47 protein-coding genes, 1 tRNA gene, 1 other RNA gene and 1 pseudogene (1 of these 50 cut by a window edge) are annotated in these 48,969 nt (G+C 28.3%); 39 read left to right on the forward strand and 11 right to left on the reverse strand.

Features of this window, described 5'->3' with window-relative positions:
* The 4 genes from ABDZ60_RS00530 to ffs all read left to right on the forward strand — a co-directional run.
* On the forward strand, window positions 1-188 hold the final stretch of the coding sequence (locus ABDZ60_RS00530) for a nucleoside deaminase (RefSeq protein ID WP_343775030.1). The gene continues 256 nt to the left of window position 1, outside the view; the window shows 188 of its 444 coding nt (coding positions 257-444); its start codon lies beyond the left edge, outside the window; it ends in the stop codon at window positions 186-188.
* 111 nt (window positions 189-299) lie between these two features.
* Window positions 300-1,067: a prolipoprotein diacylglyceryl transferase gene (lgt, locus tag ABDZ60_RS00535; RefSeq protein ID WP_343775032.1), complete on the forward strand. Its 768-nt coding sequence runs from the start codon at window positions 300-302 to the stop codon at window positions 1,065-1,067.
* A 186-nt stretch (window positions 1,068-1,253) separates the two neighbouring features.
* Window positions 1,254-1,343 (forward strand) — tRNA-Ser (locus ABDZ60_RS00540).
* Window positions 1,344-1,346: 3 nt separating this feature from the next.
* Window positions 1,347-1,608, forward strand: an RNA gene (gene ffs / locus ABDZ60_RS00545) — signal recognition particle sRNA large type.
* Window positions 1,609-1,832: 224 nt separating this feature from the next.
* Here the strand turns inward: ffs and ABDZ60_RS00550 are convergent.
* Complete coding sequence (locus tag ABDZ60_RS00550) at window positions 1,833-2,315, reverse strand: dihydrofolate reductase (RefSeq protein ID WP_016207842.1); 483 nt, start codon at window positions 2,313-2,315, stop codon at window positions 1,833-1,835.
* A gap of 4 nt (window positions 2,316-2,319) precedes the next feature.
* Window positions 2,320-3,162 (reverse strand): thymidylate synthase, encoded by an 843-nt coding sequence (locus ABDZ60_RS00555; protein ID WP_016207841.1) that lies wholly within the window; start codon window positions 3,160-3,162, stop codon window positions 2,320-2,322.
* 257 nt (window positions 3,163-3,419) lie between these two features.
* Between ABDZ60_RS00555 and ABDZ60_RS00560 the strand changes: the two genes are divergently transcribed.
* The 22 genes from ABDZ60_RS00560 (at window position 3,420) to ABDZ60_RS00665 (ending at window position 22,863) form a co-directional block, all read left to right on the forward strand.
* Window positions 3,420-3,551: a hypothetical protein gene (locus tag ABDZ60_RS00560; RefSeq protein ID WP_278245126.1), complete on the forward strand. Its 132-nt coding sequence runs from the start codon at window positions 3,420-3,422 to the stop codon at window positions 3,549-3,551.
* A 90-nt stretch (window positions 3,552-3,641) separates the two neighbouring features.
* Window positions 3,642-4,808 carry an MFS transporter gene (locus ABDZ60_RS00565; RefSeq protein WP_343775036.1) on the forward strand — a complete coding sequence of 389 codons (1,167 nt, stop codon included), beginning with the start codon at window positions 3,642-3,644 and terminating at the stop codon, window positions 4,806-4,808.
* 228 nt (window positions 4,809-5,036) lie between these two features.
* Window positions 5,037-5,723 carry an N-acetylmannosamine-6-phosphate 2-epimerase gene (locus tag ABDZ60_RS00570; protein WP_016207839.1) on the forward strand — a complete coding sequence of 229 codons (687 nt, stop codon included), beginning with the start codon at window positions 5,037-5,039 and terminating at the stop codon, window positions 5,721-5,723.
* Window positions 5,724-5,730: 7 nt separating this feature from the next.
* The gene (locus ABDZ60_RS00575) at window positions 5,731-7,014 is read left to right on the forward strand and encodes a PTS sugar transporter subunit IIC (protein WP_343775039.1); all 1,284 of its coding nucleotides are present in this window, start codon (window positions 5,731-5,733) and stop codon (window positions 7,012-7,014) included.
* Window positions 7,007-7,771, forward strand: a complete 765-nt coding sequence (locus tag ABDZ60_RS00580) for an HAD-IIB family hydrolase (RefSeq protein ID WP_343775041.1) — start codon at window positions 7,007-7,009, stop codon at window positions 7,769-7,771. Before ABDZ60_RS00575 ends, ABDZ60_RS00580 begins: the two co-directional genes overlap by 8 nt.
* Window positions 7,761-8,069 (forward strand): PTS sugar transporter subunit IIA, encoded by a 309-nt coding sequence (locus ABDZ60_RS00585; RefSeq protein ID WP_343775043.1) that lies wholly within the window; start codon window positions 7,761-7,763, stop codon window positions 8,067-8,069. Before ABDZ60_RS00580 ends, ABDZ60_RS00585 begins: the two co-directional genes overlap by 11 nt.
* A 1-nt stretch (window position 8,070) precedes the next feature.
* Window positions 8,071-8,370, forward strand: a complete 300-nt coding sequence (locus tag ABDZ60_RS00590; protein WP_016207835.1) for a PTS sugar transporter subunit IIB — start codon at window positions 8,071-8,073, stop codon at window positions 8,368-8,370.
* Window positions 8,367-9,896, forward strand: coding sequence for a DUF4127 family protein (locus ABDZ60_RS00595; RefSeq protein WP_343775046.1), 1,530 nt, complete (start codon window positions 8,367-8,369; stop codon window positions 9,894-9,896). The genes ABDZ60_RS00590 and ABDZ60_RS00595 overlap by 4 nt, the downstream gene beginning before the upstream one ends.
* 103 nt (window positions 9,897-9,999) lie before the next feature.
* Window positions 10,000-10,833 carry a MurR/RpiR family transcriptional regulator gene (locus tag ABDZ60_RS00600; protein ID WP_016207833.1) on the forward strand — a complete coding sequence of 278 codons (834 nt, stop codon included), beginning with the start codon at window positions 10,000-10,002 and terminating at the stop codon, window positions 10,831-10,833.
* Window positions 10,834-10,915: 82 nt separating this feature from the next.
* A complete protein-coding gene (gene dnaX / locus ABDZ60_RS00605; RefSeq protein ID WP_016207832.1) occupies window positions 10,916-12,532 on the forward strand; it encodes a DNA polymerase III subunit gamma/tau in 1,617 nt (538 codons plus the stop codon).
* 576 nt (window positions 12,533-13,108) lie between these two features.
* Entirely contained in the window at window positions 13,109-13,453 is a 345-nt protein-coding gene (locus tag ABDZ60_RS00610) for a YbaB/EbfC family nucleoid-associated protein (protein WP_016207831.1), read from the forward strand.
* A gap of 161 nt (window positions 13,454-13,614) precedes the next feature.
* Window positions 13,615-14,211 (forward strand): recombination mediator RecR, encoded by a 597-nt coding sequence (gene recR / locus ABDZ60_RS00615; protein ID WP_016207830.1) that lies wholly within the window; start codon window positions 13,615-13,617, stop codon window positions 14,209-14,211.
* 24 nt (window positions 14,212-14,235) lie between these two features.
* Window positions 14,236-15,771, forward strand: coding sequence for a cardiolipin synthase (cls, locus tag ABDZ60_RS00620; RefSeq protein WP_016207829.1), 1,536 nt, complete (start codon window positions 14,236-14,238; stop codon window positions 15,769-15,771).
* A gap of 77 nt (window positions 15,772-15,848) precedes the next feature.
* A complete protein-coding gene (locus ABDZ60_RS00625) occupies window positions 15,849-16,106 on the forward strand; it encodes a DUF2508 family protein (protein ID WP_016207828.1) in 258 nt (85 codons plus the stop codon).
* 44 nt (window positions 16,107-16,150) lie between these two features.
* On the forward strand, window positions 16,151-16,399 hold the full coding sequence (locus ABDZ60_RS00630; protein ID WP_016207827.1) for a pro-sigmaK processing inhibitor BofA family protein: 249 nt from the start codon (window positions 16,151-16,153) through the stop codon (window positions 16,397-16,399).
* 663 nt (window positions 16,400-17,062) lie between these two features.
* The gene (locus ABDZ60_RS00635; RefSeq protein ID WP_016207826.1) at window positions 17,063-17,230 is read left to right on the forward strand and encodes a hypothetical protein; all 168 of its coding nucleotides are present in this window, start codon (window positions 17,063-17,065) and stop codon (window positions 17,228-17,230) included.
* 22 nt (window positions 17,231-17,252) lie between these two features.
* The gene (gene mscL / locus ABDZ60_RS00640) at window positions 17,253-17,681 is read left to right on the forward strand and encodes a large-conductance mechanosensitive channel protein MscL (RefSeq protein WP_016207825.1); all 429 of its coding nucleotides are present in this window, start codon (window positions 17,253-17,255) and stop codon (window positions 17,679-17,681) included.
* Window positions 17,682-17,991: 310 nt separating this feature from the next.
* Complete coding sequence (locus ABDZ60_RS00645) at window positions 17,992-19,068, forward strand: pyridoxal-phosphate-dependent aminotransferase family protein (protein WP_016207824.1); 1,077 nt, start codon at window positions 17,992-17,994, stop codon at window positions 19,066-19,068.
* A 177-nt stretch (window positions 19,069-19,245) separates the two neighbouring features.
* Window positions 19,246-20,157 carry a D-2-hydroxyacid dehydrogenase gene (locus ABDZ60_RS00650; protein WP_016207823.1) on the forward strand — a complete coding sequence of 304 codons (912 nt, stop codon included), beginning with the start codon at window positions 19,246-19,248 and terminating at the stop codon, window positions 20,155-20,157.
* Between the two features lie 17 nt (window positions 20,158-20,174).
* Window positions 20,175-21,410 (forward strand): DUF1015 domain-containing protein, encoded by a 1,236-nt coding sequence (locus ABDZ60_RS00655; protein ID WP_016207822.1) that lies wholly within the window; start codon window positions 20,175-20,177, stop codon window positions 21,408-21,410.
* A gap of 245 nt (window positions 21,411-21,655) precedes the next feature.
* Window positions 21,656-22,162 (forward strand): COG2426 family protein, encoded by a 507-nt coding sequence (locus tag ABDZ60_RS00660; protein ID WP_047001774.1) that lies wholly within the window; start codon window positions 21,656-21,658, stop codon window positions 22,160-22,162.
* Window positions 22,163-22,308: 146 nt separating this feature from the next.
* Window positions 22,309-22,863, forward strand: a complete 555-nt coding sequence (locus ABDZ60_RS00665) for a rubrerythrin family protein (protein WP_016207820.1) — start codon at window positions 22,309-22,311, stop codon at window positions 22,861-22,863.
* A 76-nt stretch (window positions 22,864-22,939) separates the two neighbouring features.
* Here ABDZ60_RS00665 and ABDZ60_RS00670 read toward each other — a convergent pair whose 3' ends face one another.
* Complete coding sequence (locus tag ABDZ60_RS00670; RefSeq protein WP_052953974.1) at window positions 22,940-24,409, reverse strand: sensor domain-containing diguanylate cyclase; 1,470 nt, start codon at window positions 24,407-24,409, stop codon at window positions 22,940-22,942.
* Between the two features lie 70 nt (window positions 24,410-24,479).
* A complete protein-coding gene (locus tag ABDZ60_RS00675) occupies window positions 24,480-24,740 on the reverse strand; it encodes a late competence development ComFB family protein (protein ID WP_016207818.1) in 261 nt (86 codons plus the stop codon).
* Between the two features lie 610 nt (window positions 24,741-25,350).
* On the opposite strand from ABDZ60_RS00675, the gene ABDZ60_RS00680 reads away from it, so the two are divergent.
* The 3 genes and pseudogenes from ABDZ60_RS00680 to ABDZ60_RS00690 all read left to right on the forward strand — a co-directional run bounded on the left by ABDZ60_RS00680 (window position 25,351) and on the right by ABDZ60_RS00690 (window position 28,502).
* Window positions 25,351-26,235: an HD-GYP domain-containing protein gene (locus ABDZ60_RS00680; protein WP_016207817.1), complete on the forward strand. Its 885-nt coding sequence runs from the start codon at window positions 25,351-25,353 to the stop codon at window positions 26,233-26,235.
* Between the two features lie 52 nt (window positions 26,236-26,287).
* Window positions 26,288-27,697, forward strand: a pseudogene (locus ABDZ60_RS00685) (methyl-accepting chemotaxis protein); the annotation flags it as partial.
* A 391-nt stretch (window positions 27,698-28,088) separates the two neighbouring features.
* Window positions 28,089-28,502, forward strand: a complete 414-nt coding sequence (locus ABDZ60_RS00690; protein ID WP_016207815.1) for a hemerythrin domain-containing protein — start codon at window positions 28,089-28,091, stop codon at window positions 28,500-28,502.
* Window positions 28,503-28,553: 51 nt separating this feature from the next.
* Here the strand turns inward: ABDZ60_RS00690 and ABDZ60_RS00695 are convergent, their stop codons facing one another.
* Window positions 28,554-29,246: a 5'-methylthioadenosine/adenosylhomocysteine nucleosidase gene (locus tag ABDZ60_RS00695; RefSeq protein ID WP_047001770.1), complete on the reverse strand. Its 693-nt coding sequence runs from the start codon at window positions 29,244-29,246 to the stop codon at window positions 28,554-28,556.
* A gap of 275 nt (window positions 29,247-29,521) precedes the next feature.
* On the opposite strand from ABDZ60_RS00695, the gene ABDZ60_RS00700 reads away from it, so the two are divergent.
* Window positions 29,522-30,280, forward strand: a complete 759-nt coding sequence (locus tag ABDZ60_RS00700; protein ID WP_343775063.1) for a tRNA threonylcarbamoyladenosine dehydratase — start codon at window positions 29,522-29,524, stop codon at window positions 30,278-30,280.
* A gap of 45 nt (window positions 30,281-30,325) precedes the next feature.
* On the opposite strand, the gene ABDZ60_RS00705 is transcribed toward ABDZ60_RS00700, so the two are convergent.
* From ABDZ60_RS00705 to ABDZ60_RS00715, 3 genes are all read right to left on the reverse strand, one after another.
* On the reverse strand, window positions 30,326-31,210 hold the full coding sequence (locus tag ABDZ60_RS00705) for an AraC family transcriptional regulator (RefSeq protein WP_343775065.1): 885 nt from the start codon (window positions 31,208-31,210) through the stop codon (window positions 30,326-30,328).
* Between the two features lie 158 nt (window positions 31,211-31,368).
* Entirely contained in the window at window positions 31,369-32,502 is a 1,134-nt protein-coding gene (locus ABDZ60_RS00710; protein WP_343775067.1) for an anaerobic sulfatase maturase, read from the reverse strand.
* A gap of 98 nt (window positions 32,503-32,600) precedes the next feature.
* Window positions 32,601-34,049 carry an arylsulfatase gene (locus tag ABDZ60_RS00715; RefSeq protein WP_343775069.1) on the reverse strand — a complete coding sequence of 483 codons (1,449 nt, stop codon included), beginning with the start codon at window positions 34,047-34,049 and terminating at the stop codon, window positions 32,601-32,603.
* Between the two features lie 335 nt (window positions 34,050-34,384).
* On the opposite strand from ABDZ60_RS00715, the gene ABDZ60_RS00720 reads away from it, so the two are divergent.
* From ABDZ60_RS00720 to ABDZ60_RS00745, 6 genes are all read left to right on the forward strand, one after another.
* The gene (locus ABDZ60_RS00720; protein ID WP_343775071.1) at window positions 34,385-35,728 is read left to right on the forward strand and encodes a carbohydrate ABC transporter substrate-binding protein; all 1,344 of its coding nucleotides are present in this window, start codon (window positions 34,385-34,387) and stop codon (window positions 35,726-35,728) included.
* A gap of 74 nt (window positions 35,729-35,802) precedes the next feature.
* On the forward strand, window positions 35,803-36,693 hold the full coding sequence (locus tag ABDZ60_RS00725; RefSeq protein WP_343775073.1) for a carbohydrate ABC transporter permease: 891 nt from the start codon (window positions 35,803-35,805) through the stop codon (window positions 36,691-36,693).
* Between the two features lie 10 nt (window positions 36,694-36,703).
* The gene (locus ABDZ60_RS00730; RefSeq protein WP_343775075.1) at window positions 36,704-37,591 is read left to right on the forward strand and encodes a carbohydrate ABC transporter permease; all 888 of its coding nucleotides are present in this window, start codon (window positions 36,704-36,706) and stop codon (window positions 37,589-37,591) included.
* Between the two features lie 13 nt (window positions 37,592-37,604).
* Entirely contained in the window at window positions 37,605-39,767 is a 2,163-nt protein-coding gene (gene gnpA, locus ABDZ60_RS00735; protein WP_343775077.1) for a 1,3-beta-galactosyl-N-acetylhexosamine phosphorylase, read from the forward strand.
* Between the two features lie 3 nt (window positions 39,768-39,770).
* Complete coding sequence (locus ABDZ60_RS00740; protein WP_343775079.1) at window positions 39,771-39,938, forward strand: DUF6903 family protein; 168 nt, start codon at window positions 39,771-39,773, stop codon at window positions 39,936-39,938.
* Window positions 39,939-40,240: 302 nt separating this feature from the next.
* The gene (locus tag ABDZ60_RS00745; RefSeq protein WP_343775081.1) at window positions 40,241-42,532 is read left to right on the forward strand and encodes an MASE3 domain-containing protein; all 2,292 of its coding nucleotides are present in this window, start codon (window positions 40,241-40,243) and stop codon (window positions 42,530-42,532) included.
* 186 nt (window positions 42,533-42,718) lie between these two features.
* Here the strand turns inward: ABDZ60_RS00745 and msrA are convergent, their stop codons facing one another.
* Window positions 42,719-43,189 (reverse strand): peptide-methionine (S)-S-oxide reductase MsrA, encoded by a 471-nt coding sequence (gene msrA / locus ABDZ60_RS00750; protein WP_343775083.1) that lies wholly within the window; start codon window positions 43,187-43,189, stop codon window positions 42,719-42,721.
* 65 nt (window positions 43,190-43,254) lie between these two features.
* Window positions 43,255-43,923: a DUF4230 domain-containing protein gene (locus tag ABDZ60_RS00755; RefSeq protein WP_047001769.1), complete on the reverse strand. Its 669-nt coding sequence runs from the start codon at window positions 43,921-43,923 to the stop codon at window positions 43,255-43,257.
* Between the two features lie 175 nt (window positions 43,924-44,098).
* Between ABDZ60_RS00755 and ABDZ60_RS00760 the strand changes: the two genes are divergently transcribed.
* Window positions 44,099-45,037 (forward strand): GNAT family N-acetyltransferase, encoded by a 939-nt coding sequence (locus ABDZ60_RS00760; RefSeq protein WP_047001768.1) that lies wholly within the window; start codon window positions 44,099-44,101, stop codon window positions 45,035-45,037.
* Window positions 45,038-45,059: 22 nt separating this feature from the next.
* The gene (gene glcT, locus ABDZ60_RS00765; RefSeq protein ID WP_047001767.1) at window positions 45,060-45,920 is read left to right on the forward strand and encodes a glucose PTS transporter transcription antiterminator GlcT; all 861 of its coding nucleotides are present in this window, start codon (window positions 45,060-45,062) and stop codon (window positions 45,918-45,920) included.
* Between the two features lie 49 nt (window positions 45,921-45,969).
* Here glcT and ABDZ60_RS00770 read toward each other — a convergent pair whose 3' ends face one another.
* Complete coding sequence (locus ABDZ60_RS00770; RefSeq protein ID WP_084820780.1) at window positions 45,970-46,488, reverse strand: PTS sugar transporter subunit IIA; 519 nt, start codon at window positions 46,486-46,488, stop codon at window positions 45,970-45,972.
* 560 nt (window positions 46,489-47,048) lie between these two features.
* On the opposite strand from ABDZ60_RS00770, the gene nagE reads away from it, so the two are divergent.
* Window positions 47,049-48,488: an N-acetylglucosamine-specific PTS transporter subunit IIBC gene (gene nagE / locus ABDZ60_RS00775; protein WP_016207807.1), complete on the forward strand. Its 1,440-nt coding sequence runs from the start codon at window positions 47,049-47,051 to the stop codon at window positions 48,486-48,488.
* The last annotated feature ends 481 nt before the right edge of the window (window positions 48,489-48,969 follow it).

The following is a 48,969-nucleotide window of genomic DNA, read 5'->3' on the forward strand; positions in this document are numbered from 1 at the left end:
TAGCACAAAGTAGAATATCGAGAGTATTTATAGGGACTTTTAACAAGGATATGGGGGCTTGCGGATCTGTAATAAATTTAATTGATTATGATATTTTTAATTGGTATGTAGATATAAAGTGGTATTATAGTCAAGAATGTAGTGATTTATTAACTTCATTTTTTACGAAAAAAAGAAATAAATCTTAAGTTTTATATTTTATAAATTTATAATTTATTTATATTTTATTTATATTTAATTGGTATAATTACCTATGAAGTAATATAATTAAAATAATTACTATTAGAGGAGGAAAGAGGATGAATCCAGTAGCTTTTGAATTATTTGGTTTAGAAATAAGATGGTATGGAATAATAATATCACTTGGAGTATTAGGAGCAATGCTGTTAATATACATTCTATCTAAGAAAAAAGAACTAAATTATGATATTATAATAGATGCATTTTTAGTTACATTTCCAATATCAATAATTGGAGCGAGATTATACTATGTAGCGTTTGAATATCAAAATTATCACTCATTTATGGATGTGATTAATGTAAGAAATGGTGGAATGGCCATACATGGAGGGGTTATAGCTGCTTTATTATCAGGATATATATTCGCAAGATATAAAAAGATAAACTTTTTAAGATATGTAGATGTTATAATGCCTGGAGTTATATTGGCACAAGCAATAGGCAGATGGGGAAATTTCATGAATCAAGAAGCCCATGGAGGTCCTGTATCAAAAGAATTTATAAGCAAGTTTCCAGAGTTTATTCAAAATGGAATGTTGATAAAGGGAACTTATTATCATCCAACATTTTTATATGAATCAATATGGAATACACTAGTTTGTTTAATATTAGTATATGTACTTCTTAAAAAGAAGGAAGGAAAAGATGGAATGATACTTGGGGGATATATGATTTTATATTCAATAGGTAGATTCTTTATAGAAGGATTAAGAACTGATAGTTTAATGTTTATGGGATTAAGGACAGCTCAAATAGTAAGCTTATTAGGAATATTATTAGGCATAGTTTTAATTTTTGTAGTAAGTAAGAAAAAAAGGTCTATATAATATTTAATATGTATATAATCAAAAGATGGGTAATTTTACTTATCTTTTGGTTTATTATTATATAAGTATAAATTTTAAAGATTAATAAATAATAATCAATAGAAATATGGTAAAGTTTTAAATGTTGCAATATGAATTAGTATATGATAATATATAGCAGTAGTTAAAATTAAATAACTATATTATGGAGAGATGTCCGAGTGGTTGAAGGAGCACGCCTGGAAAGCGTGTATAGGGGAAACTCTATCAGGGGTTCAAATCCCCTTCTCTCCGCCATAGCCGTGCTAGATGGGGAGTCAGCGGTGCCCTGTAACCCGCAATCCGCTATAGCGGGGTTGAATTCCTAGCTTAGGCTTTAACTTGTAGGGTCTGCCTATGCAAGTGGTGTTGATGGTAAGGTCCCATACGACGTAAGTGCGTGAACCTCGTCAGGTCCGGAAGGAAGCAGCGATAAGCGATTACTGCGTGTGATATGGATAAATCTTGCCAGAGCTAACTACATAGTAACGCCTATAAGTTACTGTCAAAGCTAGGTGCACGGTTTTAATTTTAGGCCTTTCTAACCAAGAGAAGGGTTTTTTTAATGTAATGAACAAAAATAAATGTTTTATAAATATATAATATTTATTTAGTAAAGGTTACTCTTCAATAGGATTAACATACAATAGGACAAAGAAAGCGAGGGAATTCCTTATGGAATGCCCTCGTTTTCTTTTTATTAATATATAGAAATTAAATTCTATGAATATTAAGTTTAAAAATATATTAAGATTTTTTGGTATAGATAGTAAATACATGAGGATATTTATGATTTATATTTTCCTTATGGCAAATACTTTGTGATATTTCCCAATCTTCCGTAATTCCTGGGAAATATGTGTCAGCTTCGAATTCAGCAAAAATATGAGTTATATAAAGCTTATCTGCATATGAAAGCATTTGATCATAAATGCTAGCACCACCACATATAAAAGTTTCATCTTCCGTATTTAATAATTTTAATAAGTCTTCTATAGAATTAACTACTAAAGCACCTTCTAATTTTATATCTTTAGTAGTAAGAACAATATTTCTTCTATTAGGTAATGGCCTTTTAGGTAATGACATATATGTGTTATATCCCATTACAATTGTATGACCATCAGTTACTTTTTTAAAGTACCTTAAGTCTTCAGAAATATGAGCAAGTAACTTATTTTTATTTCCAATTCCATTATTTTTATCCATTGCAACTATTAAGCTTATCATAATATTATATCCCCAATTCAAATTTTAGTTGTGGTTTAACAGGTTCGTAATCGACTATTTCAAAATCATTAATAGTAAAATCGTAGAAATTTGTCTTACCTTCTTTAAGTATTAATTGAGGGTGTTTGTTACTAGGAGTTCTTTCTATTAATTCTTTTGCTTGTTCTACATGTCTATCATAAATATGTAAGTTATCTACAACGTGCATAAATACACCAGGCTTTAATCCAACATGTCTTGCTACCATCATCATTAAGGCAACATATTGGATCTTATTTATATGTCCTGCTGTACAATAATCAGAACTTCTTTGGTGAAGTGTTACATCAAGATATTCATCTCTAACAGACCAAACAGTAAGAAAAGCACAAGGATTTAAGCCAGGAGTTTCTTCGAAATCTGCATACTGATATAAATCTATAATATGTCTTCTAGTATAAGGTTCATTTTTTAATCCATCTAGTAATCTAGTCATTAAATCATATTTCTTTACAGTAGCACCATATCTTTGACCGATTGTTCCTGTATCATTAACTTCCCAGTCTCTCCACCAATTAATACCCATTTCCTCTAATACTGAAAGTTCATTAGATGCCTTCTGATATATCCATAAAATTTCTTTAATGCCTGACTTCCATGCTACAGGTCTTAAGGTGGTAATAGGAAAATCTCCCTTAGAAATATCATATTTTTCAACAACTTGATTTATATATATTGTATGTGCAGGGGTACCATCTTTATACTTTGGTCTTACCTTGTGACCTTCAGTGCTTACTCCATTTGCAAGAATATCATTTAATGTCTCTTTAAATAAATTATCTGCCTTTGATATAAAATTTGTAGTCATGTACTCACCTCTAAATTATATTTTAATTTCACCTTCTAATGTGAATAATTTTATTACATTATAGCATAAGTTGAAATTAACATCATCTTAAAAAGTATTGAACTATAAAGCAATCTATTTTAAGTTAAGGAATCAATATATTTTAAATTATTTTAAATCGCTTGTTGATTATGAAGAATAAAAGTAACTTGATATATAGAGATATATGATATATTATTAATATATTATATTTAAAGTAAGAAGGGAGGAATAGATCCATGAAGTTTTCTACAAAGGGAATAAAGTTTGAGATATTATCTAGTAGTTCAATTTCAAAAACAGCAGTATTTTTTGAAAATTGGATTACTATGCCCTTTTTTAGTAGGGAATTACAAGGAACTATTCTATAACTTGTAATATATATAGTAACTCCAATCAGGCCCACTTTTTTATAGGGTCTTTTATTATGCATAAAAATATAAGATTTGGAGTTGATTTAAATGAATAGATTAAGTGTAAATATTAAAAATGATTATATATATAAGTTTTTTTCAGCCTTTGATATAACATCTGCAATATGGGTATTATACTTAGGATTTAAAGGTATGACCTTAGCTCAAATAGGATTACTTGAGGGTATATTTCACATAACAGGATTTATTTCGGAAATACCAACAGGGGCTTTAGCTGATTTATTTGGGAGAAAGAAGATAATTATAATAGGGAGGATAACCTCATTAATTTCTGCAATTATTATGTTATTTTCTAATTCTTTTATGGGATTCGCAATAGGATTTATATTGTCAGCTTGGGGATATAACTTAAATTCAGGGTCAGAAGAAGCATTAATTTATGATACTCTTAAAAAGCTAGATAGAGAAGAAGAATTCTTAAAGGTTAATGGAAAAATAAACTTAATAATAGAGGTATCACAAGGGTTGGCAGTATTTATAGGAGGAATTCTTTCACAAATAGATTTTTCTATTAGCTATATTACAGCAGTTGTTATAGGATCAATATCATTAGTTCTTTCTACTAGGTTTATTGAAGTAGATGTTATAAGAAAAGAAAATCAAAGTATTAATATTATTAATCATTTAAAGCAATCTATAGATATAGTTAAAAATAATAAAAGGCTTCTTAATATATTAATATTTTTTCCATTGATATATACTTTTTCAGCAATCGTTTATTTTTATGGGCAACAATTATTTAATGATATGGAATATTCAAGGATTAGTATTTCTATAATATTTTTATTTAATGGAATATTTTCATCTTTAGGAGCTATTTTAAGCAGTAAAATATATAAAAAATATAAATCTTTAGGATGGATAATGATTTCAATTAGTATAAGTGTATTTACAATTTTTATGGGAATTGGCAAAGGGAATTTATCTATAGTATTTTTCTTAGGAATAGGATTTTTAACATCAATACTTCAACCGATAAGTAGTAATTTGATAAATTCTATGGTGGAATCAAATCAAAGGGCAACAATTATTTCGGTTGAAAGTATGTTTTATTCTATAATGATGATAATTTTATTTCCTATATGTGGGTTCATAGGAGATAGAGTTTATTTAGAGTTATCATTTATAATGGTTGGTATTGTAGGAGTATTAATTTGTATTACTGAGATAATTATAATTAAAAAGACCATATAAATTAGAAATAAGGATATTCTATTATATAAAAATGGAATATCCTTATTTGTTTTTTCTGAATTTAATTTCACTATATTTTTATTTTATATATAAAGTATGGAGCTTTTTTAACTTTGTTAGAAAGTAGTTTCTAAATGAATGATATCAATTGAAAATAAATACAGAACAACTTAAAATGAATTCAAGAAAAAGTACTTTTTTATTATGTAAGATAATAGGGGGAATAATATGAAAAATATTAATAAAGGGCTAATAGTATCTTGCCAAGCATTAGAAGATGAACCACTTCATTCATCTTTTATTATGGGGAGAATGGCTAAAGCAGCAGTACAAGGAGGAGCGGTAGGGATTAGAGCTAATTCTAATCAGGATATATTAGAAATAAAAAGAAATGTTGATGTTCCAATTATAGGAATAGTTAAAAGGGATTATGAAAATAGTGATATTTATATTACTCCAACAATGACAGAAATAGATGAGCTTATTGAAGTAGGAGTAGATATTATAGCTTTGGACGCAACAGACCGATTAAGACCTGGTAATATTACTTTGAAAGAATTCATTGATAAAATTAGAGAAAAATATGGCAATGTATTACTTATGGCAGATTGTTCTACTTATGATGAAGCTATTTACGCTGATAAAATAGGTTTTGATTTTATAGGAACTACATTAGTAGGATACACAGTTCAAAGTAAAGGTATTCATATAGATACAAATGACTTTGAACTTATAAGAAATATTATTAATTCAGTTTCGAAGCCGGTTATTGCAGAAGGAAATATAGATACACCTGAAAAGGCTAAACGCGTACTTGAACTTGGATGCTATAGTGTGGTAGTTGGATCTATTATAACTCGTCCGAAAGTTATAACTGAGAAATTTATTAATGAGATAAAAAAGATAGGAGAGTAGAAATATTATGAATAAATTTATGAATAAAATTGAAGAGATCTTTCTTCCTATAGCAAATAAACTTGCTTCTAATAAGTATTTATCTGCAATAAGAGATGGTTTTGTGGCAATACTTCCTATTATGATTGCAGGATCTTTCTTTATACTTATAAATAACGTATTTATTGGAGAAAATGGTTTTACAAATAAACTTTTTGGAATGCCATTTACTAAACTTACAGAGCTAGGAGCTTCTATAGTTCCTGCAACTATGTCTATAATGGCAATACTTTTAACATTTACAACTTCTAAATCCTTAGCAGAACATTATAAATCCGAGACTTCAATTACACCATCTATAGCAGTTGTAGTACTTTTCATATTAATGCCAATAAATTTTGATGGAAATTTAGGAATAGAATATATAAACACTTATTATACTGGAGCTGCTGCCATGTTTATGGCTTTTATTTCTGCAATAGCAACTGTAGAAATTATAAGAGGGTTATCAAATATTGATGCCTTGATTATAAAAATGCCAGATAGTGTACCACCATCAATTTCAAGATCTTTTAATAAATTAATACCTGTTATTATAACTTTACTAATATTTGGAATTTTAAAGATGTTTACAAATTACTTTGAACTTCCTTTAAATGATCTTATATTTAAGTCTATACAAACACCTTTCACAAATGTTGTTAATTCTACATTTGGTTTAGGAGTAATTTATTTGCTTTATATGTTGCTTTGGGGATTAGGAATACATTCCGCCTTTATTTTTAATCCTATTTTAGAGCCAATATATCTTGTTTCATTAACACAGAATGCTGAGGCAGCATCGGCTGGACAAGCGTTACAAGCAATTATGACTAAGCCTTTCTTAGATTCAGTTGCATTTATGGGGGGCGCAGGAAATATGATTGCTCTTATTATTGCAATTTTTATAGTATCTCGTAGGGAAGATTATAGAAAAATTGCTAAGATAGGGTTTATACCAGCATTATTTAATATTTCAGAACCGATAATGTTTGGACTTCCAGTTGTGATGAACCCAATATTAATAATTCCAATGATCTTATCTACTTTTGTAGGACTTGCAATAGGAACCTTGACAACATCATTAGGAGTAATGGCTCATACTTATATATTGGTTCCATGGACGACGCCACCAGTTTTAAGTGCTTTCTTTGCTACAGGTGGACATATAGTATCAGCATTAATAGCTGTAATCATTTTAATAATATCAGTATTAATATATATGCCTTTCGTGGCAATAACAAACAAGCAAAGGATGATAGATAATGACTAAAGTTTTAGCACTAGATTTAGATGGCACATTAATCAATGAAATGAATGAGATAATAGGAGGACAAGAAACTCTTAACCTACTTAAAGTTTTACAAGATGATGGTTACGAGGTAGTAGTGGTAACTGGAAGGTTGGATCACGATATAATTCATATAGCTCAAAAATATGATTTAAATATAAAATATAGAATTTCTCAAAATGGTGCTGTGCTACAGGATGACAATAGTATTAAAGGAAGAATATTAAATAAGAAAACAGCTCTTAAGATATATGAATATATAAAGGAAAGAAATCTTAGAGTGGAACTAAATACTATAAGCAATAGATACTGGCATAATGAAAGAGGTGCTGATTTTCCAAGAGAATTCTATAACTCATCTAATATATTAGATGACTTTACAGAGGTTATTTACTATCAGCCAGTAATAATATTTCTTATGATTGGGGATAGCAATGAAATAAATAATGTTAGAAGATATATTGAAGAAAATTTTGATGATGTTGATGCAATTAAAACTTCAGATAAGACATTAGAAATAATTCCTAAGGGTGTTTCTAAGGGAAAGGCACTTAAAGAAATATATCCAAATGCAGAAATAATATCTATAGGAGATTCTGAAAGTGATTGTTCTATGTTCAAATACTCAAAGACATCATATTTTATAGGTAAACATAATCTTGGAAATGCAGATTTTTATATGCCTTCTATAAAGGAAGTTTTAAAAAATATAGTTAAGGAGAATATTTATGGAGAATAATGAGCTTAGTGCATTTGAAATAATATCTAATGTAGGAGCAGCAAAGTCACAGTATATGGAGATAATAAATAAATGTGAAAACAAAGATTTCGACCTTTTAGAGGAAATGTTTGAGGAAGCTGATAATTATTTGGTACAAGGACATAAAAAGCATATGGAACTTGTGCAAATGGAGGCTTCAGGAGATTCACTTAATATATCTCTATTGCTTATACACGCAGAAGATCAGCTTATGAATGCAGAACTGGTTAAGATATTAGCACAAAAATTTATGCATTTATATAAGGAGGCTTTATAATATGATGAACATTTTATTAGTTTGTAATGCAGGAATGTCTACATCAATTCTTGTAGAAAAAATGAAAAAGGTTGCATTAGAAAGAAATATGGAAGCAAGAATATGGGCATTATCTAGCACTGAAGCAAAGAATACTAAGGAAGATGTTGATGTAGTACTTGTAGCACCACAGTTAAAATTTGCAGTAAAAGACATACAAAATAGTTTTGATGGGAAGCCACTAGGAGTAATTGATATGAGGATATATGGAACAATAGATGGAGCGAAGGCCTTAGATCAGGCAATAAATTTAATAAAATGATGAATATACTATTTATTCCATTAGATGAGAGACCTTGTAATAGTGATTTTCCTAAACTTATTACATCGGCTAAGAAAGATATTAAACTTATATCTCCTGATAAATATATATTAGGAGACAAGAAAACCCCAGGACAAGTATCAAAACTTTGGGACTTTGTATTTGAAAATGCAAAAGAATGTAGTTATGCAGTGCTTTCAATTGATATGCTTATTTATGGAGGACTTATTCCTTCAAGATTACATCATTTAACTAAGGATGAAGCTGAAGGATATATTAAAAATTTAAGAAGAATAAAAGAAATTAATCCTAATATAAAAGTTTATGCATTTAATTGTATTATGAGATCTCCTCAATATAATTCTTCTGAAGAAGAGCCGGATTATTATGCTGATTATGGATACAATCTCTTTAGAAGTAAGTATCTTATAGATAAAAGATTAAGGGCTGGAATTAACAAAATAGAGGAAGAGGAGTTAGAGTCAATAAAGATTCCTAAAGAGATTGTATTAGATTATGAGAGTAGAAGAGAATTCAATGAATATATAAATATTGAAGTAGCAAAGCTTCTAGAAGATGGAACTTTGGATTTTTTAGTTATTCCACAAGATGATTCGTCAGAATATGGATATACGGCTATTTCACAAAAAATAGTTTTAGATTTTATAAAAAATAAAAACCTTGAATTTAAATCTTATATATATCCTGGAGCAGACGAGGTAGGAAGTTCTTTACTAGCAAGATGCTTAAATGACTTTTTAGGTAGGACTGTTAAGATATATGCATTTTATTCTTCTACGTTTGGCCCTAATATAATTCCTTTATATGAAGATAGACCTATGAATGAGAGTCTTAAGTATCATGTAAGAGTTTGTGGTGGGGAACTAATTGACAATTCTAGTGAGGCTGACTTGATATTAGCTATAAATTCCCCAGGAAAATATATGCAGGAAGCCTCAAATCAGATTTTAGATATTGATCTTACTTATACATCATATAGAAATCTTTTAGACTTTGTATATAAAATTGAAAGTTATATAAAAAGTGGTAAAATGGTAATATTGAGTGATTCAGCTTTTGCTAATGGTGGAGATTTAACTTTAATAAATTATTTAGATAGGCGTAGAGTTTTATCTAAATTAACAGCATATGCAGGATGGAATACTAATTGTAATACCTTGGGAACTGCTTTGTCTTCAGGGATATATAGCTTAAGCTCAAATAAGGGAAGTCAAATAAAGCATCTTATATATCGTATAGTTGAAGATGTTCTTTACCAATCCAAGGTAAGGCAAGAAGTTATAAAAGAGTATCTTCCTAATAATGATATAAGTTATTACAACTTCAAGGATAAGCAGATGTATGTAGAAAATACTATAAGGGACTTACTTTTAAAAGAATATAATAAGCTTAATATATCAAAAGTTTGTAAACTTAATATTAATAGTATAACAACGCCATGGAAGAGAATGTTTGAAATAGGTATGGATATTGATGTAAACTTTAACGATTATAACAATTTATAAAATAAATTTTAAATAAGATAATCTATTTGGTATTATGATATTAAGTAATTCCAAATAGATTTCTTTATTTATAAAAAACTTTATAAACGGGGGTTAAGTAGAAATGCCAAGTAAAGATAAAAGTATAATACCGTTAATGGAAACCTTATATAGTAACTTTACAAATACTGAAACTACAATTGCAGATTTTTTTATACATAATAATAAAAAACAAGACTTTTCGGCAGAAAGTATTTCCAGAAAGTTATTTGTGTCAAAGGCATCCCTATCAAGATTTGCTCAGAAGTGTGGATTTAAAGGATATAGAGAATTTGTTTATAGATATGAACAGACATTCAATGAGGAAATACAAAACGTAGGGAAGCTAAAAAAGAATGTTTTAAGTACTTATCAAAAACTTTTAGATAAAAGTTATACTCTTACAGATGAAGCTCAGCTTAAAAGAATTTCCGAAATGCTTCTAAAATATAAAAAGGTGTATGTATATGGAATTGGAAGTTCTGGAATTGTAGCTATGGAGTTTAAAATAAGGTTTATGAGATTAGGATTAAATGTGGAATCTGTAGTAGATGCACATATAATGCAAATGAATTCAGTTCTAATAGATGAAGATACTCTGGTAATTGGATTTACTGTAAGTGGTAAGACTAAGATAGTATTAAACTCATTAAAGGAAGCTAAATTAAGAAAAGCAAAAACAATTATAATAACTTCCAATAATGACTTTTCTCTTCATGATTTCTGTGATGAAATAGTTTTAATTGCTGTAACTAAAAATTTAGCTATAGGAAATGTAATATCTCCGCAATTCCCTATGCTAGTAGTGGTGGATATACTGTATTCGCATTTTCTAAACAGCAATTATAATGAAAAAGCGTCTTTTCTTAATGACACATTATCGAACATCGAATTTGAACTAGAATCAGAACTTGAATAATTTTTAATTTATTCATTATTCATTATTATTGTTCTTTAGTCTATAATATAAATAAAGAAACTAACATAAGGAAGGGTAATTCATGGGATATACAGCTTTATATAGAGAATGGAGACCACAAAACTTTTATGATATTGTTGGTCAAGAACATATAACTACAACAGTTAAAAATCAAATATTAAACAATAGAATTGCTCATGCATATCTTTTTTGTGGAACAAGGGGAACAGGAAAAACAACAACAGCTAAGGTATTTGCTAAAGCTTTAAATTGTTTAGACTTAAAAGATGGAGAGCCTTGTAATGAATGTGATATGTGCAGGAAAATAAATGAAGGTTTAGCAATTGATGTTACTGAATTAGATGCAGCTTCAAATAATGGTATTGATAAAATTAGGGATATTATAGATGATGTAAAGTATCCACCACAAGAAGCAAGACATAAAGTTTATATAATGGATGAAGTTCATATGTTATCTATTGGTGCAGTAAATGCTTTTTTAAAGACTTTAGAAGAGCCGCCGAGTAATGTAGTATTTATTTTAGCCACCACAGACCCGCAAAAACTTCCAATAACTATATTATCTAGATGCCAAAGATTTGATTTTAAAAGAATAAATAATAATGAAATTACAGAGCGACTTAAAAAAATTGTTAATGAACAAAATGCGCTTGCAGACGATAAAAGTTTAAACTTAATTGCAAGAGTATCAGATGGAGCAATGAGAGATGCACTTAGTATTTTAGATCAAGCAATATCTATGGGAAATGGAGCAGTACAATATGATGTTCTTGTAAGTATGCTTGGACTTGTAACTAATGATAGTTTATTTAATTTAACCAATTCTGTAACTCAAAGAAATATAGAAAAGTCAATAAGTATAATAGATGAAGTAGTTTATGCAGGAAAGGATATTTATTTATTTATAAAAGACTTAATAGCACATTACAGAAATATTTTAATGGCTAAGGTTACTAATAACCCAGAAGAAGTATTAGATATGTCAGAAGAAAATATATTACTAATAAAAGAGCAAGCTAGTAAAATTAGAGCAGAAGAAGTAATGAGATATATAAGAATTCTTCAAGAAACAGAATCTAATGCTAAAATAAGTAAACAAGCAAGATTATATTTGGAGTTAGCGATAATTAAAATGTGTAAAATTGAGTATGACACATCAAATGAAGTTATATTAACTAGAATAAATAAATTAGAAGAAGGATTGAAAAATGGAAGCCTTAAGGTAGTAAGTAATACTACTGATAAAGTAAATAGTAAAGAGGAAGTAACAAAAAGGCAGCCAGTTAGAGAAACCAAAAGAATAACAACCAGTAATGTTGTAGCAAATGAAAATTCAAAAGTAACATTAAATGATATACAAAGGTCATGGAAAGATATCTTAGAAAGGTTTAAGGCTAGAAGAGCAATGATAGTATATGCATCTATTCTTACTGGAAAACCTGTAGAATGTAAAAATGGAATTCTAACTATAGAGTATGAGGATCAATATAAATTCAATAAAGATAGATTGGAAAAGCCTGAGTACAAATCTGTAATACAAGAAGTATTAGCAGAAATATTTAGAGAAGATATAAAAGTTATGTTTGAAGTAGAAGAAAGTTCAAGTGATGAGAAATCAACAGCAGATATGCTTTTAGAAACTTTAGGGTCTGATATAGTAGATATTTTAGATGAATAATAGTTTTAAATTGCGAATATAAAGGCTACGATAAATAGATATATTTCATAAGCTAAATAGCTACGCAAAGAAGTACTAGGCTCGGAGAACTACTATGCCAAGAGTTTTGGTTAAACTCGCTGCGCTCAGACGAACCAACAACACTAAGGCAAAGTAGTTCTTCCTTCACCAAGTACTTCTAATTTCTCGCTATATCTTATTTCACCGTCTATTCACCTTGGCCAACTTATATTAAGAATTTAAATTAATAATGAATTAAGTTATTGGTAAAAAATAATTGATGAGGGACATTAAAAACTTAGTTAGGTGTAGCAGACTATAATTGAGCTTGTTCCCTGGTACCTGTTCCCTGTTACCTATAAAATCAAAACAACTGTAAACTGTGCCTTGTGAACTGAAAAATGCTTCGCATTTTAAAACTATTGAATAAAAAGAATAAATAGAAATAATAATAACAATGAAAACTAATATAAATAATGGGCTAAATATAGAAAAGTAAAGTAAAATACTATATAATAGTTAATAGGTTTTTATAAAAGATAAAAAAGATAGAAGAGATAAAAAGGAGGATTTTTTATGGCAAAGGGAGGATTTCCAGGCGGATTTGGCGGAGGAAATATGAACAACCTAATGAAGCAAGCACAAAAACTTCAAAGGGATATGGAGCAAATGCAAAAAGACCTTGAAACTAAGGAATTTGAAGTTTCAGTTGGTGGTGGAGCTGTAATTGTAAAAGCAAATGGTAAGAAAGAAGTAGTTTCAATTAATATAAAACCAGAAGTAGTTGATGCAGATGATGTTGAAATGCTAGAAGACTTAATTTTAAGTGCAGTAAATGAAGCGCTAAGAAAAGCGGAAGAAGAAAGTGCAAATAAAATGGGGAAATTAACTGGTGGAATGAACATACCAGGACTGTTTTAGCAATTAACGATTAATGGTTAAAGTTTTACAATTATTTGTAGTCATTAATAATGGATAATTAATAAGGAAAAGTTAACAATTAATTTATAAATAAAGTTATAAGGGAAAGGGCGAAGTTGTTTCGCCTTTTTATATATTCAAATAATGGGAAGGATGATTTTATGGATTTTTATCCTGTTGCAATAGAAAAGTTAATTGAAGAGTTTGCTAAGTTACCTAGTATTGGACAAAAAACAGCTCAAAGATTAGCATTATATGTTTTAAATCTTCCAGAAGATGAAGTAAGAGAATTTTCAGAAGCCTTAGTAAAGGCTAGAGGAACCATAAGATATTGTTCAATATGTGGTAACTTTACAGATAAAGATCCTTGTGCAATATGTTCAAATCCGAATAGAGAAAAAGATATAATTTGTGTCGTAGAGCAACCTAAAGATATCATGACAATGGAAAAGGTTAAAGAGTACAATGGATCATATCATGTATTACACGGAAATCTATCCCCTATGCAAGGAAGGGGACCACAGGATATAAGAATAAGAGAGCTAGTTGCAAGAATGAGTGCAGATATTAAAGAAGTTATAATAGCTACAAATCCTAATATTGAAGGAGAAGCTACAGCTATGTATATATCAAGAATATTGAAGCCTTTAGATATAAAAGTAACTAGAATCGCATCAGGAATACCTGTAGGTGGAGATTTAGAATATGCAGATGAGGTAACATTATCAAAAGCTCTGGAGGGAAGAAAAGAAATATAGAAAATATAATTGAAAGGTGACTGTATGAGTAACTTATTGAAATTTTTATTTAGTAGAATGATTATTGTCGGGGTACTTATTCTACTACAACTAGGAATACTTACTTTTGCTATATGGAAAGTTACTGAGGAGTTTGTTTATTTATATGCAGCTTTTTCGGTAGTAAGTATAATAGCAGCTGTATATATTTTTAGTACCAAAGATAATCCATCTTATAAGCTTGCTTGGATTGTACCTGTTTTGTTAGTTCCTGTATTTGGAGGATTGTTCTATTTATTATTTGGTTTGAAAAAGACTACTAAGAAATTTAGATCTAGAATGTTAAATATACATAATGAAACATCCTCATTATTAATGCAGGATAAACATATCTTAAATGAAATTCAAAAAGAAGATAAATCTATAGCAAATCAAATAAGATATTTAAATGAATATGCAGCAAGTCCGATATATAAAAATACAATTACCAAATACTTATCACCTGGAGAAGAGTTTTTCGAAGAACTTAAAAAGGAATTAAAGAAGGCTCAAAAATATATATTTTTAGAATATTTTATAATTCAAGAAGGACTAATGTGGGATAGTATATTAGAAATATTAGAAGAAAAAATAAAAGAAGGTGTAGAGGTAAGATTAATATATGATGATATGGGATGTCTTAGAACGCTTCCATATAAATATAATGAAAAATTAAAGAAAAAGGGAATCAGGTGTTTAGTTTTTAATCCATTTGTACCATTTCTATCAATAATAATGAACAATAGAGATCATAGAAAAATTGCAGTAATAGATGGTCATACGGCTTTTACAGGCGGAATAAATTTAGCTGACGAATATATAAATGAAATAAATAGATTTGGTCATTGGAAAGATTCTGCACTTATGATAAAAGGAGAAGCAGTTTGGAATTTAACTATGATGTTTCTTCAGTCATGGCAATTTAATTGTGGAGAAAAAGATGATTATGAAAAATATAAACCCTATGTAAATTATAAAGAAGTATTTGAAACTGATGGATATGTTCAGCCTTATGGAGATAGCCCTCTAGATGATGAGACTGTAGGGGAAAATGTATATTTGAATATAATAAATAAGGCAAAGGATTATGTATATATAACAACTCCTTATTTGATAGTTGATAATGAATTAGTGACAGCATTAACATTAGCGGCTAAAAATGGAGTAGAAGTTATAATAATTACACCACACAAGGAAGATAAGTGGTATGTACATATGGTTACAAGGGCTTACTATGCTCAACTTATAGAGGCTGGTGTAAAAATATATGAGTACACACCAGGATTTATACATTCAAAAACCTTCGTATCTGATGATGAAATTGGAGTCATAGGAACTATCAACATGGACTATAGAAGCCTTTATTTACATTTTGAGTGTGGGGTATTACTTTACAAAACAAAATCACTTGTAGAAATTAAAGAAGATTTTATAAAAACATTAGAATCTTGTAGGCTAATAACAATAGAAGACTGTCACCAGGTAAAGTGGTCTAATAAATTTATAACAGCTTTACTAAGAGTATTTGCCCCTCTTATGTAATAAAAAAGTTATTCCTTTGAATATTTTTGTTAAATTATGGGAATTAATTTAATATAGAATATTTGGGAGGGGTCAAAGTGAATAAGAAAGCAATTTTAAATTTATTAATGCAAAATGTAGAAAAAAATAAGTTAGAATATAGTGAGGAAGATTTAGAATTATTAAGTGCTATTAAAGAAACTGTAATAGAGATGGAAGTAGCAAGGTCATTATTTAATTCTGTAAGTGATCCTCAACTAATTGAACTAGCAATTCACGCCGAAGATGTAGCAAAGACTAGATATAATTATCTGATAACTATGGCAAAACAAAGAGAGTTAAGAAAAATAGATTAATAATATTATTAAATAATGCATAATATTAAATGGAGGGGATTTACATGGATTTAAATATGATATTATATGGATTAATAGGATTAGTGTTATTGTATTTATTAATAAAATTTTTAAAATGGCCGTTAAAAATTTTACTAAACGGAATTATAGGTATAGTTTTATTATACTTTACTAATATTTTAGGCTCTTATTTTGGTTTTTCAATAGGGATAAATGCTGTAACAGCATTAATTGCAGGATTCTTAGGGATACCTGGAGTTATATTCCTTGTAATATTTCAACTATTTCTATAAAATAAAAAGAGATTCAGGATTGCTTGAATCTCTTTTATTTTAATGAGAGAGGGAACAATAGAGTTCCCAAAAGTTTATATAGATGGGAGTTAAAAGTTTTTCAGTCTACTAATGAGTGAAAAGCCTCTTATGAGATTAGTATATGGTGATAATAAAAATAGGTTACTAATACTTTGTTATAAAATGCGAATATAAAGGCTACGATAAATAGATATGTTTCATAAGCTAAATAGCTACGCAAAGAAGTACTAGGCTCGGAGAACTACTATGCCAAGAGTTTTGGTTAAACTCGCTGCGCTCAGACGAACCAACAACACTAAGGCAAAGTAGTTCTTCCTTCATCAAGTACTTCTAATTTCTCGCTATATGCTTATTTCACCGTCTATTTACCTTCGCCAACTTATATTAAGAATTTAAATTAATAATGAATTAAGTTATTGGTAAAAAATAATTAATGAGGGACATTAAAAACTTAGTTAGGTGTAGCAGACTATAATTGAGCTTGTTCCCTGATACCTGTTCCCTGTTACCTATAAAATCAAAACAACTGTAAACTGTGCCTTGTGAACTGTGAACTGAAAAATGCTTCGCATTTTATTACAACTGTTAACTAAAGTAAGGCTGTAATAGAATAAAAGTATAATAAGATTGGGGGGTGTATCTATGCCAGTAGGAAATGGAGTAAATTGTAAGTATTGTCCTGAGTATAAAAAAGGATGTAGTGGTAATGATAAAACATGTCTATGTTATAAGTGCCCAAGACATTTAGGACAATGTATATGTGTAAAATATTGTAGAGAAACAGAGTCTATATTAACTTTTGAAAAGTAAGTGATTTAAAGGAGGAAATTAAATGAAAGAAAAAGGGAAAAAATTCATAAGTGAATTTAAAGATTTTGCAATGAAAGGAAATGTACTAGATTTAGCAGTTGGAGTTATTATAGGGGGAGCTTTTAATAAAATAGTTTCATCATTAGTTAAAGACATAATAATGCCTCCAATCGGACTTTTAACAGGAGGAGTTAACTTTCAAGATCTTACATATACTTTAAAAGAGGCAGTACCAGGTGTCAGTGATGCTATAGTAATATCATACGGATTATTTATACAAAATGTAGTTGACTTTATAATAATTGCTCTATCTGTATTTATATTTATTAAGATTATAAATAAATTAAATAAAAAGAAACAAGAAGAATCAAAACCACAGGAAGATAAAAAGACAAGGGAAGAAGAGCTATTAACAGAAATAAGAGATATTTTAAAAAATAATAAACAATAGAAAAATAGTTAATAATTAATGATTAACAATTACTGAACTTAGTATTAAAGTCCATCTACTGAAGATTGCCTGAAGTTGATGGACTTTAATTATTTCACTTGAGTTTTACGTAGTAAAGTATCTTCAGTTATCAATTAAAATAAGTTGTTCTGCAATTTATTAAACTAGTGTTCAAATTAATGATAATTACATAATATGATAAAAAGTTAGTAAATTATTAACAAAGTAGTTGTTAATAATTCGAAAAAGTAGTAAAATTATCAATAATAAAATTAAGCAATAAATAAAAATATAATGGGGGAGAGTCATAATGCATAAAAAGCTATTTATTCCTGGGCCAGTAGAAGTTAAGCCAGATGTTTTAGAACAAATGGCAAGACCTATGATTGGTCATAGAAGCAAAGAAGCTTCTGAGCTTCAAAGAAGAATAAGCAATAATTTAAGAAAGGTTTTTTTCACAGAAAGTGAAATATTACTTTCAACTACATCAGGTAGTGGACTTATGGAAGGAGCTATAAGATGCTGTACAGCAAAGAAAGCAGCTGTATTTTCCGTTGGGGCATTCGGAAAGAGATGGTATGAAATGGCGACTTCGAATAATGTTTCTGCAGACTTGTTTGAAGTAGAAATGGGAAAAGCTGTTACGCCTGAAATGGTTGATAAGGTATTAAAAACTGGTAATTATGATTTGGTAGCAGTAACTCATAATGAAACATCTACAGGAGTTATGAATCCAATAGATAAAATAGGAGAAGTCATAAAGAAATATTCTGATATTATTTTTATAGTAGATACAGTAAGTTCAGCAGCAGGAACAAAGATAGAAGTCGATAAATGTGGAATAGATATTTGTATAACTTCAACTCAAAAGGCAATAGGGCTGCCTCCTGGAATGGCAATATGCACTTTTTCAAATAAGGCAAAGGAAAGAGCAGAGAAAGTTCCTAACAGAGGTTTTTATTTGGACTTGTTATCACTATATAAGTATATACAAAAGAAGGATTATCAATATCCATCAACACCTTCTATATCACATATGTATGCTCTAGATTATCAACTAGACTATATATTAAATAAGGAGGGCTTAGAAAATAGATTTGCAAGACATTTAGAAATGGCAAAAGTAGTTAGGGAATGGGCGAAAAAGTATTTCGAATTATTTCCAGATGAGAATTATTTATCTAATACTTTAACAACTGTTAAAAATAACAGAGAAATAGATGTTTCATTTTTAAATAAAGAATTAGCAAAGAGAGGCTTCCAAATATCTAATGGATATGGAAGTTTAAAAGATAAAACTTTTAGAATTGCTCATATGGCAGATTGCAAAATGGAAGAAATACAAGAGTTATTAATTAATATAAATGATATTTTAGGATTAGAATAATTTAGATAAGTATATTTAAGTAATAAGCAATAAATGTGGCTAGAAAGTATAAATAAGGGTTTAGATTAGATTCTAGACTCTTATTATTATAATTAACAATTAACAGAGTAAGTGGTTTTATTTTGTGAAACCATTGTTAATTATCAATTATTAATTAAATAAACTGGGGGTATTAACGTGTACAAAATATTAGTAAGTGATGGTTTGCAGGAAAATGCAATTAATGAATTAATAAAATTAGGTTTTAGTGTTACTGATGAGCATTATGATAAAGTAATTTTAGGGGAAAAGCTTAAGGAGTTTGATGCTTTAGTTATAAGATCAGCAACAAAAGTAACTAAGGAAGTATTAGAAAAGGCATCAGGTGGAAAATTAAAATTAATAATAAGAGCTGGAGTTGGAATAGATAATATAGATATATATTCAGCACATGAACAAGGCATCACCGTAAAGAATACTCCAAATGCCAGTTCAGACTCAGTTGCTGAATTAGCATTAGCTCATATGTTTGCAGTGGCAAGGTTTATAGGAACATCAAATTACACTATGAGAAATGGTGAATGGAACAAGAAGAAATATGAAGGCATTGAAATTAGTGGGAAAACTTTAGGGATAATAGGAATGGGTAGGATAGGTAAATCCCTAGCTAATAAGGCAACAGCATTAGGAATGAATGTTATTTATAATGATGTATTTGGAAAACAAGATGATGTAAAGTATGAGTTTTTGGAATTAAATGATTTACTCAGAAAATCGGATTTTATTTCTCTACATGTTCCTTATGATAAAGAAAATGGGACATTAATCAGAAAAGAAGAGTTAAATTTAATGAAAGATGGGGCTTATATAATAAATTGTGCAAGAGGTAAAGTTGTAGATGAAGAAGCTTTACTAGAAGCTTTAGATAGTGGGAAAATTGCAGGGGCAGGTATAGATGTATTTGAAGTAGAGCCAAACACAAATGAAATCTTAGTTAATCATCCAAGAGTAAGCTGCACTCCTCATATAGGAGCATCAACAATGGAAGCTCAAGATAGAATAGGAGAAGAAGTAGTTTCAGTTATAAAGGATTTTTTTACTAAGCTATAAATATAGGAGGAATTTTAATGGCAATTATTAAACCTTTTAGAGGAATAAGACCTATAAAAGAATTAGCGGATAAAATAGCGGCACTTCCTTATGATGTAATGGATAGTGATGAAGCTAGGGAAATGGTTAAGGATAATCCATATTCATTTTTGCATGTAGATAAAGCAGAAATAGATTTACCAAAAGATATAGATCCTTATGATGATAGGGTGTATGATAAGGCTAAAGAAAATCTAGATAGTATGATTAAAAATAGATTTTATATAGAAGATGAAAAGCCTAATTATTATATCTATAGACAAGTTATGAAAGGAAGAAGCCAGGTTGGTCTTGTTGGATGTGCATCAATAGATGATTATACTAACAATATAATAAAAAAACATGAACTGACAAGAGAAGATAAAGAAATAGATAGAATTAATCATGTATATAAATGTGAAGCTCATACAGGACCTATATTCTTAACTTATAGAGAAAACAAGGATATTTCAAATATTATAAATGAATGGATAAAGAGAGAACCAATATATGATTTTAAATCAGAAGATGAGGTATGTCATACTGTATGGATCGTGGATGATGAAAATACAGTAATTAAAATAAATGAATTATTTAAATCAGTAGAATATTTATATATTGCAGATGGACATCATAGATCTGCATCAGCAGTAAAAGTAGGTCATATAAAAAGAGCAGAAAAGGAAGATTATACTGGAGAAGAGGAGTTTAATTATTTCTTATCTATTTCATATCCAGATAGCGAGCTTGAAGTTTTAGATTACAATAGAACCGTTAAAGATTTAAATGGACTTTCAAGAGAAGAGTTTTTAAATAAGGTAAGTGAAATTTTTGTAGTTACTGAAAGTAATGAACCAGTTAAGCCTAAAGAAAAACACACTTTTGGAATGTATTTAGAAAAACAGTGGTATTTATTAGAGGCTAAAGAGGGAATATTTAATCCAGAAGATCCAGTAGATCAATTAGATGTATCAATTCTTCAAAACAATCTTTTAAGACCAATACTAGGAATTGATGATCCAAGAAAATCAAAGAGAATAAAATTCATTGGTGGGATAAGAGGATTAAAGGAACTTGAAAGAAGAGCAGATACAGATATGAAAGTGAGCTTTTCTATGTATGCAACAACAACTGATGATATTATGGATATTGCAGATAGTGGAAAAATAATGCCACCAAAATCAACATGGTTTGAACCAAAGCCTAGAAGTGGATTATTTATTCACAAGTTCTAATTTATATAAATTTATAATATCAAAAAATATGTTAGAAACTCAGTTTATCTGAGTTTCTTTTATTATGTAAAACTTAGACTATTTTTCATTTAAAATAAGTTTTTTTCAATTTATAATAAAAGATTGTTAAGTATTAAAAATAAAGACTTGAATACTATGTATTTATTATGTAATCTTATATATATGTAAATAAGCATATTTTTAAAAATAAAATTTAAAGAAATATATAGTATAAGGAGCATATTATGACAGATTCATTAATTAATTGGTTTACTAGCACATTAAGTTTTATGCCAAAGGAGCTTGTAGTGTTTATAATATCTATGGTACCTATTTTAGAGTTGAGAGGTGGATTAGTTGCGTCCTCTTTATTAGGTATAGGAGTATTTAAAGCTATATTCTTATGCGTTTTAGGAAATATAGTTCCTATTCCATTCATTTTGTTTTTTATTACCCCAATATTTAATTGGATGAAAAAGACCAAATTATTTAAAGCTACAGTTGAAAAATTAGAGGAAAAATCAATGGCTAAAAGTGAGCAAATTCAGAAATATGAATTTTGGGGACTTGCATTATTTGTTGGTGTACCTTTACCAGGAACAGGGGCATGGACAGGTGCACTTATAGCGTCATTACTTGGAATAAAAACAAAGAAGGCATCCTTAGCGATATTTGTAGGTTTAATAATCGCAACAGTAATAATGACTATAATATCCTATGGAATTCCATGGGTCATTCAAACAATGGGATAATAGTTATTAAAAATATATGTAAAAAATATAAGAATATAAAGTATTTATCAGCCATTTTCCTATGCTTATAGAAAGTTTATATATAAATGAATTAAAATTTCCTTTTTTGAAATAATAATAATATATCATGAAGGGATGTGTTTATAATGTCAGTAAATAATGCGATGACAGTAGATTTTTTAAGTTCAGCATATGGTGGAGAAAGTATGGCTCATATGCGTTATACTATTTGGGGTGATTCAGCAGAAAAGGATGGGTATCCAAATATAGCTAGACTTTTTAGGGGAATTGCTTATGCAGAGTGGTGTCATGCTAAGAATCATTTTAATGTACTAAATGATAAGGTTGAAGATAAAACAGTAGTTGCTGGAGCTGTATTTGGTCATACAAATATAGTTGAAAATCTTCAAGGTGCAATTGATGGAGAATTACATGAAATAGATCAAATGTATCCTGTTTATTTAGAAACAGCTAAGTTTCAAAAAGAATCTGATGCGCAAAGATCATTTCACTATGCTTTAGAAGCAGAAAAAATTCATGCTAAGATGTTCAAAGATGCACAAGATATGGCAAAACAGCAAAAAGATATAGGTAGTGAGACTATCTATATATGTCCAATTTGCGGTTTCACTGAAATTGGAGATAATGTAGAAAAATGTCCAGTCTGTGGCGCAAAAAAAGAAATATTTAAGTCTTTTTAATAAAATCTTATTAGCTTATAGAGTTTTATTAAAAAGAATAATTAATATAAAAGTCATGATATAAATAAAGTCTATATCATGACTTTTTCATAAGCTTCTCTAAATACATTTTTTTATCTGCTAAGTGTAAAATTTCTTCTGTTGTATAATCAATACTATTATTAAATTCAAATACTCCATGACTCGCACTAACAGAATAGGGCTTCAATTGGGAAAAGTTATATTGTTGAAAATCATTTTGTATAGAATCCCATATGTTCTCAGCATAAGTTTCATCTTTAAATGGAAATAAAATTATAAATTCATCTCCACCATATCTATAGATAATATCTGAAGAACTTATATTTTTTTGTATCACCTCACAAACCGTTCTAATTAATATATCACCTTCGTTATGTCCATAGGTATCATTTACTAATTTTAAATCATTTATATCTATAAAGCATAATGATAATGAAGCACCTATATTCTTACAAAGACTAAGATTATATTCAAGAATTTTAATTCCAGAGTATCTATTCAAAACACCAGTAAGTGAATCCATGGAGGCGCGATTTAATAATTCATCTTCAATTTTTTTTAAATCTGTAATATCTGTAATACTTGTTAAGATACATTCTTCTCCATAATATTCAATTAATTCATGATTTGTAATTACCCATTTAATATTACCAGATTTACATTTATACTCTACAATACATTCTTTAATCTTAGATTTACTGAGAATATTCTCTAACATATTATATTTATCTTTTTCATTTTTATATAAATCACCTAAAGATATTTTATTAAATTCATCATTACTATATCCTAAAAATATAGATGCCTTATTATTTGAAGTTATAATTTTATCATCTTTGTATTGGCTTATAAATAAGGGCTGTGGATTTGCATTAAATAATTTTTTGAAATTATGCTCACTTTCAATAAGATGACATTTGTTGCTAAATTCTTTTAATCTATTCTTATGCAAAGAATAACATAATAGAATCGATGCTAACAATATTGTATTAGCATTAATTTGTTTTGATAATATAGATATAAGGCTATTAGAAAAATGCATATTAATTCCTAACATAAGTATTATATGATTAATTATAAAAGCTGTAATCATAAATATATGTTCAAAAGGAAACCATACTGCTGAAATTAACATCATGATTGCATATGAATCAATACTATTTACAAATTTATAATTAATAATAAGGGGAAGAGATCCAGCAAGTAACAGTATTATAATAAATAATCTATAAATAAACCGTAATATAGAAATATTATTATAAATTTTTATCTTTTTATAAAAAATTAAAAATAATGAAGATAAAATAAATCCGCTTGAATGAACAAATAGTAATACTAATTTAAAATGCTTACTAACATCTTTTAATAAGAAGAAGTAGCAGTAGAAATAATACATATTAATAGATAATATTCCAATGCATGAAATTCGTATTCGATCTAGTGCAATTAATAAATTTTCTTTTTGAAAATCAAGTTTTTTTTCAAGTATTTTATAGCTTAATGATAGGTTATGATTATTATACATTATATATCATCCTTAAAAATTGTTTTAACTTGCTTTTATACTATACAATTAAAAGATATATCAATTGATGTTAGTGATTTGGATTGTTATATACTATATCAATTGACTTAATTATTTCACTTATAACGGTAGTTTTAAATTGAATTTTCAATTCATTGATTTTGGTGTAAGTATAGCCTTTTTCGGTAGAAATATATAAGGGCTGTAGATTATTTAAAGTTATTGCTTTTATATCTTCAATACATACTTTGCACTTACATATATCTTTATATTCACTAAGAATAGATGTTAACAAATTATCAACTATTACTTCCATATAATTTCTAAGCAAGATACCCCTCCTTCCAATTTTAGAGTATTTATATAAAAAACAATAATAGAAGTATTATCCATAACTTCTATTATTATATAAAATTAATTGTTAAATTTAAAGCAATAAGCAAATTATTATTTTTATATTATTTATATCTCTATTGCTAATAATATGATAAGAGTTATATCTAATACTAAAATTTTATTAGAAATTTAAAATTATTTTTCGACATTTAAAGTTTCACATCTAAATATAGAGTAAAGGCTAAAAAACTAAATTTCTTAAAAATAATAACTGTGAATATTATACTATAAATGAAAATAAATACATGGCATAAAACAAAATACGACAAAATAAAACAAAAAGTATAAATGATTTTGAAACAACAAGCATTGACAAAATAGGATAAAATGCTACAATTAAAGCGGAATTGAGAAGGTTATAAAAATAATATTATTAAATTATAATAGGGAATAAAAACTTTTTCGAAATAATATAAACTGAGTTAAAAATTCAATTATAGATAATTATGAGAATTGATAAGAGTAATCTTAGGCAATCTTAAGAAAACATTTGCAAGAGGTAATATATAGTGGATATAAAAAGATTAATATGGAGGCAGGATACGATGACAATTAATATACCTACATCAAATAGTATAAATGGAGACAAGCTAGCTGAAGATATTTATGATGCATATGGTAATATTATATTAGAAAAAGATACAGTACTTAATTGCAAATTAAAAAGGTATTTAGTTGATTTAGGTATAATAAGTATTAATATATATAATCCACTTACTAATTTTGATAATTATGAAAAGGTACATAAAACAATAATACAAGAAGTTGAAAGTACTCTTACTTGTATTTTGTATAAAAATGATCATATATATGATGAAATTACAGAATATGTATCTAAAATGTGTAAAAGTATAAGTGATAATCCAATCATAATAAAGGCATTAGACAGAATAAAGAAAATTGATAATTATACATTTAAACATAGTATAAACACATCACTTTATTCAATGCTTATAGCAATATGGATGAATCAAAGTAATAAAGAAGTTATTAATGCAACTCAAGCTGGAATATTACATGATATAGGGAAAATTTATATACCTCATGAAATTTTAAATAAAGAGACTAAATTAACTTCAGAAGAGTATGAAGAAATTAAAAAACACACTCTGTATGGATATTTCTTGCTAAGTAATTTTAGTGAATTTAATCAAGAAGTGAAAAAAGCAGTTTTGTTTCACCATGAAAGAATAGATTCTCTCGGATATCCATTAAGGGCTAAACCGGATTATGTAGGCATTACTTCAAAAATAGTTGCTGTTGCTGATGTATATGATGCAATGACAACAGATAGAGTATATAAAATGTCAATATCGCCTAGTGAAGCGGTTAACTATCTAAGTAGCGATGGAATGGAGATATTAGATAATAACATAATAAAAGTTTTTAAAAAGAATATTTTGAAATATGATTTTAAGGCTAGTATATAAGATATTACAAATGAGGAGAATTAATATGTTTAAAAAATTAAAGGATATAAAAATAACAAATTTAGTGACTCTTTTAAGCGTGCTAGCAATTACACTGGTTTTACTTATTGGAGTTAGAGCTATCAGAGAAACTAAAAAAGTTAATAATAATATAGAGAAAATATATGAGTATAGGTTAATTCCTATTACAGACGTTGCAGATATTAATGCAAATTATTTAAATATAAGGATTCAAATAAATAGATCAAACATAGAGTATAGTCCGGATTTTAACAAAAAAATAAAGGAATATGATGCGAAGATTCAAGAATATGTAGAAAAATATAAAACTAGCAATATGGATGATGATGAAGTAAAATTTTTAAATTATTTTCAAAAGCAATATAATCAGTATATGGAAGTATGGGAAAAGGTTAATTCTTACACTAGTAGGGGAGAAAAGATTAAAAGTGAAGATTTAAAAAGTTTTGATGAGTATGGAAATAATATAGCTAAAACGATTGAAAGTTTAATGAAATATAATAAAGTTGATGCAGATAAGATAAAATTTAATAGTGATAGTATATATAATCAAGTAATAAATACTTTTACAATTATTATAATCATTTCTTTAATAGTACTTGGAGTTATTGCTTATTTTATAAGAAGAAGTATAAAATATTCAGCAAAAGATATAATTAACAAGTTACAATCTATTGCTAAAGGTGATTTTACACCTAATATAGAAACCGATAGTAAAAATGAGTTCGGAGTTATGAAAAAGGCTTTAGCAGAGACATTAGGCAATATATCGAGTCTATTAGAAGAGATAAAAGAAAAAGCTTTATTTATAGAAAGAAGTTCAGAAGGGCTGTCAGCGGTATCTGAAGAAATGACATCATCTTCATCAAATGTTGCATTAGCTATGCAAGATGTTGCTAGAGGTTCTGGAGAACAAACAGAAGATCTTGTAAATATTAGTAATATACTTAGTGACTTTGGAAAGCGAATAGAAGATATTGTTTCTGCAATTGAAAATATAGATAATAACGCTAATCAAGTTGATAAAATGGCTGAAGATAATGAAAGTAATATGCAAGTAATTGTAAAAGAATTAGGATTGTTGAAAGGTGATTTTAATAACTTTGTTAATTTAATTGTTGAATTGGGAAAAAATATATCAAAGATTAATGAAATAACTAATTTAATTAATGATATAGCAGAACAAACTAATTTACTAGCATTAAATGCTGCAATCGAAGCAGCTAGAGCAGGGGAGTCAGGTAAAGGATTTGCAGTAGTAGCAGATGAAATAAGAAAACTTGCAGAGCAATCTAAAGTTTCTTCTGAAAGTATAAATAAATTAATAATAAATATTTCAGATAAAACAGAAATACTTATTAATAGCACAGATACTATGGATGCAGAATTAGAAAGTCAAATTAATAAAGTAAATAACTCAATAGTGAATATTAGTAAGATGATAGGAGCTATTGCAGAGATTATTCCACAAATCAATTCTGTAAGTAGATCAGCAGCTAGTATAGAAGAAAATAAAAATATAATATTACAAAAAGTAGAATCTACTTCAGAAGTAGCTGAAGAGGTATCTGCATCTACGGAAGAGATAGCAGCGGCTTCTGAAGAAATGAATTCATCATCTGAAGAAGTTGCAGGAACAGCAGAAAATCTAAGCAAAATGGCAAAAGAAATGACAAAAGAAATAAATATATTTAAACTTAAAAGATAAACTTTAAAATAAGATAATCTAAATAGTTAGTAGATTGTGATTGAAATCACAGAAGAATTCTTATTTCTTAGTTATTATATAGTTAATATAAATAAATAAGAGATAAGGTAGGAAATTAGAAGAGATGAATATAGATAATTTAGAAAGACAGCACTTAGAAATAAATAGCTTATTTAGCAAGATAAATAAAAACTTAAACTCAAATAATATAACTAATGATATAGATAGTCTGGTATGGGATATAAACACTCTTGCAGGAAAGTTAAATATCCATATGAAAACAGAGGACAAGTTTTTGTATCCAGAATTAATTAATGGTGCAAATGAAAACTTAAAAAAAATTGCTCTTGAGTATAGTCAAGAGATGGGAAATATACATAAGGTATTTGAGGAATTTAAAAGTAATTTTAACACTAAGAATAAAATATTAAATGATATTGATAAATTCTTAATAGAAAGTAATAAAGTTTTAAAGCTTTTAAAAAATAGAATAGACAAAGAAGATAGAAGTCTATATCCAAAAATGAAGTTGATATAATAAATAAAGCAGACAAGTTATTAAAATATAATAATTTGTCTGCTTTATTTGTTATAATTTTTCTAACATACTTTTTAAAATAATAGTAGAGTTTCTAACAGCAATAGGAATAAATTTTTCATAATCCATATGAGCTCCATTGTTGGCATTATCAGATATAGATCTAATAACAACACAAGGAATATTATTTAAATAGCATACATGAGCAATACTTGCACCTTCCATTTCGCAAGCTATAGCATTAAATTCTTTTTCGAACCATTGGATTTTTTCAATGCTTGATATAAATTGATCACCAGACACTATTCTACCTGAAAAGGTGTTTATTTCTTTAATTTCCTCACAAGCAGATAAAGCAGCTTTTACTAAGGAATCATCACATTTGAAATCAAAGGTATCTAATCTTGGAATTTGTCCATGAGGATCACCGAAAATAGTCGTGTCCATATCATGTTGCACTAAATCTTTCCCAACAACAACATCTCCAGGGTAAATATTTTTACCAATACCACCTGCGACACCAACATTTATTATTGAAGATACATTGTATTCAGATATTAATATTTGTGTACAAATAGCAGCGTTTACTTTACCAATGCCACAAACAACTGCAATCACATTTTTATTTTCTAAAGTGCCTCTATAAAAAGTCATATTGGCCTTTTTCGTTTTTTCTTGGATGGACATATCTTTCAAAAGAAGTTCCAACTCTTCAGTCATTGCACTTATAACTCCTAAAATCATAATTAGCCTCCTTAAATCTTTTGTCAGTTCACAGTTCACAGTTCACAGTGCACGATGCACAGTTATGGAAATATGAATTGTGAACTAAAATAAATTGCTTCTCAATTTATTTCTTATATTATCATATATTAGACTTTATTTAAATAAACTATAATGTTTTTTATTATATGGAAAATAATAATATTGTATATAAATAAATAATGTTCTAAAATAAGATATAAATTAAAATTTAATCTTTTGTTAAACTACATAAGATACAAGAAGGAGAGAAGGTAATGTTACAACATTCATTATCTAGAACAGAGTTACTTATAGGAAGTGACGGACTAGGAAAGTTGAAAAATTCGAAAGTAGTAGTTTTTGGTATTGGTGGAGTAGGAAGCTTTGCTGTTGAAGCTCTAGTAAGGGCAGGGGTAGGTAACATAGTATTAATTGATGATGATACTATCTGCTTAACTAATTTAAACAGACAAATACATGCAACATATGGAACAATAAGTAAATCAAAGGTTGATGTTATGAAGGAGAGAATTCTTACTATAAATAGGAAATGTAATGTTATTACTCACGAAGTGTTCGTAACTCCAGAAAATATAAAAGAGCTAATTCCAGAGGATGTTGACTATGTAATAGATGCAATAGATACTGTTTCAGCAAAATTAGCTTTGGCACAATATTGTTATGAAAGAAATATTAATATAATTGCATCAATGGGGACAGGTAATAAGCTAGATCCAACACAATTTAAAATTGCTGATATATATGAAACAAAAGTTTGTCCACTTGCGAAGGTTATGAGGTATGAATTAAGGAAAAGAGGAGTTAAAAAACTTAAAGTTGTTTACTCAGAAGAAAAGCCAAGAAAACCAAAGGATGAAGATGTAGTTACTTGTAAAACCGGCTGTGTTTGTACAGGTGGAACTAAGAAGTGTACGATTAGAAGACAAATACCAGGAAGTATATCTTTTGTTCCTCCAGTTGCTGGAATGATAATAGGTGGAGAAGTTGTAAAAGATATAATAGGCGAAATTTAATTAATTTTAAAATAAGGAATAAGTTGCTGCTATTGTGACAGCAACTTATTCCTTATTTTTTATTATACTACTTCTTTTAGAATTTTCTAACCTGTAACTTTTTGGTGATATTCCAGTTACCTTTCTAAACATTTGACTAAAGTAAGAAGAGTTTGAAAAACCTACTATTGAAGCAATATCTCTAATTGAATAGCCGGTAGTACCTAATAAATTTTTAGCTTCTTGAATACGCTTATTTATAACATAATTTATAGGTGAAATACCTATTTGTTTAGTAAATGTATGAACTAAGTGGAATTTATTCATATATGATAAATCAGATAAAAAATCTAATGTTATATTCTGCGCATAGTGAGAATCAATGTAATTTTTAATTTTTATACATTCTAAGTTTAGTTTTTCTTGGGATTGTTCAATAAATCGTAGCGAGGTTGTGCTGCGTATGATATGAGTTATAAATAGTGTTAAAATGCTTTTACATACATGCTCATAATTAAATTCTTTATTTTCTATTTCATGGATTAACTGATTAAAGTAATTAAGTATTATTTCTTTATCTTTAGAAAAGTTCATAATCCTATAAAGGTTAACTTGTTGCTCATTATTAGTTAAGCTATAGGATTCAGGAAAGTTTAATAGTAAGCTATCTATTCCAAGAACAATGTATTCTAAAGGAGAATCAGATAAAGACGATTTTTCAGTGTGTAGGCAGTTAGGATTAATTATAATTAGATCCCATTTATTAACGTTAACAATGGTGTCATCTAAGTGAAAGGCACCTTTTCCATCAGTTATAAAAAATACTTCTGTAAACGGATGAAAATGAGCTGTGCTATGCCAATCGTTTTCAAATTTAGATTTACTTATATAAAGCAGCTCATAGTTAGGATCATAGTTCTTTTTATTTATTAAATATCTTGTATTACCCATGATACACCTCCAACCTAATTATTAGTATATTATGACAATTATGTTTATTATTAACTATGAAATATATATATTATATCACAATATATATATAGTATGGCAATATAATTCTTATAGCAATATTACTAAAGAAATAAGCAATAATATTATTTTACAGGTAATCAAATCGAAATTAATACTTTATTTACTTTTATTTTAAAAGCTAAATCTTTAAATTTATCTATTGAATAAGAGTAAAACTCATAATATGCTTCACAAAAGTAATTAAGACTATTGTCTTGATTTTCTCTATGACGAGCACAACCATTCCTACATATAAAGTAGTATTCACAGGTTGTACATTTAGTGGCTATATTGGTAGACTCATTTAAAAATATAGTTGTAGTAGGATGTTTATGAATATCATCAAATGAGTTTGTAAGGATATTCCCTATCTTGTATTTTTCATAAGTATAAAAGTCACAAGGGTATACTGAGCCATCGCTTTCTATGATGTGCTGACAAGAACACACCCCTTTCATATCGCAAGCTTCATAGTTTTGATTAAAAAATAAACCAAGAATATTATCAAATAACCTTATACTTATATAATTATTACTTATAGCATCCGTATACCAAAGATCGAAAAGTTTTATTAGGAAAATTTTATAATCTTCCTTTGTAAGTGAAAATTTACGAAGAGGTACATTTATATTTTCTAGTGGTTCTAAGCAAGGGATAAATTGAAGGTATTTAAAGTCATTTTTCTTAAAGAAGTTATATGTGCTTTCAACTTTCTTGCACATAGCAGAAGTAACAACCGTAAGAATATTAAAATCTACATTATATTTTTTTAATAATCGTATTCCTTTCATAACGTCATTAAAAGTTCCTTCATGCTTGCGATTAACTCTGTTCAAATTATGAATATCCTTGTTACCATCGAGAGATATACCTATAAGGAAGTTATTTTCTTTAAATAATTTTGCCCATTCCTCAGTAATAAGAGTACCATTTGTTTGAAGAGAAAAAGAAAATTTAGTTCCATTATTAAAGCACTTTATATATTCAATAAGCCTTTTATAAAAGCTCAACCCTATAAGTAGGGGTTCTCCTCCCTGAAAGCCTATTACACAATTTCCACCATTACAATAAGCTGAAGATTTTTGTATTATTTCTTTAAGAGTAGATTCTTTTAAAAATCCATAATCATAAATATTTCTAGAGCTTGATATAGAATTATAAAAACAATATTTACATTCCAAATTACATTTACTAGATGATGGTTTTATCATTAAGCTTAAGTTTCTTCTCATTTTTTCTTCTCCTATTTTATTTTGTTAGATATCTCAATAGAGTTACATAGGGAACAGGTATAAGGGAACAAGTGAAAACTGTTGATTTGCGATTTAAATCAAATATAAGACAAACTATTTAATGGTTTACATCCCTCCTTAAGAGTAATTCCATCACTATAGCCTTCTTCTCTTCCTTGCAATTCCTTAATCAGACAATTTCTTAAATAAGTAATACGATCTTTATAAAATATATCATTAATTAAGTTATGTTCTTCTCTAGGGTCCATTTCAAGATTGAAGTACTGTTCTTCATTTTTCTCACTATACCATATAAACTTATCGGATTTTGTAACGATATAATGATTAGATAAGTTAGAGTGAAAGCTATGCTCTCCATGTAGATATTCACGATTATTTCTTTCATACCCACAGATTTCAGGAGCTAGTGAAAAACCATCAACACCTACTGGAATTTTGATTCCAGCGAAGTCTAAAATAGTAGGCATTATATCCCTAAGTTCCACAAGAGTATCACTTCTAAATGCTGACAAATGTTTTATATTATTACCAACATGGATAATTAGCGGAATATGTGTGCTTCCTTCATATGGAAATGCTTTGCGATATAAGCTATTATCAAATAAAAGTTCACCATGATCAGATAAAAATAAGATAATTGAATCATCATATGTGCCATCCTCCATTAAGGATGTAATAAGCCTTCCAATTTGATGGTCAACATGTGTAATACATGCATAATAGCCGCACATAGCATCATGGCGAAGCTCTTCATCTCTGCATCCATAAATTGAATCTTTAATTATACCAAATCTTTTGGTAAGGCTTGGATCTACCCAATCACCACTTGCCGGATTTCTTAAAGATTTATTTTTATATATATCAAAATAAGCTTTAGGAGCATCAAAGGGCTGATGAGGACGAACAAAAGAACTCATTAAGAAAAATGGCTTTGTACGATCTCTGGTCTTTAGAAAGCGAATACTTTCATCTACTACCCAATTTGTAGGATGAAGTTTTTCTTCATAGATCCAAGGGTGTGTAATCCAAGAATTGCACTCTGGCCCTGTAACGTTAAAGTCGGCACTTTGTCCTTCTTTATCTTTTAAGTAATATAAATAATCATCTGTTACTTCCTGATGTTGATAATATGGTATAAGGCTACTTCTATAATAGCCTAAGTATCCATCATGTAATCTTAGATTATTAAATCCACATGATAGACGAGGGGGATGCACATGCATTTTGCCAATACATTGTGTTTGGTATCCACCATCAGTTAATTCTTGAGCAAGCATATGATTATATTTCCATGGAACTCCATCTTCATAACCAACACGTCCATGATTTGCTTGACTTTTTCCAGTAAATAATGCAGCTCTAGCAGGAATGCAACTAGGACATGCTGAATATGCTCTATCAAAAGATATACCTGTGGCAGCTAATGTATCTAGATAAGGAGTTTTTACATCAGGATGACCTTTAAAAGATAAGCAATCACCACGAAATTGATCGCAAATTAATAATATAATATTTGGTTGCTTCATAGTAATATCCTTCCTTTATTATTCTTACTAATTTAGTAATTTGTATAGGTTAACTATAACAGAATTACAAGCATTTTTCTATTAGGATTGAGGAGGTACATAAGGTCCAAAAAGAAACACTCGTTTTTAAACAAGTCCCCTATGTGGGAATTTTACTAGATCGCAGCTAATTTTACATGTGTTATTATTAGTTTAACAATAACAATATATATTAAAAACAACACAATATAATTATATAAAAAACGTTTACCTTAATCTATACTAAAAACATAAGGGAAACATGGTATAAATGAATATAAGGAATTATAAAAATTTAAAGGGGGAAAATGAAAATTATGAAAAAGTTATTATGTATGTCATTAGTAGCTCTTATGGCTGCAACAACACTTGCTGGATGTGGTAGTAAAAAGGGAGAATCATCAAATGCAACCGAAGGAGAAAAAAGGGTTTTAAAAGTTGCTGCATTTGAAGGCGGAAACGGAGGAGATATATGGAAGAATCTTGAAAAGGCCTTCGAAGAAGAGAATAAAGATGTAGATGTTCAATTACAACTTTCATCAAAATTAGATGAAGAGTTACGCCCTCAAATGTTAAATGGAGAATATCCAGATGTAGTTTACTATAATATGGGACAAAAGAGTGGATTTACTGAAACAATGATTAAGGAAGAAGCTTTATTAGATATTTCTGATGTATTTACAGGAGATTTAAAGGATAAATTAGCAGAAGGATTTGCTGAAAATGCAATAACTCAACCATATGGAGATGGAAAAACATATTTAGCACCAATATTCTATTCACCAACAGGGCTATGGTATGATGCATCTAAGTTTGAAGATGGAAAGGTACCAGCTACATGGGATGAAATGTGGGCATATGGTGATAAATTAAAGGCAGAAGGTAAGGCATTATTTACTTATCCTCAATCAGGATACTTTGATGGAACATTATTTGCAATGTTATATCAAGCTGGGGGATCAGATTACTATAAGAAAGCATTAGAATATGATACCAATACTTGGAACTCTAAAGAAGGACAACTAGTAATAGATACAGTTGCTAAGTTATCAAAATACACTTGGGATGCAACAGTAGCTAATGCAAATAGTGATGGTGGATTCAAGAAAAATCAACAAGCTGTAATAGATGGGGATGTAGCATTTATGCCTAATGGAAACTGGGTAGTTGGAGAAATGTCTGAATCAACTCCAGAAAACTTTAAGTGGGGATTTATGCCACTACCAGCATATGAAAAAGGTGGAGATCGTTATGCTTATACATTCTTTGAACAAGTTTGGGCGCCTAAAGAAGGTAAAAACCATGATGACGCTAAAGCATTTATTAAGTTCTTATACTCAGATAAAGCAGTTGATCTTATGTTAGCTAATAAGGTTCAAAATAAAGATGGACAAATGGTCGCAGCTCCAGTTGTTCAACCAATAAAGGGAATTGTTAACAAGCTTGATGGAGACATGAAATTATTTTATAGCATTTATGAAACAGAGGGCGTATTACCTGCATTAGGTAACTGGGCTACAACAGATACAATTGAAGGATTGGACTTTAAGAAAGCCGTATATGGTGCGATTGACTCATTAGTTGATGAATCAATGACTGCTGATGCATGGAAAGCTCAATTAAATGATACTTTTGCAAAATGTAAAGCAGCACTTAAGTAGTTAAAGTAATTTAGTTATGTAATGAAAACGGTGAGTTATTATAACTCACCTTTTGATTTAAAGGAGGGAGTTAAATGAATAAAAGAAAGTCACAAAGGCGATTTATTTTTGCTTGCATGGCTCCGGCTGTGATCCTTATAACAATATTTATGGCAATACCAACATTTAATGTATTTAGAATGTCTTTATACAAATGGGGGGGGATTTCAAATAATAAAACATTCCAAGGGTTGAAGAATTTTAAGATCTTAATTAAGGATCAAAACTTTTTACAATCTATACAAAACTCAATCCTTATTATTACATTGGTAACAATTATTACATTAGCAATTGCAGTATTTTTTGCAGCAATATTAACTCAAGAAAAACTTAAAGGACAGAACTTTTTTAGAGTAATATTTTATATACCTAATATCTTAAGTATTGTAGTTATTTCAGCTATTTTTGGAGCAATTTATGATCCACAATCTGGATTATTAAATAGTGTATTGGGATTTCTAAGCTTAGATAACTTAAAAAGAATGTGGATGGGTGATCCTAATATAGTAATCTATTCATTAATTTTTGCTCTAATTTGGCAAGCAATTGGATATTATATGGTTATGTATATGGCAAGTATGGCTTCAATTCCAGATAGTTTTTACGAAGCTGCTGGCTTGGATGGAGCAGGTAAGGTAAAACAATTCTTTGTTATAACTTTACCTCTAATTTGGGACAATATTCGTACAACCTTAACATTTTTTGTTATTAGTACAATTAATTTAAGTTTTTTAATGGTTCAAATTATGACAAGTGGAGGTCCGAATGGACAAACAGAGGTATTTTTAAGCTATATGTATAAGCAAGCATACACATCATCAGCTTATGGTTATGGAATGGCGATTGGAGTAGTTGTATTCTCATTCTCATTCATTTTGTCAGCTGTAATTAATAAAATTACTGAACGTGAAGCGTTAGAGTTTTAGGGGGGAAAATATGAGTAGTATTAAGGAAACAAAATCAAAAAGCAATATAAAATTATATAAAATATTAGTTTATATTGCTTTAATTGTACTAGCAGTTTCTATTATTATACCAGTTGCTTGGGTGTTTATGGCCAGCCTTAAATCTAATGCAGAATTTGTTGGAAAAGATGTAAATCCATTTGCTTTTCCTAAAAAGCTTATTTGGGAAAATTTTAGTCTTGCTTTTGGGAAGGCAAAAATGGGAGAATACTTATTAAATTCTGTAATTGTTACATCTTTAGCACTTATTATTTCATTAATAGTAGCATTACCAGCAGCTTATTGTTTAGCAAGATTTGAATTCAAAGGTAGAAAATTTATAAGTGCAGGATTTATGGCAGGATTATTTGTTAATGTTAACTACATTGTAGTTCCAATATTTTTAATGTTAAGTTCAGCTAATAGAACTCTTGGAATTAACTTTTTTTTAAACAATCGTTTAGTCTTGGCTATAGTTTACGCATCAACTAGTTTACCATTTACCATTTACTTATTAAGTGGATATTTTAGAACATTACCAACAGCTTATGAGGAAGCGGCTTTAATTGATGGTTGTGGATATTTTAAAACAATGATTAAGATTATGATTCCTATGGCTAGACCAAGTATTATTACCGTTATATTATTTAATTTCTTGGCTTATTGGAATGAATATATTATTGCATTTACATTAATGGCTTCAAGGAATAAAACATTGCCAGTTGGATTACAGAATTTAATGGCAGTTGAAAAAACAGCTACTAATTATGGAATTATGTATGCTGGACTAGTAATAGTAATGTTACCTACATTAATTTTATATATTTCAGTACAGAAAAAACTTACACAAGGTATGAGCCTTGGTGGATTAAAAGATTAGGAGGAGTATTATCATGGCAAAGACTAAAGGTAGAGTTACGTTACCAAGTGAAAGTAATTTCCTTGAGGAGACAAAAGAATTATTATCTCGTTGGGGTGCAGATGCTATTCGTGATAGTGATGGCACAAAACTTAGTGATGATATAAAAAGCTTAGATGCAAAAATTTATACAACATATTTTGTTGCACGTAATCATAACGAATTTGCAGAAAAACATATGGATGAATGTCAACAAGCTTATTTAATGAGCGAATATACACTAGCAACATCTAACAGTATAGAAATAAATTTTTTAGAAACTTATTATGATCAGCAAGTAACAGCGGATTATATCCATGATCCTAAAGTATGGTGGGAAGTTATAGATAGGACAACAAATGAGATTGTTAAAGTTGAAAACTGGGAAGTTGATAAAGAGAAAAATATAGTTAAGGTAAACAACTGTGAAGCATTCCATGAATATACTGTTTCTTTCCTTGCATATTTATTATGGGATCCAACACAAATGTATAATCACATTACAAACAATTGGGGAGATGTACCTCATGACATACCATTTGATGTAAGAAAAACAAATGCAAGAAAATTTATAGTTGAATACTTAAAGCAGTGGTTAAAAGACAATCCAGATACAGATGTTGTACGTTTCACAACATTCTTCTATCACTTTACATTAATTTTTAATAACTTAGGAAAAGAAAAGTTTGTAGATTGGTGTGGATATGGTGCTAGTGTTTCTACAGAAGCAATATTAGCTTTTGAAGAAGAATATGGATATAGATTACGTCCGGAAGTATTTGTACAAAGCGGATATTATAATTCAACTTTCTGTGTTCCTACAAAGGAATATAAAGATTACATTGATTTCCAACAAAGATTTGTGGCTCAAACTGCAAAAGAACTTGTTGAATTAACTCATAAAGCAGGGAAAGAAGCAATGATGTTCCTTGGAGATAACTGGATAGGTACTGAGCCATATGGAAAGTACTTCCCTGAGATTGGATTAGATGCAGTTGTAGGAAGCGTTGGAGGAGGAGCTACTCTACGTTTAATAGCTGATATTCCAGGTGTAAAATATCATGAAGGAAGATTCTTACCTTATTTCTTCCCAGATGTTTTCCGTGAAGGAAATGATCCAACTATAGAAGCTATCGATAATTGGTTAGGTGCAAGACGTGCTATTATGAGAAAGCCAGTAGATCGTATAGGATATGGTGGATATCCAAGCTTAGCTTACAAATTCCCTAAATTTGTGGATTATATAGAGAAAGTTTGTGACGAATTTAGGGAAATTTATGATACTATTAATGGTATAACTCCATACTGTGGATTAAAAGTAGCTATATTAAATAGCTGGGGAAAATTAAGAAGCTGGCATTCTTATATGGTTGCTCATGCTTTATATTGTAAACAAATTTATTCTTACAATGGAATGTTAGATGCATTAAGCGGAGCTAGCGTAGATGTAACATTTATTAGCTTTGATGATATAAAGGAAAATGGCATTCCAGAAGATATTGATGTAATAATAAATGCTGGAGATGCTTACACAGCATTCTCAGGTGGAGATGTTTGGAAGGATCCTAAGTTTGTAGCAACAATACGTGAATGGATTTACAACGGTGGAGGATTTGTTGGTGTTGGTGAACCAACAGCAGTTGAAAATGGCGGTCACTTCTTCCAATTAGCAGATGCATTTGGTGTGGATAAAGAATTAGGATTTACATTACACACTGATAAGTACTTCCATACACCAGTAGAAAAACACTTTATTACAGAAGATAAAGTAGAAGATTTTGAATTCGGTGAAGGAATGAAAAATATTTATGCTACAAAGGCAACTACACAAATAATTGCCTATAGCAATGGAGAAGTAAATATTTCAAGTAATGATTATGGAAAGGGAAGATGCGTTTATATTGCAGGCCTTCCATATTCTGAGCAAAATACTCGCTTACTAATGAGATCTCTATATTATTCTTCACATAAAGAAGAAGAATTTAAGAAGTGGTATGCTGATAATTTATATTGTGAAGTTCATGCATATCCAAGTATAAATAAATACGCTATTTTAAATAACACAAATAATGAGCAAGTTACCAATGTTTACGATGGTAATGGAAATTGTGTCCAAGTTACTTTAGAACCTGGTGAAATTAGATGGATGGTGATGTAGCTTATGAGTACAGTAGCAAAGATTGGAATTAATATTATTGCATTTATAGTATTTTTAGCAATGATTATTATAGGACAAAAGCATATTGGAATACCAGGCTTATGCACAATGCTAATTGGATTAACTGGACTTCTTACTCAATTATTTTTATATAATAGAAGGAATAAGTAACAAAATAAAATAAAAGAAACTCTATCTGTATCATGCTATTGTGTTTAGATAGAGTTTTTTTTGTAAAACTTTTGTAGGATACTTAATATTTTCAAGAATTGCTATAAAGCATTAAATGATTATTTATTTTACTCATTGTTTTATAAAAAGTTATAAACAAGTTAATGTTAATAAATTGTGGATAATATGTTAATAACTCGTTGTAAGATATTCCATAATTTGTTACAATATTTTGGTAGGTATTGGTATATTATATATTAATACTTATGTAGAATTACAGAATGGACACCGGGAGGAATACAATGAGTACTAGTTTTGGATTAAAAAAGGACAAGTTGAAATTACTAAACAATACTAAAGTCATTACAAAAAAGGAAAAAAGTATTCAGATTAAATTTTTACAAATTATGTCCATCGTTATTATCCCGTCATTAATCATTTCTGAATTTCTATGGAAAAATAATATTGGAGTTATACATTCAATTCTTGAGTTAATTAGTATATTTTTTTCCATATCATTATTTTTTATAGTTTGGCATAAATATGAGAAGAGTCCTAAAAGCAGTCGATTTATAGCCTTTGGATTACTAGCTACTACAATCTTCGATATAATACATATATACTATTATGAGCCTTTAGGATTAGCTTTGGGCTATGGAGATGTAGCAACAAAGTTTTGGATTCTTGGAAGATTTACAGAGGTAATTATGATTTTTATCTCATCTTTCAGTTTTAGCACTATAAAGCTTAATATAAGAAAGGAAATATTATTATTAGTTACTTTATTACTATCTATGATATTATCATATATAGTAATTATAAATGATAGTAAACTTCCTGTATTATTCGATATTAACAACGAGATATTGACAAATTATAAAATAATTCTCGAATCTATAATAGTTATTCTGGCAATTATAAGCTTATTAAGGCACAGGAAAAAAATTTATGAAAGAGGATATATTTCCTATGAATATTTAGCTCTTGCTCTCATGATGATGATACCTACAGAAATTTCTCTTATGCTATATAAAAATTTTAATTCTTTTACAATGGTACAAGGACATGTGTTAAAAATTTTATATTCTTATCTTCTATATAAAAGCATTTTTCAAGGCAGTATAGATTATATTTATGAAGAATTGTATGATGCAAAAAAAAGACTTAATGATATACTAGATGCTATACCAATTGGAATACAAACTTATGACAGTGATTTAAAGGTAGATTTTATAAACAAAGAATTTGAGAAAATGTTATGTTTTAATAAGGAAGAAGTAATTGGATTGGATGTAATTCAAGTTAAGAATGTTCTTAATAGTAATATAAGTGAAAGGGGGTCATTAGAGGAAAAATTAAAATATATTAACGAAAATCCAAATAATACCATTAATTGCAAAACGAAGAAGGGTAATTATGTTAAGTTAAATTTAAATGCAACCGAAATTAAGAATGGAGTATTATTAATTTTTAAAGATGTAGAAAAGGAGCAAGCAATTGGTAATCTTAACATTCAAACTTACACTATATTAAACTCTATACAAAGTGCTGCATTTATTTGTGATAATGAATTTAATATTGTATCTGTAAATAAGTCATTTCAAGAGTTGATTGGATTATCTTATGAGGAGTTAGTGGGAATTAATGTATCACAATTAAATAGATTTATAGGTTATAAAAGGAATAATATTAGCCTAATTAATAATAGAGATTTTGAAGATACAGAAAAATTTGAGGTTACCTTTACAAATGTTAATGGTATAAGTAAAAAAGTGATTATACACCAATCTGATATTTTAAATATATATAAAAAATCTATAGGTAAGATTTCTGTTATAACAGATATAACAGATTTTAAGGAACAACAAGAAAAGCTTATACATCAGGAAAAACTAGCCTTGCTTGGTCAAATGGGAGCTTCTATAGTGCATGAGACAAGAAATTTCTTAACTACCATAAAAGGATGTAGTCAGTTAATTGAAGTTATTGCTAAAGAAGATAAAGTTGTTAAATATGCTAAAAAAATTGATAGAGATATAGAAGAAGTAAATAGGATAATAAGTGATTTTTTAACTTTATCTAAACCGAAAAAAACTATGCTTATGGAAGTTTCAATAAAGGATCTTTTAGAAACAATACAATATTCAATTGAAACATCATCTTTGATCAAAGGGGTAGATATTGAATTTATATATAATGTCGATGAAAGATATATTCTATGTGATGAATCGAAATTGAAACAAGTTATTTTAAATATATGTAAAAATTCTATTGAAGCTATGATTGAATTACCAAATTCTAAGTTAATTATTGAAGCAGGAATTATAGAAGAAAATAATAGTATATATATTAAGGTTTCTGATAATGGCAAAGGAATGGATAAGAAAACTTTAGATAAAATTGGTACACCTTTTTTTACTACGAAACAAGGCGGAACAGGACTAGGACTTAGCGTTTGTTATGATATAATAAAACAGCATAGAGGGTGGATTGATGTTACGAGCGAAATAGGTGTTGGAACTACATTCACAATAAACATTCCAAGTATTGAAGATGATGAGTTCGATGAAGAGATTTTATTATGTAATAGTTAATAAATACAAATACTGTTGAGTAACTTTCTTATTTTGATACATCTGGAGTCGTACAATGTGGATTCTATATTACATAAATAATTGTATGTAGTAAATGCTTAATATAATTTTCTATATAGATAAGTTATAAGTTTAAAATTTATGTATAGATATTAATTTTAAATTATACCTATACATAAATTTTTATTATAATTTTATATGACAATATCCATTAGGATTTTTCTTTAAATATTTTTGATGATATTCTTCAGCTTTATAATAATTAATTAAAGGCATTACTTCTGTAACAATCTTTTTATCATACTTTTTCTGATTTTCTTCTTTAGATTTAAGAACTTCATCTAAATCATTTTCATCTAAATAATATATTCCTGTTCTATATTGACTTCCTACATCAGGACCTTGTCTATTTAAAATAGTTGGATCAATTATTGACCAATATTCATTTAATATGTTTTCAAGTGATATTTTAGTTTCATCATATTCAACTAAGCAAGCTTCTGCAAAATAAGTATTTTTATAACACACATCTTCGTAAGTAGGATTCTCGGTTCTTCCATTTGCATATCCAACTTCGGTTAATATTACTCCATCTAATCTAGAAAGAAATTCTTCAACCCCCCAGAAGCATCCTCCAGCTAAAACTATTTTTTTCATTTTATCAACTCCTTTACTCAAATAGGTTAAATATATTATATACCTATAGATAGTAAAGTATATATTTATTTAAAGTATATATTTATAGACATCTTTTTATCTGTTATTTGATTTAGTAAATTTTCTATAGATATCTTGCTATTAGATAATACTTTTTCATAAATTTCATCATCTTTCATAGTTTCTTCGAAGTTTTTTTGAACTTCACTTTGAATAAGGTTAAACTCTTCTGATGTTAACTTTATTTCACCAAATCTTAAGAGTCCATTAGAAGAATCTTCATAAACAGTTTTTTCTCTATTAATATTAATACTAAAAATCTCTGGATTAGGAAAAGTTATAGATAATTCATTTTTCTTGTTATCTATATTAATATCATTTGTAGTAAGATTAGATAAATCTATTGAATATGAACAGTTAGCAAAAAACTTTATTCTTTTAAATTTCTGAAATACCTCAAGATTACCCCAACTTTTGTCTATAGTTATTATTTTAGATAATTCAACTTCAAGGGGAATTATCTTGTTTACATTTTTAATTTCCTTAATTAAACTTTCTTCTGATATTATTTTAAAAGTACTTAAATCAGATAAATCATTGATAGATCTTTTATATCTATAGTTAAAAAATAGTTTACATACAAGTAAAGTTAATGATAGTATAAAGAAAATAATAAAAAAGTTTCTCACTCTATTTTTAAATTTTTTTCTTCTAAACATATTTAAAATAAACATATAAACTCCTAGTTTGATCTATATCAATAAATTATATGATGCATATTACTTAATAATGAATGAAATATAATTCGATTATTAAGTAAATTCGTCGAATATAATATGTTGTGTATGTGGTCTGTTTGTCGTTATAATATAAATAAGAGTATATATACATAACTTAGGAGAAATTATTATGAATGAAAATAAGGGCATAAGTATAGATTTAGTTAAGGGAACTTTTAGTGATTATATTATAAAAGACAAGAATAATATATTTATTGGAAGATTTACTATAGTAGAGCTAGATAAAGATAATAAAAAGTGTACTGTTAAACTTAAGTTTTATAGAGAAAATAAATATGATTTATTAAAGGAAACAATAGAAAATATATTGAGAGCTATATTTAAGGATAGCAATATATATAAAGCTAATATTTTAGTAGATGAGAATATTAATTATAAAGTATTTTTAGATTTAGGATTTACTTTAGAGGGAATACTTACAGAAAATATATTTACTAATGGGGTATTTCTAGATGAATTAAGTTTTGGAATAAATAGAAATGAATATAACAATACTAAAAGAAGTTTCATTGTTTATTTGAAGGGCGAAAATATAACGGTAAAAAATTTTACTCCAGATTCTGCCGAAGACCTATTAAATTACTATATAAGAAATAAAGAGCATTTAAGTAATTATGAGCCGAGTAGGGATAATGTATTCTATACTTACGAAGTGCAGAAAGATATATTACTTGAGAGTTATAGAAGTTTAATGAATGGATCTGGTTTTGATTTAGGAATATATAAAGATAGCAAATTAATAGGAAAAATAAAAATATCTAATATAGTTTATGGTGTATTCAAAAGTGCTATAATAGGATATTCTATGGATAAGAATTTTCAAGGCAAAGGATATATGAAAGAAGCTGTAAAGTTAGTTTTGCAATATTCTAGGGATGAATTAGAATTACATAGAATAGAAGCTTCGGTTTTAACAAATAATGAAAAATCCAAATCAGTTCTTTTAAGTTGTGGGTTTAAAGAAGTAGGATTAAATGAAAAATATTTATTTATAAATGGATCATGGAGAGATCATATAACCTTTTTTAAGATATTAGAAAAACACTAAATATTATTTGGGGGAAGAAAATATGAATTTGATTATATTAAATAACAATGCAACCGTAGTGAAATCCTTTAATAATAATATATTACTTGTAAGGGAAAAGGGAAAAGAAAAAATTCTTTTTCAAAAGGGAATTGGTTTCGGTAAAAAAATGGGTGATATTATAGAGAAAGGGACGCTAGTTGAAAAAGTTTTTATAATTGAAGATAAAGAAAACCAAAGAAATTTTAATGAAATATTAACTAGGGTAGATACTAAACTTATAGGAATAGTTGAAGAAGTTATAGCTGAAATAACTGATGAATTAGGAGAAACTCTTAATGAAAACATTCATATAGGGCTAGTGGATCATCTTTTTTATGCAATAAAAAGATTGGAAGAAAATGAGGAAATACAAAATCCATTTATAGTGGAAATACAAACTTTATATAATAAAGAATTTGAAATGGCAAGTAAGCTTGCAGATAAAATAGGTGAGGAGCTAAATATAGAGATACCAGAAGGTGAAAAAGGATTTATAGCACTTCATATTCATTCAGCAAGAAATAATGGAAAATTATCTAATACTATAAAATATAGTTTTCTAAGTAATTCTATAATTGAACATGTTGAAGATAGGTTAAATATAGAAATTGATAGAAAGTCGTTAGATTATGCTAGATTCTTAACACATATTAGATTTGCAATAGAGAGAATAATAACAGATGCACCAATAAAAAATGATTTAATATATGTAATAAAAAAGAAATATAAGTTATCTTATGAAATTGCAAAGGAAACAAAAAAGATAATATGTAGGGCATTAGAAATATCAAATATATCTGAGGATGAAATAGCTTATTTAGCAATGCATATAGAAAGATTCAGAAGTTCTATTATAAAATAAAAATCAGTCATTATAAAAATGACTGATTTTTATTTTATATTACTATATCTTATACTTCAAAGTTTACAACTACAGTTTTACCTGCAACAACATCTCCACTTTCAATTGGAGTTATTGATTTAGTTGCATCTACATTAGTTATTAATACTGGTGTAGCTAAAGATAATCCTTTAGATAAAATAAAATCTCTGTTTATTTTTATTAATGGGGTACCAGCTTTAACATTTACACCTTGTTCTACTAATTGTTCAAAACCTTCTCCATCAAGAGAAACAGTTTCTAATCCTATGTGAATAAGTAATTCTAATCCATTTTCTAAAGTCATAGCAAATGCATGCTTAGTCTTAAAGATAAGAGTAACTTCTCCATCAGCAGGAGCGACTATAGTATCTCCCTCAGCTATTATAGCCATTCCGTCTCCAGCTAGCTTTTCAGCGAAAACTGGATCTGGTACTTCTGATAAAGGAATAGCCTTACCAGAAACAGGAGCGACAAGTGTGTTAGATTTAGTAACAACTTCTTCATTAACTGAATCAGATTTAAATAAATTTTTAATAAAATCAAACATAGTACTTCCTGAATAATCAGGAATCCACATCCTTTCTACTACATATTTTAATAAATATATTAATTAATAACTATAGTATTTATTAATACAAAAGAATAAATACATAGATATTAGATACAAATTTACATGCTAAATTTTAAAAACAAAAGGCATAAGCCCTATAAATGAGATGGACTCATGCCTGTTTAAACAGTAACACGTCTAGTATGATTATATATATAGTTATTAATAGTTGTCAATAAACTAAATTAAAAAAAAATCGTGAAATCGTTAGCAAAATTAAGTATATTCAATATAATTAATGAAATCTTAAGAAAATAATAGAAAAGAGGCTGAAAAAACACTAAAAAAACTCTTGAAAACAATAACATTAGATGATACAATAACAATGTAAATAAAATATGTGTACAAATTTAGGCGTGTTATCAATTAGTTGAGCATGAGCCGAAAAGGATTTATATATCTGTATATCCTTTTCGGCTTTTTTTATTTTTAAGTTGGAATTATACTATACAACGGCTTAAATTTGTATATAAAAAATTTAAGGAGGATTTATTATTATGATGAAGTATCTTCAAAGACTAGGAAAATCTTTAATGCTTCCAGTAGCAGCATTACCTGTTGCAAGTATTTTAATGGGTATTGGATACTGGCTTGATCCTACAGGTTGGGGAGCAAACAGCGTTATTTCAGCTTTCTTATTAAAAGCAGGTGGAGCGCTAATTGATAACATGGCTATTCTTTTTGCAATTGGTGTATCAGTAGGAATGTCAGATGATAACGATGGTACAGCAGGACTTGCTGGATTAGTTTCATGGCTTGTTATTACAACAGTATTAAGTACAGGTGCTGTTGCTATGTTTAAGGGAATTGATGTTGCAGAAGTACCAGCAGCATTTAGCAAAATCCAAACCCAATTCGTTGGTATACTTTCAGGTTTAATTGGAGCAACATGCTACAATAAGTTTAAAGGAACTAAGTTACCAGATGCTTTAGGATTCTTTAGCGGTAAAAGATCAGTTGCTATAATGACAGCTTTAGCCTCATTAGTTGCAGCATTAGTATTATTCTTTGTATGGCCAGTAGTTTACAATGCACTAGTATCATTTGGTAAGGCTATTGTTTCTACAGGAGCTATTGGATCAGGTATTTATGCATTCTTTAATAGATTATTAATTCCATTTGGATTACATCATGCACTTAACTCTGTATTTTGGTTTGATGTTGCAGGAATTAACGACCTTGGAAACTTCTGGGCTGGAAAGGGTACTTTAGGACAAACAGGAATGTACATGACAGGGTTCTTCCCAGTTATGATGTTTGGTTTACCAGCAGGAGCCTTAGCTATGTATCATACTGCTAAAGATAATAAGAAAAAGGCTGTATATGGATTATTATTAGCAGCTGCTTTATCTTCATTCTTTACAGGGGTTACAGAACCATTAGAATTTGCATTCATGTTCTTAGCTCCAGGACTATATGTAGTACATGCTGCTTTAACAGGTGTATCTGCGGTAATTACTACTTTATTACCAGTAAGAGCTGGATTTAACTTCAGTGCTGGTTTCGTTGATTGGATTTTAAGTTTTAAAGCTCCAATGGCGCAAAATCCACTTTGGTTAATACCAATAGGTTTAGTATTTGCAGTACTTTACTATGTAACATTTAGATTTGTAATTACTCAATTCAATTTAAAGACTCCAGGTAGAGAAGATGATGAAGATGAATTAAGTGAAAATATAGCACTTACTGGAGACATGAATGAATTAGCTAAAGCATATATTGAAGCTTTAGGTGGAAAAGGAAATATAGTGTCAGTAGATAACTGTGTTACTAGATTAAGACTTGGAGTTAAAGACAACTCTATAATTAAAGAAAAGAACTTAACAGCTTTAGGAGCTAGAGGTGTTATAAGACCAGGAAAAGGAAATATTCAAGTAATAGTTGGAACAAATGTACAATTTGTTGCTGATGCTATAAAGGCAGAGTTAAAAAGATAATAAATAAAATAAAATAGAAAAGTAAATTAAGAAGAGGCTGTATTTAGTTTGATTTTAGAAATCAATAAGAATGCAGCCTTTTCGATTCATATATATTAATATATTATAGGTACACTTCATTTATTAATCATTTGAGCTTTATTTCAAGTTTCAGCAAGAATTATATTTTAAGTTTTTTTATTTCCTAAGAAATTATAGTTAGATAAAATATATAAAATATACTGCAATAAAACAACTTATCCCTGTGTATCAACAATAGAAAAATGTAGAAAATAAGAGTAAATATAAATAAGAATAGAATAATTTGTCGTAAACAAATAAATTATGGAGAAAAAGCATCTTTCTACATGATATTATAACTCATGTGCTCAGCAGAATAGTTGAGTAAAAGGAAATAAAAAATGGTCTTTGAAAATTGAACAGAAAATAAGTTAAGTAAAATAAACCAGCAATTCTTTTAGAAGTCTTAAAACTAAGACTC

This window comes from Clostridium sartagoforme (assembly GCF_039521405.1).
Taxonomy (GTDB): Bacteria; Bacillota; Clostridia; order Clostridiales; family Clostridiaceae; genus Clostridium; species Clostridium sartagoforme.

What these genes read in the sequence shown, in the direction of transcription:
- ABDZ60_RS00600 (WP_016207833.1), top strand. Translation starts at nt 10,000, where the DNA reads ATGCCAAGTAAAGATAAAAGTATAATACCGTTAATGGAAACCTTATAT.
- ABDZ60_RS00585 (WP_343775043.1), top strand. Translation starts at nt 7,761, where the DNA reads ATGGAGAATAATGAGCTTAGTGCATTTGAAATAATATCTAATGTAGGA.
- recR (WP_016207830.1), top strand. Translation starts at nt 13,615, where the DNA reads ATGGATTTTTATCCTGTTGCAATAGAAAAGTTAATTGAAGAGTTTGCT.
- dnaX (WP_016207832.1), top strand. Translation starts at nt 10,916, where the DNA reads ATGGGATATACAGCTTTATATAGAGAATGGAGACCACAAAACTTTTAT.
- ABDZ60_RS00770 (WP_084820780.1), bottom strand. Translation starts at nt 46,488, where the DNA reads ATGTTTGATTTTATTAAAAATTTATTTAAATCTGATTCAGTTAATGAA.
- ABDZ60_RS00720 (WP_343775071.1), top strand. Translation starts at nt 34,385, where the DNA reads ATGAAAAAGTTATTATGTATGTCATTAGTAGCTCTTATGGCTGCAACA.
- cls (WP_016207829.1), top strand. Translation starts at nt 14,236, where the DNA reads ATGAGTAACTTATTGAAATTTTTATTTAGTAGAATGATTATTGTCGGG.
- gnpA (WP_343775077.1), top strand. Translation starts at nt 37,605, where the DNA reads ATGGCAAAGACTAAAGGTAGAGTTACGTTACCAAGTGAAAGTAATTTC.
- ABDZ60_RS00565 (WP_343775036.1), top strand. Translation starts at nt 3,642, where the DNA reads ATGAATAGATTAAGTGTAAATATTAAAAATGATTATATATATAAGTTT.
- ABDZ60_RS00680 (WP_016207817.1), top strand. Translation starts at nt 25,351, where the DNA reads ATGACAATTAATATACCTACATCAAATAGTATAAATGGAGACAAGCTA.
- lgt (WP_343775032.1), top strand. Translation starts at nt 300, where the DNA reads ATGAATCCAGTAGCTTTTGAATTATTTGGTTTAGAAATAAGATGGTAT.
- ABDZ60_RS00700 (WP_343775063.1), top strand. Translation starts at nt 29,522, where the DNA reads ATGTTACAACATTCATTATCTAGAACAGAGTTACTTATAGGAAGTGAC.
- mscL (WP_016207825.1), top strand. Translation starts at nt 17,253, where the DNA reads ATGAAAGAAAAAGGGAAAAAATTCATAAGTGAATTTAAAGATTTTGCA.
- ABDZ60_RS00665 (WP_016207820.1), top strand. Translation starts at nt 22,309, where the DNA reads ATGTCAGTAAATAATGCGATGACAGTAGATTTTTTAAGTTCAGCATAT.
- ABDZ60_RS00740 (WP_343775079.1), top strand. Translation starts at nt 39,771, where the DNA reads ATGAGTACAGTAGCAAAGATTGGAATTAATATTATTGCATTTATAGTA.
- msrA (WP_343775083.1), bottom strand. Translation starts at nt 43,189, where the DNA reads ATGAAAAAAATAGTTTTAGCTGGAGGATGCTTCTGGGGGGTTGAAGAA.
- ABDZ60_RS00760 (WP_047001768.1), top strand. Translation starts at nt 44,099, where the DNA reads ATGAATGAAAATAAGGGCATAAGTATAGATTTAGTTAAGGGAACTTTT.
- ABDZ60_RS00610 (WP_016207831.1), top strand. Translation starts at nt 13,109, where the DNA reads ATGGCAAAGGGAGGATTTCCAGGCGGATTTGGCGGAGGAAATATGAAC.
- ABDZ60_RS00710 (WP_343775067.1), bottom strand. Translation starts at nt 32,502, where the DNA reads ATGAGAAGAAACTTAAGCTTAATGATAAAACCATCATCTAGTAAATGT.
- nagE (WP_016207807.1), top strand. Translation starts at nt 47,049, where the DNA reads ATGATGAAGTATCTTCAAAGACTAGGAAAATCTTTAATGCTTCCAGTA.
- ABDZ60_RS00695 (WP_047001770.1), bottom strand. Translation starts at nt 29,246, where the DNA reads ATGATTTTAGGAGTTATAAGTGCAATGACTGAAGAGTTGGAACTTCTT.
- ABDZ60_RS00705 (WP_343775065.1), bottom strand. Translation starts at nt 31,210, where the DNA reads ATGGGTAATACAAGATATTTAATAAATAAAAAGAACTATGATCCTAAC.
- ABDZ60_RS00560 (WP_278245126.1), top strand. Translation starts at nt 3,420, where the DNA reads ATGAAGTTTTCTACAAAGGGAATAAAGTTTGAGATATTATCTAGTAGT.
- ABDZ60_RS00645 (WP_016207824.1), top strand. Translation starts at nt 17,992, where the DNA reads ATGCATAAAAAGCTATTTATTCCTGGGCCAGTAGAAGTTAAGCCAGAT.
- ABDZ60_RS00730 (WP_343775075.1), top strand. Translation starts at nt 36,704, where the DNA reads ATGAGTAGTATTAAGGAAACAAAATCAAAAAGCAATATAAAATTATAT.
- ABDZ60_RS00580 (WP_343775041.1), top strand. Translation starts at nt 7,007, where the DNA reads ATGACTAAAGTTTTAGCACTAGATTTAGATGGCACATTAATCAATGAA.
- ABDZ60_RS00570 (WP_016207839.1), top strand. Translation starts at nt 5,037, where the DNA reads ATGAAAAATATTAATAAAGGGCTAATAGTATCTTGCCAAGCATTAGAA.
- ABDZ60_RS00690 (WP_016207815.1), top strand. Translation starts at nt 28,089, where the DNA reads ATGAATATAGATAATTTAGAAAGACAGCACTTAGAAATAAATAGCTTA.
- ABDZ60_RS00630 (WP_016207827.1), top strand. Translation starts at nt 16,151, where the DNA reads ATGGATTTAAATATGATATTATATGGATTAATAGGATTAGTGTTATTG.
- ABDZ60_RS00670 (WP_052953974.1), bottom strand. Translation starts at nt 24,409, where the DNA reads ATGTATAATAATCATAACCTATCATTAAGCTATAAAATACTTGAAAAA.
- ABDZ60_RS00550 (WP_016207842.1), bottom strand. Translation starts at nt 2,315, where the DNA reads ATGATAAGCTTAATAGTTGCAATGGATAAAAATAATGGAATTGGAAAT.
- ABDZ60_RS00725 (WP_343775073.1), top strand. Translation starts at nt 35,803, where the DNA reads ATGAATAAAAGAAAGTCACAAAGGCGATTTATTTTTGCTTGCATGGCT.
- ABDZ60_RS00590 (WP_016207835.1), top strand. Translation starts at nt 8,071, where the DNA reads ATGATGAACATTTTATTAGTTTGTAATGCAGGAATGTCTACATCAATT.
- ABDZ60_RS00575 (WP_343775039.1), top strand. Translation starts at nt 5,731, where the DNA reads ATGAATAAATTTATGAATAAAATTGAAGAGATCTTTCTTCCTATAGCA.
- glcT (WP_047001767.1), top strand. Translation starts at nt 45,060, where the DNA reads ATGAATTTGATTATATTAAATAACAATGCAACCGTAGTGAAATCCTTT.
- ABDZ60_RS00555 (WP_016207841.1), bottom strand. Translation starts at nt 3,162, where the DNA reads ATGACTACAAATTTTATATCAAAGGCAGATAATTTATTTAAAGAGACA.
- ABDZ60_RS00715 (WP_343775069.1), bottom strand. Translation starts at nt 34,049, where the DNA reads ATGAAGCAACCAAATATTATATTATTAATTTGCGATCAATTTCGTGGT.
- ABDZ60_RS00595 (WP_343775046.1), top strand. Translation starts at nt 8,367, where the DNA reads ATGATGAATATACTATTTATTCCATTAGATGAGAGACCTTGTAATAGT.
- ABDZ60_RS00635 (WP_016207826.1), top strand. Translation starts at nt 17,063, where the DNA reads ATGCCAGTAGGAAATGGAGTAAATTGTAAGTATTGTCCTGAGTATAAA.
- ABDZ60_RS00755 (WP_047001769.1), bottom strand. Translation starts at nt 43,923, where the DNA reads ATGTTTATTTTAAATATGTTTAGAAGAAAAAAATTTAAAAATAGAGTG.
- ABDZ60_RS00745 (WP_343775081.1), top strand. Translation starts at nt 40,241, where the DNA reads ATGAGTACTAGTTTTGGATTAAAAAAGGACAAGTTGAAATTACTAAAC.
- ABDZ60_RS00660 (WP_047001774.1), top strand. Translation starts at nt 21,656, where the DNA reads ATGACAGATTCATTAATTAATTGGTTTACTAGCACATTAAGTTTTATG.
- ABDZ60_RS00655 (WP_016207822.1), top strand. Translation starts at nt 20,175, where the DNA reads ATGGCAATTATTAAACCTTTTAGAGGAATAAGACCTATAAAAGAATTA.